General features: G+C 65.9%; 55 protein-coding genes and 2 tRNA genes (2 of these 57 only partly in view). 16 read left to right on the forward strand and 41 right to left on the reverse strand.

The features are described 5' to 3' along the window. From carA to rpsB, 17 genes are all read right to left on the reverse strand, one after another. Positions 1-404: the 5' portion of a glutamine-hydrolyzing carbamoyl-phosphate synthase small subunit gene (gene carA, locus WKW79_RS17610; RefSeq protein ID WP_340336479.1), read on the reverse strand. 781 nt of this gene lie to the left of the window's left edge; only the first 404 of its 1,185 coding nucleotides appear in the window; the start codon lies at positions 402-404; its stop codon lies off the left edge, out of view. A gap of 141 nt (positions 405-545) precedes the next feature. After that, entirely contained in the window at positions 546-1,325 is a 780-nt protein-coding gene (locus WKW79_RS17615; protein ID WP_340336480.1) for a TrmH family RNA methyltransferase, read from the reverse strand. Next, positions 1,322-2,029, reverse strand: a complete 708-nt coding sequence (gene rnhB, locus WKW79_RS17620) for a ribonuclease HII (protein ID WP_340336481.1) — start codon at positions 2,027-2,029, stop codon at positions 1,322-1,324. The genes WKW79_RS17615 and rnhB overlap by 4 nt, the downstream gene beginning before the upstream one ends. Further along, positions 2,001-3,152, reverse strand: coding sequence for a lipid-A-disaccharide synthase (lpxB, locus tag WKW79_RS17625; RefSeq protein WP_340336482.1), 1,152 nt, complete (start codon positions 3,150-3,152; stop codon positions 2,001-2,003). The genes rnhB and lpxB overlap by 29 nt, the downstream gene beginning before the upstream one ends. Positions 3,153-3,201: 49 nt before the next feature. Beyond that, positions 3,202-3,990 carry an acyl-ACP--UDP-N-acetylglucosamine O-acyltransferase gene (gene lpxA, locus WKW79_RS17630; RefSeq protein ID WP_340336483.1) on the reverse strand — a complete coding sequence of 263 codons (789 nt, stop codon included), beginning with the start codon at positions 3,988-3,990 and terminating at the stop codon, positions 3,202-3,204. Positions 3,991-4,003: 13 nt separating this feature from the next. After that, complete coding sequence (gene fabZ / locus WKW79_RS17635; RefSeq protein ID WP_340336484.1) at positions 4,004-4,450, reverse strand: 3-hydroxyacyl-ACP dehydratase FabZ; 447 nt, start codon at positions 4,448-4,450, stop codon at positions 4,004-4,006. 16 nt (positions 4,451-4,466) lie between these two features. After that, entirely contained in the window at positions 4,467-5,435 is a 969-nt protein-coding gene (lpxD, locus tag WKW79_RS17640) for a UDP-3-O-(3-hydroxymyristoyl)glucosamine N-acyltransferase (RefSeq protein WP_340336485.1), read from the reverse strand. Between the two features lie 13 nt (positions 5,436-5,448). After that, entirely contained in the window at positions 5,449-6,009 is a 561-nt protein-coding gene (locus tag WKW79_RS17645) for an OmpH/Skp family outer membrane protein (protein ID WP_340336486.1), read from the reverse strand. Then, positions 6,009-8,435 carry an outer membrane protein assembly factor BamA gene (gene bamA / locus WKW79_RS17650; protein WP_340336487.1) on the reverse strand — a complete coding sequence of 809 codons (2,427 nt, stop codon included), beginning with the start codon at positions 8,433-8,435 and terminating at the stop codon, positions 6,009-6,011. The genes WKW79_RS17645 and bamA overlap by 1 nt, the downstream gene beginning before the upstream one ends. A gap of 37 nt (positions 8,436-8,472) precedes the next feature. Next, on the reverse strand, positions 8,473-9,903 hold the full coding sequence (rseP, locus tag WKW79_RS17655; RefSeq protein WP_340336488.1) for an RIP metalloprotease RseP: 1,431 nt from the start codon (positions 9,901-9,903) through the stop codon (positions 8,473-8,475). A 30-nt stretch (positions 9,904-9,933) separates the two neighbouring features. Further along, a complete protein-coding gene (locus WKW79_RS17660; RefSeq protein WP_340336730.1) occupies positions 9,934-11,094 on the reverse strand; it encodes a 1-deoxy-D-xylulose-5-phosphate reductoisomerase in 1,161 nt (386 codons plus the stop codon). Positions 11,095-11,120: 26 nt separating this feature from the next. After that, the gene (locus tag WKW79_RS17665) at positions 11,121-11,966 is read right to left on the reverse strand and encodes a phosphatidate cytidylyltransferase (protein WP_340336489.1); all 846 of its coding nucleotides are present in this window, start codon (positions 11,964-11,966) and stop codon (positions 11,121-11,123) included. 5 nt (positions 11,967-11,971) lie between these two features. Next, the gene (uppS, locus tag WKW79_RS17670) at positions 11,972-12,706 is read right to left on the reverse strand and encodes a polyprenyl diphosphate synthase (RefSeq protein ID WP_340336731.1); all 735 of its coding nucleotides are present in this window, start codon (positions 12,704-12,706) and stop codon (positions 11,972-11,974) included. 90 nt (positions 12,707-12,796) lie between these two features. Continuing rightward, complete coding sequence (frr, locus tag WKW79_RS17675; RefSeq protein WP_340336490.1) at positions 12,797-13,357, reverse strand: ribosome recycling factor; 561 nt, start codon at positions 13,355-13,357, stop codon at positions 12,797-12,799. 19 nt (positions 13,358-13,376) lie between these two features. Further along, positions 13,377-14,099 (reverse strand): UMP kinase, encoded by a 723-nt coding sequence (gene pyrH, locus WKW79_RS17680; protein ID WP_340336491.1) that lies wholly within the window; start codon positions 14,097-14,099, stop codon positions 13,377-13,379. An 86-nt stretch (positions 14,100-14,185) separates the two neighbouring features. After that, the gene (tsf, locus tag WKW79_RS17685) at positions 14,186-15,118 is read right to left on the reverse strand and encodes a translation elongation factor Ts (protein ID WP_340336492.1); all 933 of its coding nucleotides are present in this window, start codon (positions 15,116-15,118) and stop codon (positions 14,186-14,188) included. Positions 15,119-15,197: 79 nt separating this feature from the next. Continuing rightward, the gene (gene rpsB, locus WKW79_RS17690; protein WP_340336493.1) at positions 15,198-15,953 is read right to left on the reverse strand and encodes a 30S ribosomal protein S2; all 756 of its coding nucleotides are present in this window, start codon (positions 15,951-15,953) and stop codon (positions 15,198-15,200) included. Positions 15,954-16,132: 179 nt separating this feature from the next. Between rpsB and WKW79_RS17695 the strand changes: the two genes are divergently transcribed. The 3 genes from WKW79_RS17695 to WKW79_RS17705 all read left to right on the forward strand — a co-directional run bounded on the left by WKW79_RS17695 (position 16,133) and on the right by WKW79_RS17705 (position 20,357). Next, on the forward strand, positions 16,133-17,458 hold the full coding sequence (locus WKW79_RS17695; protein WP_340336494.1) for an amidase: 1,326 nt from the start codon (positions 16,133-16,135) through the stop codon (positions 17,456-17,458). A gap of 169 nt (positions 17,459-17,627) precedes the next feature. Further along, entirely contained in the window at positions 17,628-18,884 is a 1,257-nt protein-coding gene (locus WKW79_RS17700) for a D-amino acid dehydrogenase (RefSeq protein WP_340336495.1), read from the forward strand. A 15-nt stretch (positions 18,885-18,899) separates the two neighbouring features. Further along, positions 18,900-20,357: an NAD(P)H-hydrate dehydratase gene (locus tag WKW79_RS17705; protein WP_340336496.1), complete on the forward strand. Its 1,458-nt coding sequence runs from the start codon at positions 18,900-18,902 to the stop codon at positions 20,355-20,357. Between the two features lie 8 nt (positions 20,358-20,365). Here WKW79_RS17705 and WKW79_RS17710 read toward each other — a convergent pair whose 3' ends face one another. Further along, positions 20,366-21,127 carry an SDR family oxidoreductase gene (locus tag WKW79_RS17710; protein ID WP_340336497.1) on the reverse strand — a complete coding sequence of 254 codons (762 nt, stop codon included), beginning with the start codon at positions 21,125-21,127 and terminating at the stop codon, positions 20,366-20,368. 39 nt (positions 21,128-21,166) lie between these two features. Continuing rightward, positions 21,167-23,458 (reverse strand): ribonuclease R, encoded by a 2,292-nt coding sequence (gene rnr / locus WKW79_RS17715; protein WP_422823907.1) that lies wholly within the window; start codon positions 23,456-23,458, stop codon positions 21,167-21,169. Between the two features lie 83 nt (positions 23,459-23,541). Between rnr and WKW79_RS17720 the strand changes: the two genes are divergently transcribed. Continuing rightward, positions 23,542-23,626 (forward strand) — tRNA-Leu (locus WKW79_RS17720). 111 nt (positions 23,627-23,737) lie between these two features. Here the strand turns inward: WKW79_RS17720 and rimO are convergent. The 6 genes from rimO to WKW79_RS17750 all read right to left on the reverse strand — a co-directional run bounded on the left by rimO (position 23,738) and on the right by WKW79_RS17750 (position 29,712). After that, positions 23,738-25,144 carry a 30S ribosomal protein S12 methylthiotransferase RimO gene (rimO, locus tag WKW79_RS17725; protein WP_340336498.1) on the reverse strand — a complete coding sequence of 469 codons (1,407 nt, stop codon included), beginning with the start codon at positions 25,142-25,144 and terminating at the stop codon, positions 23,738-23,740. A gap of 39 nt (positions 25,145-25,183) precedes the next feature. After that, the gene (phaR, locus tag WKW79_RS17730) at positions 25,184-25,717 is read right to left on the reverse strand and encodes a polyhydroxyalkanoate synthesis repressor PhaR (protein ID WP_340336499.1); all 534 of its coding nucleotides are present in this window, start codon (positions 25,715-25,717) and stop codon (positions 25,184-25,186) included. Between the two features lie 117 nt (positions 25,718-25,834). Next, on the reverse strand, positions 25,835-26,197 hold the full coding sequence (locus tag WKW79_RS17735; RefSeq protein WP_340336500.1) for a hypothetical protein: 363 nt from the start codon (positions 26,195-26,197) through the stop codon (positions 25,835-25,837). 191 nt (positions 26,198-26,388) lie between these two features. Beyond that, a tRNA-Val gene (locus WKW79_RS17740) sits at positions 26,389-26,465 on the reverse strand. A gap of 56 nt (positions 26,466-26,521) precedes the next feature. Then, complete coding sequence (locus tag WKW79_RS17745; RefSeq protein WP_340336733.1) at positions 26,522-28,711, reverse strand: RelA/SpoT family protein; 2,190 nt, start codon at positions 28,709-28,711, stop codon at positions 26,522-26,524. Between the two features lie 44 nt (positions 28,712-28,755). After that, complete coding sequence (locus WKW79_RS17750) at positions 28,756-29,712, reverse strand: alpha/beta fold hydrolase (protein ID WP_340336501.1); 957 nt, start codon at positions 29,710-29,712, stop codon at positions 28,756-28,758. Between the two features lie 67 nt (positions 29,713-29,779). Between WKW79_RS17750 and WKW79_RS17755 the strand changes: the two genes are divergently transcribed. Then, positions 29,780-30,550 (forward strand): 3-hydroxybutyrate dehydrogenase, encoded by a 771-nt coding sequence (locus tag WKW79_RS17755; RefSeq protein ID WP_340336502.1) that lies wholly within the window; start codon positions 29,780-29,782, stop codon positions 30,548-30,550. 28 nt (positions 30,551-30,578) lie between these two features. Here the strand turns inward: WKW79_RS17755 and WKW79_RS17760 are convergent, their stop codons facing one another. Then, positions 30,579-31,277, reverse strand: coding sequence for an SIMPL domain-containing protein (locus WKW79_RS17760; protein ID WP_340336503.1), 699 nt, complete (start codon positions 31,275-31,277; stop codon positions 30,579-30,581). Between the two features lie 36 nt (positions 31,278-31,313). Beyond that, entirely contained in the window at positions 31,314-31,691 is a 378-nt protein-coding gene (locus tag WKW79_RS17765) for a hypothetical protein (RefSeq protein ID WP_340336504.1), read from the reverse strand. A 173-nt stretch (positions 31,692-31,864) separates the two neighbouring features. Between WKW79_RS17765 and ompR the strand changes: the two genes are divergently transcribed. Further along, positions 31,865-32,596, forward strand: a complete 732-nt coding sequence (gene ompR, locus WKW79_RS17770) for an osmolarity response regulator transcription factor OmpR (RefSeq protein ID WP_213954263.1) — start codon at positions 31,865-31,867, stop codon at positions 32,594-32,596. Between the two features lie 228 nt (positions 32,597-32,824). Then, the gene (locus tag WKW79_RS17775; RefSeq protein ID WP_422823919.1) at positions 32,825-34,255 is read left to right on the forward strand and encodes a sensor histidine kinase; all 1,431 of its coding nucleotides are present in this window, start codon (positions 32,825-32,827) and stop codon (positions 34,253-34,255) included. Positions 34,256-34,317: 62 nt separating this feature from the next. Here WKW79_RS17775 and WKW79_RS17780 read toward each other — a convergent pair whose 3' ends face one another. The 3 genes from WKW79_RS17780 to ispD form a co-directional block, all read right to left on the reverse strand. Beyond that, positions 34,318-35,340: a fimbrial protein gene (locus WKW79_RS17780; RefSeq protein WP_340336505.1), complete on the reverse strand. Its 1,023-nt coding sequence runs from the start codon at positions 35,338-35,340 to the stop codon at positions 34,318-34,320. Positions 35,341-35,417: 77 nt separating this feature from the next. Continuing rightward, the gene (gene ispF, locus WKW79_RS17785; protein ID WP_340336506.1) at positions 35,418-35,909 is read right to left on the reverse strand and encodes a 2-C-methyl-D-erythritol 2,4-cyclodiphosphate synthase; all 492 of its coding nucleotides are present in this window, start codon (positions 35,907-35,909) and stop codon (positions 35,418-35,420) included. Further along, the gene (gene ispD / locus WKW79_RS17790; RefSeq protein WP_340336507.1) at positions 35,906-36,619 is read right to left on the reverse strand and encodes a 2-C-methyl-D-erythritol 4-phosphate cytidylyltransferase; all 714 of its coding nucleotides are present in this window, start codon (positions 36,617-36,619) and stop codon (positions 35,906-35,908) included. Before ispD ends, ispF begins: the two co-directional genes overlap by 4 nt. Before the next feature lie 95 nt (positions 36,620-36,714). On the opposite strand from ispD, the gene mfd reads away from it, so the two are divergent. Genes mfd through serB form a run of 4 tightly spaced genes read left to right on the forward strand, consistent with a single transcriptional unit; the run spans position 36,715 to position 41,599 of the window. Further along, positions 36,715-40,197 carry a transcription-repair coupling factor gene (gene mfd / locus WKW79_RS17795; protein WP_340336508.1) on the forward strand — a complete coding sequence of 1,161 codons (3,483 nt, stop codon included), beginning with the start codon at positions 36,715-36,717 and terminating at the stop codon, positions 40,195-40,197. Between the two features lie 44 nt (positions 40,198-40,241). After that, positions 40,242-40,490 (forward strand): hypothetical protein, encoded by a 249-nt coding sequence (locus WKW79_RS17800; protein WP_340336509.1) that lies wholly within the window; start codon positions 40,242-40,244, stop codon positions 40,488-40,490. Further along, a complete protein-coding gene (locus WKW79_RS17805; protein ID WP_340336510.1) occupies positions 40,490-40,885 on the forward strand; it encodes a type II toxin-antitoxin system VapC family toxin in 396 nt (131 codons plus the stop codon). Before WKW79_RS17800 ends, WKW79_RS17805 begins: the two co-directional genes overlap by 1 nt. After that, positions 40,886-41,599: a phosphoserine phosphatase SerB gene (serB, locus tag WKW79_RS17810; RefSeq protein WP_340336511.1), complete on the forward strand. Its 714-nt coding sequence runs from the start codon at positions 40,886-40,888 to the stop codon at positions 41,597-41,599. It begins immediately after the preceding gene. 44 nt (positions 41,600-41,643) lie between these two features. On the opposite strand, the gene WKW79_RS17815 is transcribed toward serB, so the two are convergent. The 3 genes from WKW79_RS17815 to WKW79_RS17825 form a co-directional block, all read right to left on the reverse strand. Further along, a complete protein-coding gene (locus WKW79_RS17815) occupies positions 41,644-44,199 on the reverse strand; it encodes a fimbria/pilus outer membrane usher protein (protein ID WP_340336512.1) in 2,556 nt (851 codons plus the stop codon). Positions 44,200-44,380: 181 nt separating this feature from the next. Further along, on the reverse strand, positions 44,381-45,100 hold the full coding sequence (locus tag WKW79_RS17820) for a fimbrial biogenesis chaperone (RefSeq protein ID WP_340336513.1): 720 nt from the start codon (positions 45,098-45,100) through the stop codon (positions 44,381-44,383). A 110-nt stretch (positions 45,101-45,210) separates the two neighbouring features. Further along, positions 45,211-45,774 (reverse strand): fimbrial protein, encoded by a 564-nt coding sequence (locus tag WKW79_RS17825; protein WP_340336514.1) that lies wholly within the window; start codon positions 45,772-45,774, stop codon positions 45,211-45,213. 279 nt (positions 45,775-46,053) lie between these two features. On the opposite strand from WKW79_RS17825, the gene WKW79_RS17830 reads away from it, so the two are divergent. Beyond that, positions 46,054-47,118 carry an Ldh family oxidoreductase gene (locus WKW79_RS17830; RefSeq protein ID WP_422823909.1) on the forward strand — a complete coding sequence of 355 codons (1,065 nt, stop codon included), beginning with the start codon at positions 46,054-46,056 and terminating at the stop codon, positions 47,116-47,118. A gap of 7 nt (positions 47,119-47,125) precedes the next feature. On the opposite strand, the gene WKW79_RS17835 is transcribed toward WKW79_RS17830, so the two are convergent. Next, positions 47,126-47,443 (reverse strand): DUF6172 family protein, encoded by a 318-nt coding sequence (locus WKW79_RS17835; protein WP_340336515.1) that lies wholly within the window; start codon positions 47,441-47,443, stop codon positions 47,126-47,128. Between the two features lie 56 nt (positions 47,444-47,499). On the opposite strand from WKW79_RS17835, the gene WKW79_RS17840 reads away from it, so the two are divergent. Further along, positions 47,500-47,727, forward strand: coding sequence for a hypothetical protein (locus tag WKW79_RS17840; RefSeq protein ID WP_340336516.1), 228 nt, complete (start codon positions 47,500-47,502; stop codon positions 47,725-47,727). Between the two features lie 2 nt (positions 47,728-47,729). On the opposite strand, the gene WKW79_RS17845 is transcribed toward WKW79_RS17840, so the two are convergent. After that, complete coding sequence (locus WKW79_RS17845) at positions 47,730-48,917, reverse strand: aminotransferase-like domain-containing protein (RefSeq protein ID WP_340336517.1); 1,188 nt, start codon at positions 48,915-48,917, stop codon at positions 47,730-47,732. Between the two features lie 129 nt (positions 48,918-49,046). Here WKW79_RS17845 and WKW79_RS17850 point away from each other — a divergent pair, with 129 nt between their 5' ends. The 3 genes from WKW79_RS17850 to nth are packed head-to-tail and all read left to right on the forward strand — an operon-like array spanning position 49,047 to position 51,301. Next, positions 49,047-49,310 carry a helix-turn-helix domain-containing protein gene (locus WKW79_RS17850; RefSeq protein WP_340336518.1) on the forward strand — a complete coding sequence of 88 codons (264 nt, stop codon included), beginning with the start codon at positions 49,047-49,049 and terminating at the stop codon, positions 49,308-49,310. Positions 49,311-49,313: 3 nt separating this feature from the next. Further along, positions 49,314-50,645: a type II toxin-antitoxin system HipA family toxin gene (locus WKW79_RS17855; RefSeq protein WP_340336519.1), complete on the forward strand. Its 1,332-nt coding sequence runs from the start codon at positions 49,314-49,316 to the stop codon at positions 50,643-50,645. An 8-nt stretch (positions 50,646-50,653) separates the two neighbouring features. Continuing rightward, entirely contained in the window at positions 50,654-51,301 is a 648-nt protein-coding gene (nth, locus tag WKW79_RS17860; RefSeq protein ID WP_340336520.1) for an endonuclease III, read from the forward strand. Between the two features lie 39 nt (positions 51,302-51,340). On the opposite strand, the gene WKW79_RS17865 is transcribed toward nth, so the two are convergent. The 6 genes from WKW79_RS17865 to WKW79_RS17890 all read right to left on the reverse strand — a co-directional run. Further along, on the reverse strand, positions 51,341-51,889 hold the full coding sequence (locus tag WKW79_RS17865) for a histidine phosphatase family protein (protein ID WP_340336521.1): 549 nt from the start codon (positions 51,887-51,889) through the stop codon (positions 51,341-51,343). After that, entirely contained in the window at positions 51,886-53,358 is a 1,473-nt protein-coding gene (locus tag WKW79_RS17870; RefSeq protein WP_340336522.1) for a cobyric acid synthase, read from the reverse strand. The genes WKW79_RS17865 and WKW79_RS17870 overlap by 4 nt, the downstream gene beginning before the upstream one ends. Positions 53,359-53,776: 418 nt before the next feature. Further along, positions 53,777-54,544: an ABC transporter ATP-binding protein gene (locus WKW79_RS17875; protein ID WP_340336523.1), complete on the reverse strand. Its 768-nt coding sequence runs from the start codon at positions 54,542-54,544 to the stop codon at positions 53,777-53,779. After that, positions 54,541-55,494 (reverse strand): FecCD family ABC transporter permease, encoded by a 954-nt coding sequence (locus WKW79_RS17880; protein ID WP_340336736.1) that lies wholly within the window; start codon positions 55,492-55,494, stop codon positions 54,541-54,543. The genes WKW79_RS17875 and WKW79_RS17880 overlap by 4 nt, the downstream gene beginning before the upstream one ends. A 32-nt stretch (positions 55,495-55,526) precedes the next feature. Then, on the reverse strand, positions 55,527-56,396 hold the full coding sequence (locus WKW79_RS17885) for an ABC transporter substrate-binding protein (RefSeq protein ID WP_422823910.1): 870 nt from the start codon (positions 56,394-56,396) through the stop codon (positions 55,527-55,529). Further along, positions 56,393-56,723 carry the end of a TonB-dependent receptor domain-containing protein gene (locus WKW79_RS17890; RefSeq protein WP_340336524.1) on the reverse strand. It continues 1,523 nt past the right edge of the window, so 331 of the gene's 1,854 nt are visible here — the last part of the coding sequence; the start codon falls outside the window, past its right edge — the gene reads right to left on this strand; it ends in the stop codon at positions 56,393-56,395. The genes WKW79_RS17885 and WKW79_RS17890 overlap by 4 nt, the downstream gene beginning before the upstream one ends.

Raw genomic sequence — 56,723 nt, forward strand, 5'->3', positions numbered from 1 at the left:
TGCGCGCCATGCGTGCGCAGGTGGCGGGTCAGCTTGCGCGTGTCGATGTTCGCGATGGCGACCGTCTTGCCGGCGACCAGGTACTCATTGAGCGTGGCCGTCTTGCGGAAGTTGGACGCGAGCTGCGGCAGGTCCTTGATGATCAGGCCGGCGGCATGGATCTTGTCGGCTTCGATGTCTTCCAGGTTGACGCCGTAGTTGCCGATGTGCGGATACGTGAGCGTCACGATCTGCTGGCAATAGCTGGGGTCGGTCAGGATTTCCTGGTAACCGGACATCGAGGTGTTGAACACCACTTCGCCGGTGGTGGCGCCGGTGGCGCCAATCGAGTTGCCTTGAAAGACCGTGCCGTCTGCAAGCGCCAGGATGGCGGGCGGGAAAGCTCCCTTGAGAGACAAAAGCACTGGGGTTCTCCGAATGGATGACGCCCAGAGTGCACCCAGGATCTGACTCGCGGGGGTGCGACTTTCGTCGAGGAGTACGGCTTAGTGCGCTGTGGGCGGGGGGGTGTATGCGGGAAAGCCCGCAATTATAGCCCGCGCCGTTCACCTGCTTGCCGAAGCGGCGCTCGCATGGAGGCAAATCGCCGCTGCGGCGGCAACATTGAGTGACTCTTCGCCGCCCGGTTGCGCGATGCGGATGTGGTGAGTGGCGCGGGCTTCCAGTTCTGCGGAAACGCCCTGCCCTTCGTGGCCCATGAGCCAGGCACAGGGATGCGGCAGGCGGGCCTTGTGCAGCCAATCGCCGCGATGGGAACTGGTGGCGACGAGCGGTACCTGCAGCGCGTCGAGGGCATCGATCCCCACACCTTCGATCAGCCGCAGGCCGAAATGCGCGCCCATGCCGGCCCGCAGCACCTTCGGCGCCCACAGCGCGGCAGTGCCCTTGAGCGCCACCACCTGCGTGAACCCGAAAGCGGCGGCGCTGCGCAGGATCGAGCCGACGTTGCCAGCATCCTGCAAACGGTCCAGCACGACCGTGGGCGCATCCGCGATCAGTTCCGGCCGCGCCGGCAGATCGAGCACGAAACCCATCGGCGCGGGCGATTCGAGCCCGCTGATGGCGGCCAGCAGCACGTCGGCGACGACGATCGTCTTGCCGGCGGAGCGCACCCATTCCGGCGATGCCGAAGGCCAGAATGACTCGGCAAACACGGCAACGGCCGGACGCACACCGCGCGCGAGCGCGGCGCGACAAAGATGGTCGCCTTCGAGCCAGAGCTTGCCCAGCTTGCGATACGCGCCGGGGTCCTGCGCCAGCTTGCGCAGGTCCTTCAGCAGCGGGTTCTCGCGCGACGTGATGTGCTGGACTTCGGGCGAAGTCATTGCGCGGCCACAATTTGTGTCGTCTCGACCTCGACCCCGTTCGCAACGACGACCTCGTGCGTGACGACGGTGTTGTCCGTACCCATGCGCGCAAACGCCGCCGCGACCGGGCTGAACGAACGACGGTGATGCACGCAGGCCCCATGCCGTTCCAACGCCTCCATGTGCTCCGGCGTACCGTAGCCCTTGTGGTTGGCAAACCCGTAGTGCGGAAACTCCAGGTGCAGTTGTTCGCACAGGCGGTCGCGATGCACCTTCGCCAGGATCGAGGCCGCCGAAATGGCCTTCACGCGCGCATCGCCCTTGACGATCGCCTCGGCCAGCACGTCCAGCACCGGCAGCCGGTTGCCGTCGACCAGCACCTTGGCCGGCTTGAGACGCAGCCCGTCGACGGCGCGACGCATGGCCATCATCGTCGCCTGCAGGATGTTGTACTGGTCGATTTCCTCGACGCTCGCCTGCGCGACCGAACAGCACAGCGCCTTGGCCATGATCTGGTCGTGCAGGCGCTCGCGTTGCAGTGCGGTCAGCGTCTTCGAATCGGCCAGTCCGCGGATGGGACGCAGGTCGTCGAGGATCACCGCGGCGGCCACGACCGGGCCGGCCAGCGGGCCGCGGCCGGCCTCGTCCACGCCGGCCATCAGGCCCGGCGCATCCCAGACCAGCGTGGCCTGCTCAGCCTTCAAGAACTTTCTGGATCGCATCGGCGCAAAGTGTGGGTGTGTCGCGGCGCAGTTCCTCGTGCATGGTCGCAAAGCGCTGTTCCAGCGCCGCGACCTTGTCCGGTGACGACAGCCAGGCCAGCGTGGCCTCAGCCAGCGCTTCCGGCGAGGCCGCATCTTGCAGCAACTCTGGCACGACGAACTCACCACACAGGATGTTCGGCAATCCGACCCAGGGTTGCAACTGCTGCCGCTGCATGAGCCGCCACGACAGCGAGTGCATGTTGTAGGCAATCACCATCGGCCGCTTGAACAGCGCGGCCTCCAGCGTGGCGGTGCCGCTGGCGATCAGGGTCGCATCGCAGGCGGCCAGCGCGACGTGCGACTGGCCGTCCAGCAACTGCACCTTGCCGGCCATCGGGCTGGCCTTGAGCATCTGCTCCACCTCGGCGCGCAAGGCGGGGATGGCCGGTGCTACGAACTGGATCTCCGGCCGGGCACGCTGCATCAGCGCAGCCGCCGCGAAGAACCTCGATGCGAGATAGCGCAGTTCGGAACGCCGGCTGCCGGGCAGCAATGCGACCACGGGCACATCGGGCTGGATGCCGAGCGCGGACCGGGCCGCGGCCCGGTCCGGCACCATCGGCACCACATTGGCAATCGGATGGCCGACGTAGCTGGCAGCAATGCCCAGCTTCTCGAGCAACGCCGGCTCGAACGGAAAGATGCACAGGACGTGATCGGCCGCCGCGCGGATCTTGTCCGCCCGGTCGGCACGCCAGGCCCAGATCGAGGGGCAGACGAAATGAACCGTCTTCATGCCACGGCTGCGCAGCCCCGCTTCCAGGTCGAGATTGAAATCCGGCGCATCGACGCCAATGAAGAGTTGCGGCCACTCCTTCAGCAGCCGCGCCTTGAGCTGGCGCCGGATGCCCGCGATCTCCGCATAGTGGCGCAGCACCTCGATGTAGCCGCGTACGGCCAGCTTCTCCTGCGGCCACCAGCTTTCGAAGCCATGGGCCAGCATGCGCGGACCGCCGATGCCGACCGAACGCATGTCGGGCCAACGCGCCTGCAAGCCGTCCAGCAGCAGGCTCGCCAGCAGGTCGCCAGAGGCTTCCCCCGCGACCAATGCAAACTGGTGCTGCGTCGGATTGCTTGTCATTTCAGCGCCCCACCGTGCTGCGCGCCAGCGGCGCTACGGCCATGGGCGTTCACCGCGCGATGCCGCGCGTGCTTGCCGCGAGGAAGTCGCTCATCAGCGCGACATCATTTGCGGCCTCCGGCACTTCCGCGCCCAGCGCCTTGATGGCCTCGCGGGCATCGTCGAGCGTTCGACCCTGGCGATACAGCAAGCGATGCATCTGCTTGACGGCCGCCATCCGCGCTGCATCGAAACCGCGGCGGCGCAGGCCGACGGTGTTGAAGCCCCGCACTGCCATCGGATTGCCATCGACCAGCATGTAAGGCGGCACGTCCTGCGACACCGCCGTGGAGAAGCCAACCATGGCGTAGGCACCGATTTTCACGAATTGATGGATGCCCACCAGTCCGCCCACCGTGACCCAGTCCCCCAGTTCCACATGCCCGGCCAAGGTCGTGTTGTTGGCCAGCGTGGTGCTGTTGCCCACATGGCAGTCGTGTGCGATGTGGGTGTAGGCCATGATCCAGTTGTCATCGCCGATCCGCGTGATGCCTCCTGCCCCGGGCACGCCCAGGTTGAAGGTGCAGAACTCGCGGATGGTGTTCCGGTCGCCAATCACCAGTTCGGTAGGCTCGCCGGCGTACTTCTTGTCTTGCGGAATCGCGCCGATCGAGGAGAACTGGAAGATCCGGTTGTCAGCGCCAATGGTGGTGCGGCCTTCGATCACGCAATGCGGACCGATGGTGGTTCCCGCGCCAACCTTCACATGCGGCCCGATCACCGCATAGGGGCCGACCGTGACCGTGGGGTCGAGCTCCGCCCCAGGATCGACGACAGCCGTCGCGTGGACTTGCGTCATGCCCGGCCAGCGTTCAGTTGATCTGGCGCATCGCGCACATCAGCGTCGCTTCGCAGGCCAATTCCTCGCCCACCAGCGCGCGTCCGCTGAACTTCGAGATGCCGGCCTTCATGCGGTCGATGGTGACCTCCAGCGTGAGTTGGTCGCCCGGCTCCACGGGACGCTTGAAGCGCGCACCGTCGATGGCTGCAAAGTAGTAGACCGTGTTGTCGTCCGGCACCATGTCCAGCGAATGGAAGGACAGCAGCGCGGCCGCCTGTGCCATGGCTTCGAGCATCAGCACGCCCGGCATCACCGGGCGGTGCGGAAAGTGGCCGTTGAAGAACGGCTCGTTCATGGTCACGTTTTTCAGTGCCGTGATGCGCTTGCCCTTTTCCATGGAGAGCACCCGGTCCACCAGCAGGAACGGATAGCGGTGCGGCAGCAGCTTGAGAATCTGGTGGATATCGAGCGTGGTCATTTTTTCAGTCCTGCAATCACTTCTTTTCAAGGGCCTTGATGCGGTCGCGCAGGCTGTGGAGTTGCCTCAGCGTGGCGGCGTTCTTCTCCCACGCGGCATTGTCGTCGATGGGGAACACGCCGGTGTACTGGCCCGGCTTGAGGATGGAACGCGTCACGAGCGATGCAGCCGATATGTGTACACCTTCGGCCAACGTCAGGTGGCCCAGCACCATGCCCGCGCCGCCTACGGTGCAATGCGGCCCGATCACCGCGCTGCCCGCGACGGCCGAGCACCCCGCCATGGCCGTGTGCTTGCCGATGCGGACGTTATGGCCCACCTGGATGAGGTTGTCGAGCTTGACCCCGTCCTCGATCACCGTGTCCTCCAGCGCACCGCGGTCGATGCAGGTGTTGGCGCCGATCTCGACGTCGTCGCCGATGCGTACCGCGCCCAGTTGTTCGATCTTGACCCAGGTGCCCTTGTCCGGCGCCAGGCCGAAGCCGTCGGCGCCGATCACGACGCCGGGATGCAGCAAGCAGCGCGCGCCGACCTGGCAATCCTCGCTCACCGTCACGCTGGACTTCAGCACCGTGTCGGCGCCGATGCGTGCGCCCCGCTCGACCACGCAGAGCGGCCCGATACGGGCCGTCGGATCGACGATCGCTTCCGGGTCGACCACCGCACTCGGGTGAATACGCGGATGCGCCTCCTGCCGCGCGTGGGCACGCTTCCAGAGCTGCGTGAGCCGCGCGAAGTACAGGTATGGATCGGGCGTGACGATGAAGGCGCCGCGCGCCGCCGCCTGTTCGCGCATGGCGGGTGACACGATCACGCAACCCGCCAGTGAACTGGCCAACTCCTTCGCAAGCTTCGGATTGCTCAGGAAGCTGAGCGAATCGGGAGACGCGTTGTGAAGGGGTGCGAGCCGCGCAATTTCAAGGTCCGCATTGCCCTGGAGTTCTCCTCCGAGGGCATCGACGATGGCTCCGAGGCGCAACGCCACTCTCGTCGCCGCCTTACTTGCCAGTACCGGCGCCTGTACCCGTACCCGTGCCCGCCGCCGTGGACGCGTTCAGCGCCTTGATCACCTTGTCGGTGATGTCGTGCTTGGGGTTGATGTAGATCGCTTCCTGGAGGATGGCGTCGTATTTCTCGGCCTCGGCGACCTGCTTGACCACACGATTGGCGCGTTCGTAGACGGCCTGCAATTCCTCGTTCTTTCGCGCGTTCAGGTCTTCCTGGAATTCGCGGCGCTTGCGCTGGAACTCGCGGTCCTGGTCGACCAACTGGCGCTGGCGCGTGGCCCGCTGCGTTTCTGTCAGCGTGGGCGCCTCGCGCTCGAACTTCTCGGACGCGGCCTTCAACGCCTCGCCCTGGGCCTGGAGATCCTTGTCGCGCTTGGAGAATTCCGCTTCCAGCTTGGCCTGCGCGGCCTTGGCGGTGGTCGCCTCGCGCAGCACGCGATCGGGATTCACGAAGCCGACGCGAAAGGTCTCCTGCTGCGCTTGCGCTGGCGCGGCGCACAGCGCAAGAACGGGAATCAACAGGGCGCCAAAGGCACGGGCCAAATGAGTCATCAAAAAGCGGTTCCGATCTGGAATTGAACGCGCTGAATTCTATCCTTGGACACCAGGGGTGCCTCGAATGGATTATTGGTCGCGTTCGGGATTTCCTTTTGCTGCTTGACCGGGATCGCGTAGGCAATCCGCAGCGGCCCCAGCGGCGAAACCCAACTGATGCCAATGCCCACGGAGGCGCGGAGCTTCTGCTGGGCATCCCATTGCGCTTGCGTTTCGTTCGTCCGGTGGTCGGCCCACACATTGCCGGCGTCGAAGAAGCCATAGAGGCGCAGCGTGCGGTCGTTGCCTGCGCCGGGGAACGGGGTGCCCAGTTCGGCATTGAAGATGGCCTTCTTGGTGCCACCGATCGCGGCGCCTTCGGTCTGGCCCGGGAACGGCGTGTCCTTCGGACCGAGCGAGTTCTGCTCGAAGCCGCGAACGGAACCCAGGCCGCCCGCATAGAAGTTCTTGAAGATCGGATAGTCCTTGTTGCCAAAGGCCTTGGCATAGCCGAACTCGGTGTTGATCGCGAAGGTGTACTGCTTGCTGATCGGGAAGAACTGCTGGAACTGGTAGCTGCCGCGGTAGTACTGCATGTCGCCGGCCACACCCACTTCGAGGTTGGCACGTTGCAGCCTGCCGCGTGTCGGCACCAGTGCGCTGTCGCGATCGTCGCGGGCCCAGCCCACCGTCAGCGGGATGCCCCACTTGTTGTTGTCCGTACAGGTGAAGCCCGACACCGTGGCGCCGCAACCGAAGTAGTCCTTGTACGACTGCGGCGTGTACAACGCAGCCTGGCTGCCCGGCTTGAACTGGTAGCTCTCGATGCCGACGCCGAAGAACACCGTGTCGACTTCGCTGAACGGCACGCCAAAACGGATGCTGCCGCCGGTGCTGTTGAGCCGGTAGGTACCGTCCACCGTGTCGTTGTACGGACTGGTCGAGGTGTGGAACAGGCTGAAGGTGCGCGAGATGCCGTCCTTGGTGAAATAAGGATCGGTCGTGCTGAGCGAGATGACGCGGTTGTACTTGCTGGTGTTGACGTTCAGGCCCAGGTAGTTGCCGGAACCGAAGACGTTTTCCTGCGTGATGCCGAAGGTGACGGAGACCTTGTCCGCCGTCGAGAAACCGGCGCCCAGTTGCAGCGTGCCGGTCGGCTTTTCGACAACGGTGACGCTCAGGTCGACCTGGTCGGGAATGCCGGGAATTTCCTGCGTATCGACGTTGACTTCCGTGAAGTAGCCGAGCCGGTCGATACGGTCGCGCGACAACTTGATCCTGTCGCCGTCGTACCAGGAGGCCTCGAACTGCCGGAATTCGCGCCGGACCACCTCGTCGCGCGTGCGGTTGTTGCCGCCGATGCTGACGCGACGCACGTAGACGCGGCGCGAGGGCTCGGCGACCAGGTTCATGGTCACGGTGTTGTTGGTGCGGTCGACGTCCGGGCGCGCCTGCACGCGCGCGAATGCGTAGCCGAAGGTGCCGAAGTAGTCCGTGAAGGCCTTCGTGGTCTGGGCCACCGCCTCGCCGTTGTAGGGCTCGCCCGGCTTGATCGTCACGAGCGACTTGAACTCGTCGTCGCGGCCCAGATAGTTGCCGGAGAGCTTGACACCCGCAACGGTGAACTTCTCGCCCTCGGTGATGTTCACCGTGATGGAGAGGTCCTGGCGATCAGGCGAGATGGCGACCTGCGTCGAATCGATGCGGAACTCGAGGTAGCCGCGCGTGATGTAGTAGGAGCGCAGCGTCTCCAGGTCGGCATTGAGCTTGGCCCGCGAGTACTGGTTGGACTTGGTGTACCACGAGAGCCAGCCGCCGCTGTCCTGGTCGAACAGGCCCAGCAAGGTCGACTCGCTGAATTCCTTGTTGCCGACGATCTTGACTTCCCTGATGCGGGCGGAGTCGCCTTCGTTCACCGAGAACGTGAGGTTCACGCGATTGCGCTCGGTCGGCGTGACCGTGGTGATGATCGTTGCGTTGTAGAGGCTGCGGCTCACGTACTGGCGCTTGAGCTCCTGCTCTGCGCGGTCGGCCAGCGCCTTGTCGAACGGGCGGCCTTCCGCCAGGCCGATCTCGCGCAGCGCCTTGGTCAGGGCCGCCTTGTCGAATTCCTTGGTGCCGGCGAAATCGACGGAAGCAATGGTGGGCCGCTCTTCGACGATCACCACCAGCACGTTGCCATTGACGTCGATACGCACGTCCTTGAACAGTCCCAGGTCGAACAGTGCGCGAATCGCGGCGGAACCACGCTCGTCGTTGTAGGTGTCACCCACGCGGAACGGCAGCGAAGCGAAGATGGTGCCGGGCTCGACGCGTTGCAGGCCTTCGACGCGAATGTCCCTCACCGTGAAGGGCTCCACGGCCCATGCGGCGGTGGCGGCCAGCGCGCTCGCAACCAAAGCGACTACGCTGCGCACACGAAAGCGACTGTTTGACTTGTTCATCTGAGAAATAACCGGCACGGAAAGGGCCGGTGGAAAGTTAACCAAAGAGCCGTGAGACGTCGTTGAAGAGTGCGATCGACATCATGACCAGCAGCAAAACGAGCCCGCCATTCTGAAGCCCGTTCATCCAGGCCGTGGAGACGCCCCTGCCAGTCAGCCCCTCCCAAAGATAATACATCAGGTGTCCCCCATCGAGGACCGGCAGCGGCATCAGGTTGAGCACGCCGAGGCTCACGCTGATCAGGGCCAGGAACAGCAGGTATTGCGTGAAGCCGACGTTGGCGGACTTGCCCGCGTAGTCGGCGATCGTGAGGGGGCCGCTGAGGTTCTTCAGCGAGGCCTCGCCGATCAGCATCTTGCCCATCATGCGCACGGTCAGTGCGGACACTTCCCAGGTCCGGACCACGCCGTGCCACGCGCCATCCACGAAGCCCTGCCGCACCGAGACCATGTCGGGCGCGGTGCCGACATAGGCACCGATCCGCCCGACCTTGAGCTTGCCCTCGTCGCGCACTTCGGGCGTGACATCGAGGGTCATGGCGGTACCGCCCCGCTCGATGCGCCAGGGCAGCGTGCGCGGCTTGTCGCCGTCCACCGATGCGCGGATGGCGTCGCGCAGTTGTTGCCCGTCGACGATCGCCTCGCTGCCGACCATGCGCACCACGTCGCCACGTTGCAGACCGGCCTTGGCGCCGGCGCCGCCCGGGACCAACTCGCCGATCTCGGGCCGGGTCAGGGGTGCGAGGACGCCGATCTTGCGGAACATCTGCGCATCGGCATCCTTGGCCTCGATGCGGCTCAGCGGCAGCACCAACATGCGCGATGGCCTGCCCTGCTCGCCCGAGATCTCGAGTTCCAGGTCATGCCCGTCCAGCGCGGCACGCGTCATGCGCCAACGCAGGTCTTCGAAGGACTTCACCGGCTCCAGCGCGTCGCCGACATAGGCCGCCGCGCCGATGAGTTCGCCGCCACGCAAGCCGGCCTGCTCAGCGAGCGAAGCAACCGCCGGGCGGCCCAGGCGCGCGACCGGCTCCATCACGCCGATCCAGTTGACCATCGAGTAAAGCAGGACAGCTAGCAGCAGATTGGCGATCGGGCCTGCCGCCACGATAGCCACGCGCGAGCGCAGGGGCTGCGCATTGAGCGCCTGATAGCGTTCCTCTGGCGCGACGTCGCCTTCGCGCTCATCCAGCATCTGCACATAGCCACCGAACGGGAACACGCCGAATGCAAATTCCGTGTCTTGCCCCGGATGCTGCCGCTTCGGTTTGTAAGTCCACACGGGCTTGCTGATGCGCCAGAGGACGCGCGACAAGAAGTTGGGGCTGTCAGGGTCGCCAAAAGGCAAGGTGGCGATGCCGAAGCGCTTGACCTTCACGCCGCATGCCACTGCCACCCGATAGTGGCCGTACTCGTGCACCGTGATCAGCAAGCCGAGTGCGACGACAAAGGCAGCGAGGGTGAGCATCGGAATTCCTCTGTTGTGCGATGCCGCGCGTCAGTGGGCGAGCCGTTGCGCGGCGGCGTTCGCGGCCGCACGCGCCTCGGCGTCGAGCGCCAGCAAATCGGCCAGCGATCCTGGCTTGGAGGGCTTGACCGTTTCCAAAGTTTCAAGATTGACCGCGTGGATGCGGTCGAAGCGCAGCCGGCGCGCCAGGAAGGCTTCGACGGCGACTTCATTGGCCGCATTCAGGACGGCCGTGGTGCCGGGCGAGGCGCGCAGCGCATGCCAGGCCAGATGCAGTCCCGGAAAGCGCGCTTCGTCCGCCTCTTCGAAGGTCAGGGCCGACAACGCGGCGAAGTTCAGGCGCCCTGCCCCGCTCGCAATGCGCTCCGGCCAGGCCAGGCCGCAGGCAATGGGCACCCTCATGTCCGGCGTGCCAAGCTGCGCGATCACCGACGAGTCCTGGAATTGCACCATCGAATGAATGATCTGCTGCGGGTGGATCACCACCTTGACCTGCTCGGGCGTGAGGTCGAACAGCCACTTGGCCTCGATCACCTCGAGCGCCTTGTTCATCATGGTGGCCGAGTCGACGGAAATCTTCCGGCCCATCGAGAAGTTCGGATGCGCGCAGGCTTCCTCGGGCGTGATGGCGCCAAGCGTCTTCGGGTCGCGCGTACGGAACGGGCCGCCCGACGCCGTCAGCAACACATGGTCGACGCGCTCCGCCCAGGTGCTGCGGTCTTCCGGCAGGCATTGGAAGATGGCCGAATGCTCGCTGTCGATGGGCATCAGGTTGGCACCTCCCTCACGCACCGTGCGCATGAACAACTCGCCGCCGACGACGATGGCCTCCTTGTTGGCCAGCATCAGGCGCTTGCCGGCGCGCGCCGCGGCGAGGCACGGCCCCAGTCCGGCCGCGCCGACGATGGCAGCCATCACGGCATCGACCTCCTCATGCGAGGCGATCATTTCCAGGGCGCCCTGGGCGGTCAGCACGGTCGTGCCCAAGCCGTTCTGCTTGAGTTTCTCGGCCAACTGGGCGGCGTGCGGGCCGCTCGCCATGGCGGCATAACGCGGCTTGTAGCGTGCGCACTGGGCCAGCAGCTCGTCCACCTTGGTGGCGGCCGACAGCGCGAACACCTCGAAGCGCTCCGGGTGGCGCGAGATCACATCCAGGGTACTCACGCCGACCGAACCGGTCGAGCCGAGCACCGTCACGCGAAGTTTTCGTCCTTCGTTCACAGCGAAACCAACATCATTGCAAGTGGGAGCACCGGCAGCAGCGCATCGACCCGGTCCAGCACCCCGCCATGACCCGGCAGCAGGTTGCTGCTGTCCTTCGCGCCTGCGGCACGCTTGATGAGCGACTCGACCAGGTCACCGACCACGCTCATCGCAGCCAGGAACACCACGCCGATCAGCAGCAGCCACCAGCCGCGCGCGTCCAGCCGCGTGTAGAAGCTGGGTACCGATGCGTCGAGCCCACGATCAGCCACGACCCAGGCAAAGGCCAGCACCACCACGCCCGCCATGCCGCCCCAGACGCCTTCCCAGCTCTTGCCGGGGCTGATGGACGGCGCAAGCTTGCCCTTGGTGAACTTGAGCCCGAACGCGCGTCCCGCGAAATAGGCGAACACGTCGGCCACCCAGACGAGCAGCAGGATCGACAGCAGGAAATTGATGCCCACGATGCGTGCCTGCACCGCCGCCAGCCACGCGACCCACAAGGCAAGCAGGCCGCCCACGAGGCGAACCGCGCGCGGGATCCTGGGCCAGCCCGGCACGGCCACGCGCAGCAATGCCGCACCGCCCAGCACCCATGCCGCGCCAGCGATGATCCAGACCGGACTCAGGGATTGATCGAGCAGGCCGAGCCACCAGGACAGCGCGCACAGCAGCACCATCTCGCCCCCCAGCATGAGCGACAGGCGCGATCCGTAACCGTTGAGCCGCCCCCACTCCCAGGCCGCCGCGCCGATCAGGACCAGCATGACGACCGCAAAGGGCTCATAGGATTTGTAGAACAGGGCCGGCAGCAAGACCGCCAGCAGGGCCAGCGCGGTGATGATTCGTTGTTTGAGCATGCGCCTCAGGCCGGTTGCCGTGGCGACTTGGGCGCCCCACCGGCGACCTGCGCCGAGGTCTTGCCGAAACGGCGTTCGCGATTGCTGTACGCGGCGATGGCCTCGTCCAGCGCGGCTTCGTCGAATTCCGGCCACAGCTTGTCGCTGAAGAACAACTCGGCGTAGGCGCTCTGCCACAGCAGGAAATTCGACAACCGCTGTTCGCCACCGGTGCGGATGAACAGGTCCGGGTCGGGCACATGCGAAAGCGCCATGGCACGATCGAGGCTGGCTTCGGTCAATGGTTCGCCCCGCTCGGCCAGTTGCGCGGCGGCACGGGCAATGTCCCAGCGGCCGCCATAGTTGAAGCAAACGTTGAACACGAGGCGGGTGTTGTGGGCGGTCGCGGCCTCGGCCTGCACCAGGCCGGCAGTCATCTTCTCGGACAAGCCGCCGCGTTCGCCGATGAAATGGAGTTGCACGCCGTCTTCACGCAGCCGGGGCACTTCCCGGCCGAGCGAACCGACCATCAGGTCCATGAGTCCGGAGACTTCCTCGACGGGACGGTTCCAGTTCTCGGATGAGAAGGCGAACACGGTCAGCACCTTGACGCCACGATCGGCGCAGGCCCGCACGCAACGGCGCAGCGATTCCACGCCCTGCTTGTGCCCGGCCACCCGCGGCAGGAAGCGCCGCGTCGCCCAGCGACCGTTGCCGTCCATCACGATGGCGATGTGATGGGGGACGGCGGAAGGATTCATCACGTACCGAGCTGCGCCGGGCCGCCCCAAGCGGCGAGAGCCCCCTCGGGGGGCAGCGAGGACACGACAGTGCCGAGCGTGGGGGCCATGCTATACAGCCATGATCTCGGCCTCTTTGGCCGCGACCATCTTGTCGATTTCCGCGATGTGGCGGTCGGTCACCTTCTGGATCTCGGCTTCGGCACGCTTCTGATCGTCTTCCGACGCGGCCTTGTCCTTGACCAGCTTCTTGACCGCTTCATTGGCGTCGCGGCGCAGGTTGCGCGTGGCAATCTTGGCGGCTTCGCCTTCGTTGCGCACCAGCTTGGTCATTTCCTTGCGGCGCTCTTCGCTCATAGGCGGCATCGGCACGCGGATCAGGTCGCCCATCGAGGCCGGGTTGAGGCCGAGGTCGCTCTCGCGGATGGCCTTCTCGATCTTGGCGCCCATGCCCTTTTCCCAGGGCTGGATACTGATGGTGCGCGAGTCGAGCAGCGCCACGTTGGCGACCTGGCTCAGCGGCACCTGGGAGCCGTAGTAGTCGACATGGATCGAATCGAGCAGTGCCGGATTGGCACGGCCCGTGCGGATCTTCGTCAGGTTGTTCTGGAATGCGGCAAGCGACTGGTCCATCTTGGCGTCGGTCGTCTTGCGGATGTCTGCAATGGTCACTTCAATTACTCCTCAAGCCTCAAGCATGGACCAGCGTGCCTTCGTCCTCGCCCATCACGACGCGGCGCAGCGCGCCGTTCTTGAAGATCGAGAACACCTTGATCGGCAACTTCTGGTCGCGGCACAGCGCGAAAGCGGTGGCATCCATGATGCCGAGATTTTGCGCGATCGCCTCGTCAAAGCTGAGCGTCGCGTAACGCGTGGCGCTCGCGTCCTTCTTGGGGTCGGCGGTGTAGACGCCATCGACCTTGGTCGCCTTCAGCACCAGTTCAGCCCCGATCTCGGCGCCGCGCAGTGCGGCGGCGGTGTCGGTGGTGAAGAAGGGGTTGCCGGTGCCGGCCGCGAAGATCACCACCTTGCCCTCTTCGAGGTACTGCAAGGCCTTGGGACGCACGTAGGGCTCGACCACCTGCTCGATGGCGATCGCCGACATCACGCGGGCCGTGAGCCCTTGCTTGTTCATCGCGTCGGCCAGCGCCAGCGCGTTCATCACAGTGGCCAGCATGCCCATGTAGTCGGCAGTCGCGCGGTCCATGCCGACCGACCCGCCGGCCACGCCACGGAAGATGTTGCCGCCGCCGATGACGACGGCGACTTCCACGCCCATGTTCACCACCTCCGCCACCTCTTCGACCATGCGGACGATCGTCGCGCGGTTGATGCCGAAGGCATCATCCCCCATCAGCGCCTCTCCCGACAGCTTCAACAAGATGCGCTTGTGGGCTGGGCGGGTATTGGGCATGGAGAGATTCCTTGAGTGAATGGCGGGAGGGAGTTTAAGCGGGGAGCATGATGGCGCCGCACGCACGGCGCCATCGTCGGGGGCGATCAGGCCGCGGGCTTTTCGCCCTTGGCGGCAGCCACCTGGGCAGCCACTTCGGCGGCGAAGTCGTCGACCTTTTTCTCGATGCCTTCGCCCACGATGAACATCGTGAAGCCCTTGATCGAGGTGTTGGCGGCCTTGAGCATGGCTTCGACCGTCTGCTTGTCGTTCTTCACGAAAGCCTGGTTGTGCAGCGACACTTCCTTGAGGAACTTCTGCACCGCGCCTTCGACGCGCTTGGCGACGATTTCAGCCGATTGCGCCGGCTTGCCAGCGGCTTCGGCGGTCTTGCGGTCTTCTTCGGCCTTGCCGGCAGCGACTGCGCGCTCTTTTTCGATCAGGTCGGCCGACACGTCGGCGGTCGACAGTGCGACGGGCTTCATCGCGGCGATGTGCATCGCGACGTCCTTGGCGGCCGTGTCGTCACCTTCGTACTCGACCAGCACGCCGATGCGGGTGCCGTGCAGGTAGGAAGCCAGCTTGGCGCCCGAGTTGAACTGCTTGAAGCGGCGGAAGGTCATGTTCTCGCCGATCTTGCCGATCAAGCCCTTGCGCACGTCTTCGAGCGTGGGACCGAAGCCGTCTTGCTCGTACGCCACGGCGCCGAGGGCAGCGACGTCAGCGGGGTTGTTCTTGGCAACCAGTTCCGCGGCGGCCTTGGCCATGGCCAGGAAGCTGTCGTTCTTGGTGACGAAGTCGGTTTCGCAGTTGATTTCGATCATGCCGCCGACGTTGCCGTCGACATAGGCAGCGACCACGCCTTCAGCCGTCACGCGGGCCGATGCCTTGCCAGCCTTGTTGCCGAGCTTGATGCGCAGCAGCTCTTCGGCCTTTTCCATGTTGCCTTCGGCCTCGGTCAGGGCCTTCTTGCATTCCATCATGGGCGCATCGGTCTTTGCGCGCAGTTCGCCAACCATGCTTGCGGTGATTGCAGCCATTTGTTTTCTCCGTTTTTCAGTATTCAGATTGAAAAAAAGGGGCCATGAAGCCCCTTCTTCAGGCTCGCGGGCGAGCAGCTCAGGCCGAAGCGCCTTCTTCGACTTCGACGAATTCGTCGGCGTTGCCTTCGGCGATGGCCTTGACCACGTCACCGGTCGCGCTGTTGCGGCCTTCGATGATCGCGTCGGCGATGCCGCGGGCGTACAGCGTGACGGCCTTCGACGAGTCGTCGTTGCCAGGGATCACGTAATCGATGCCTTCAGGCGAGTGGTTCGAGTCGACCACGCCGATCAGCGGGATGCCGAGCTTCTTGGCTTCGGCGACGGCGATCTTGTGGAAGCCCACGTCGATCACGAAGATCGCGTCCGGCAGTGCAGCCATGTCCTGGATGCCGCCGATGTCCTTTTCCAGCTTGGCGATTTCGCGCGAGAAGGTCAGTTGCTCCTTCTTGCTCAGCGAGTCGAGGCCGGCTTCCATCTGGGCCTTCATGTCCTTGAGGCGCTTGATCGAGGTCTTGACCGTCTTGAAGTTGGTCAGCATGCCGCCGAGCCAGCGGGTGTCGACGAAGGGCACGCCGGCGCGACGGGCTTCGGTCGCGACGATTTCACGGGCCTGGCGCTTGGTGCCGACCATCAGGATCGTGCCGCGGTTGGCCGTGAGTTGCTTGGCGTACTTCATCGCGTCCTGGAACATCGGGAGCGACTTTTCCAGGTTGATGATGTGAATCTTGTTGCGATGGCCGAAGATGTACGGGGCCATCTTGGGGTTCCAGAAGCGGGTTTGGTGGCCGAAGTGGACACCGGCTTCCAGCATTTCGCGCATGGTGGTCGACATAGAAATAACTCCAAAGGTTGTGTCTTAAATCCAGCCCGTCATCGCGATCCCGAACTGGATCACGACACCTTGAATGGACTGGTTTGCGGATGTGTTTCTCTACCGAAGGTTGCCTGGATTGTCCGGGTAGACCCGGATGGCGCCCTCTCAGCGAAACCCAAGGAGTATAGCATGGGGGCATGCACGACCTTTACGCCACACGCCTCGCACTGCGCGCGGGCCGGACCGACGCGCGCACCGAAATGGAGCACGCCATTGCTGCCGCCGAATCGCCGGCCTGCGCCCATGTCTTCACGCATCCGATGTTCGATCAGGCGCGCGAGGACGCGGCTCGCGCCCATGCCGAACAGCCGCTCGCCGGGCTGGCATTTTCGGCCAAGGACCTGTTCGACATCGCGGGCCAAGCCACACCGGCCGGCTCGAAGGTGCTCTCGCACGCGCCGGCCGCGAAGGCCGATGCGCCTGCGGTGGCCCGCCTGCGCGCCGCCGGCGGGGCCTTGATGGGCCGCACCAACATGACCGAGTTCGCCTTCTCGGGCGTGGGCGTGAATCCGCACCACGGCACCCCGGCCAATGCGCGCGATGCGGCTACGCCGCGCATCCCGGGCGGATCTTCTTCGGGCGCCGCGGTCTCCGTGGCCATTGGCGCGGCCTTCATCGGCCTGGGCTCGGACACCGGTGGCTCGATCCGCATTCCGGCCGCGCTCAACGGCATCGTCGGCTTCAAGAGCACCGCGCGACTCGTACCAACAGAGGGCGCGCTGCCGCTGTCGACCACGCTCGACACCATCTGCGCCATGACGCGCTCGGTACGCGACGCAGTCATCGCCCACGAGATCCTGGCCGCGCGCCACGTCACGCGCGGCAATGCGCCGCTGGCCGCGTACCGCCTCGCCGTCCCTTCGAACGTGTTCCTGGACGGACTCGAACCGGCCGTCGCCACTGCTTTCGACGACGCCTTGGCCCGCCTGCGCGCGGCCGGCGCCCGGATCGAGGAAATCACCCTGCCGCCACTGGCCGAACTGGCCTCGATCAACGCGACAGGCGGCTTCTCGGCCGCCGAAGCGTACGCCTGGCATCGGCTACTGCTTGAGCGCAGCGGCGCCGGCTACGACCCCCGCGTCGCCCGGCGCATCGTCAACGGCGCCCACATGAAGGCGCATGAATACATCGAGCTGATCCATGCACGCCGCCACTGGATCGACCGGATGGAAGCCTTGCTGGCACCGTTCGACGCCCTGCTCTCGCCCACCCTGCCGATCACGGCGCCGACCATCGCCAGCGTGGCGCCCGGCGCCGAGCGCGATGACGAGTTCTTCCGCGTCAATGGCTTGCTGCTGCGCAATCCGTCCATCATCAACATGCTGGACGGCTGCGCCATTTCGATTCCCTGCCCGGTGGGCGCAAGCCTGCCCATCGGCCTGATGATCTGGCATGCGGCGCTGCACGACGACCCCGTACTGGCGGTCGCGGCCCTGGCAGAACAAGCGTTGCAATCGACGTAGCGCACCTCGGCCAGGCCATCACTCGGCCGGCCGATCCACCCCTTGCCGTTGCGGCGACAGCACAAAGTCGCATCGAATCCGCCCCGCCCGGCCACCGCAGGCCGCCTCCCGTCGTCTATCCTCGGCGCTTGGCTCGCAATGCGTGCCTTTTTCTGACATTTCGAATCCAATGAAAATCGCAATCGTGGGGGCCGGGATCATCGGTGTCACCACTGCCTGGGAATTGGCCTGCGACGGCCACGAGGTCATGGTGTTCGAGCGCCGAGGCTCGGTCGCGGAGGAATCCAGCTTTGCCAACGCGGGCGTGGTCGCGCCCGGCTACATCACCCCCTGGGCGGCGCCCGGCATGCGCGGGAAGGTGCTGCGTTCGCTGCTGTCCACCCACGGCGCCGTCAAGCTGCGCTGGCCGCTCGCGATGCGCGACTTTGCGTTCATGAGCCGCTGGCAGCGCGCCTGCAAGCTCGAGACCTACCTGGCCAACCGAACCCGCATGCAGCGGCTGGCCTTCTATAGCCGCACCCGCCTGCACGAAGTCACCGAGGCCTGTGAACTCAGCTACGAGCGCAGCGACGGGTACATGGTGCTGCTGCGCTCCAAGCGCGACCTCAAATTGGTGCAGCCCGGCCTCGACGTGCTGCGCGCCGTGGGCACCAAGTTCCAGCAACTCGACGCCGACGAGGCCCGCAAGATCGAACCCGCGCTCAGCACCGAGACCTCGCTGAGCGGCGCCATCCACCTGCCGGACGACGAGGTCGGCAACTGCCGCCAGTTCGCATTGCTGCTCAAGCGCGCGGCCGAGGGCCTGGGCGTGCAGTTTCATTTCGGCTGCGACATCGCGCCGCTGACGCGCGCGGCACCGCGGTCGATCTCGCTGGCCAGCGGCTCCGAGGCGCACGAGTTCGATGCCATCGTGATGTGCGCCGGGGTGGATTCGGCCCGCATGCTGAAGCCGCTGGGCCTGCGGATCCCGCTGGCCCCGGTCTACGGCCATTCGATCAGCGCCAACATCCGCGAGCCGCTCAATGCGCCACGCAGTGCCGTGATGGACGAACGCTACAAGGTCGCCATCTCGCGACTCGGGCTGCGCGTGCGTGTCGCGGGCAGCGCCGAGCTGGGCGGCGCCCACGACGAGGTCAATCCCGCCGCCCTGAAGACGCTCTACAAGGTGCTGCACGACTGGTTCCCCGGCGCGGTGACGCTGCAGGCTGGCGTGCAGCAGTGGAAGGGCGCACGCCCGATGCTGCCCGACGGCCCGCCGATCCTCGGACCCAGCGGCGTGCCCGGCGTCTGGCTCAACCTGGGGCACGGTTCCAGCGGCTGGGCGCTGTCCTGCGGCAGTGCGCGCGTGACGGCGGACCTGATCGGCGGCAACGATCCCGGCGTCGATCTCGAAGGCCTGGGCGTCGAACGTTTGCTGGTGAACTGACCGCAGGGACATCGCGTGCAGCGCGTCACTTCATCGACCGTCGCCGACCTGTTCGACGTCGCCGGTACGCGCATGCTTGAACAAGCCGCAGCTGCGACGCTGCCACCACACACGCTGATGCAGCGGGCCGGCCTCGCTGTTGCCCGGCTGGCGATGGCGTGGGCGCCGCACGCACGCGCCGTATGGATTGCCTGCGGACCCGGCAACAACGGCGGCGACGGACTGGAGGCCGCCGCGCAATTGCAGCAGCGTGGCTTTGCGCCAGTCGTCACCTGGCTTGGCGACGCGGATCGTACGCCACCAGATGCCCGGGCTTCGCTCGAACGCGCGCGCGCCGCGGGTGTGGCCTTTGCCGAATCGCCACCGGCCACCTGGGACTTGGCCATCGACGCCTTGCTCGGCATCGGCGCCAGCCGAGCACCGGACGGGGCGATGGCGCGATGGCTTGCGTCGATGCATGCCGGCGCCGCGCCGGTTCTCAGCGTCGACGTCCCGTCGGGCCTGGATGCCGACACCGGCCGCCTCACGGCGGACCCGATGCCGCCGCGCGCCCATGCCACAGCGCGCATCTGTCTCAGCCTGCTGACCTTGAAGCCAGGCCTCTTCACCGCGCAAGGCCGTGACGCCGCCGGCGAAGTCTGGCTCGATGATTTGGGCTGCGATGCCTCCGGCGCGAAGCCCGCTGCCCGCCTCGCGGGTGCGCCGCCTCTCCATGCACGATTGCACTCTTCGCACAAGGGCAGCTATGGCGACGTCGCAATCATCGGCGGCGCCCCCGGCATGGCCGGCGCAGCCTTGCTGGCGGCATCCGCGGCCCTTCACGCCGGTGCGGGCCGGGTCTTCGCGGGCCTGCTCGATGGCCGCGCGGCATTGGATGCCTCCCAGCCCGAACTGATGCTCCGCGACCCCGCCTCCTTGGACTTGAGCCAGATGACGGCCGTCGTCGGTTGCGGCGGCGGCGCAGCCATATGCGCCCTGCTGCCCCGCGTGCTGTCGACGGCACGGCATGCTGTGATCGATGCCGACGCACTCAACGCCATCGCGCAAGATGCCGCCTTGAAACTGTTGCTCGAAGCACGCGGCCGCCGCGCACAGCCGACCGTGCTGACGCCCCATCCACTGGAAGCCGCACGCCTGCTCGACACGGATACCGCGGAGGTACAAGCCGACCGGCCCCATGCCGCACAACGGCTCGCGGACCGCTTCGGCAGCACGGTCGTACTCAAGGGTTCGGGCACGGTGATCGCGGCGCCCGGCGAGCGGCCTTCCATCAATCTCAGCGGCAATGCCCGCCTGGCGTCAGCCGGCACCGGCGACGCCCTCGCCGGCATGGTCGGCGCTGCGATGGCGAGCGGTCTGCCCGCGCCGGCAGCCGCGCGCGAGGCGGTGTGGCATCACGGGCACCTGGCAGACCAGTGGCCCGCCGACCTGCCGCTCACCGCCAGTGCACTGGCACGCGGCGGCGCCCGTTAGCAGCGACTTCAGCCGCGGCCCACGAAAGGCATCTTGGTCGCCATGATCGTGTGGAACAACACGTTGGCTTCCAGGGGCAGATTAGCCATATAGAGCACCGAACGGCCGACGATGTCCACGTCGATCACAGGTTCGATCGCGATCTCGCCATTGGCCTGCGGCACGCCACTCGCCATGCGCCCGCCCATCGCCGTCATCGCATTGCCCACGTCGACCTGGCCGACGGCGATGTCGTACTTGCGGCCATCCAGCGACGCGGTCTTGGTCAGGCCCTGCACTGCATGCTTGGTCGCCGTGTAGGCGATCGAATTCGGCCGCGGCGCGGTGGCGGAGATCGAGCCGTTGTTGATGATGCGGCCGCCACGCGGCGACTGCGCCTTCATCGTCCGAAAGGCCTGCTGGATGCAATAGAACATCCCGTTCAGGTTGATGTCCACGACACCCTTCCACTGTTCGGCGGTCCAGTCCTCGAACGGGCCGGGCGGGTTGCCGATGCCGGCGTTGTTGAACAGCAGGTCGACCCGGCCGAATTGCTTCACCGCCGCGGCAAACAGCGCCTCGACCGAGGCTGGGTCGGCCACGTCGGTCGGCACCGCGATCACGCGCGAACCGGCGCCCGATTCCTGGGCAACGGCCTGCAAGGGCTCGGCGCGACGCCCGGCCAAGGCCACGCTCCAGCCGTCGCCGAGCAGGGCCAGTGCGGCGGAGCGCCCAATGCCGGTGCCTGCGCCGGTCACGATCGCGATGCGCGAGGAAGTCTCTACTGTCATTCAGTCTTCACTTTCTTCTTGGTTGATTGGTTGAATCGGTCAGGGACGGCGCGGCTTGCGCCCCTTCATCTTGTTGGCGGCCTTCTTGACCGCCGATTTGAACGCCTGCATGGCGCTCTGCTGCCCGGGGCGCTCGGCGCCCGCCATCACGGCGGCCACGGCCTCGGCCTTGCTGTCGCCGTGCGAACGCGTCTGGCGCGACGATTGCCGGGCCGAGGACTTGGAGGTCGAGCCGGTACCCGGACCGCCCTTCTCCTTCACGCCCTTTTCCTTCATCGCCCGTGCGACGAGATCCTCGCCTTCGCGGATCAGGCGGAAGTCGATCTTGCGACCGTCGAGGTCGACACGGCTCACCTGCACGCGTACTCGTGTGCCGATCGCATAGCGGATGCCGGTGCGCTCGCCGCGCAATTCCTGCCGCTGTTCGTCGAACTTGAAGTACTCGCCGCCCAACTCGGTGATGTGGACCAGGCCTTCCACATACATCGCATCGAGCGTGACGAAGATACCGAAGGTCGTGGCCGCACTCACCACACCGCCGTATTCCTCGCCCAGATGCTCGCGCATGTACTTGCACTTGAGCCAGGCCTCGACATCACGGCTCGCTTCGTCGGCACGGCGTTCGTTGGCGCTGCAATGCAGGCCGGCGGCTTCCCATGCCTGCACTTCCTTGGTCGGCGCGACGGTGGCCTTGGCCGGCTTGGCGCTCGGCGCCTTCACGCGCGATGCGAGGCGCTTGGCCAACTTGGCATGCGCTTCGCCCGGCGTGGGCAGCATCGGCAACTGATAGCGGCTCTTGCTGAGAATCGCCTTGATCACGCGATGCACCAGCAAGTCCGGATAGCGCCGGATCGGGCTGGTGAAGTGCGTGTAGGCCTCGTAGGCCAGTCCGAAGTGGCCGCTGTTGATCGGCGTGTAGATCGCCTGCTGCATCGAGCGCAGCAGCATCGTGTGGATCTGCTGCGCGTCGGGCCGTTCCTTGGTGGCATCGGCGATCGCCTGGAATTCGCCGGGCTTGGGATCGTCCGTGATCGACAGGCCCACGCCCATGGCTTTCAGGTAGCCGCGCAGGATTTCCTTCTTCTCCGGCGTCGGGCCTTCGTGCACGCGGAAGAGGCCAGGATGCTTGCCCTCTGCGATGAAGTCGGCGCTGCAGACGTTGGCCGCGAGCATGGCCTCTTCAATCAGGCGGTGTGCTTCATTGCGCGTGCGCGGCACGATCTTCTCGATGCGGCCGGCGTCGTCGCAGATGATCTGCGTCTCTGTCGTCTCGAAGTCCACCGCGCCACGTTTGCCGCGCTGCTTGAGCAAAGCCTTGTACACGTCGGACAGGTTCAGCAGATCCTTGACGCGGTCCTTGCGCTTGGCTGCTTCCGGGCCACGCGTGTTGGCCAGGATGGCTGCGACCTCGGTGTAAGTGAAGCGGGCGTGGCTGAACATCACAGCCGGATAGAACTGATATGCGTAGATCTCGCCATCGGCGGCCACCAGCATGTCGCAGACCATGCACAAGCGCTCGACCTCCGGATTGAGCGAGCAGAGCCCGTTGGACAACTTCTCCGGCAGCATCGGAATCACGCGTCGCGGAAAGTAGACGCTGGTTGCGCGATCGTAGGCATCGATGTCGATGGCCGAGCCGGTCTGCACATAGGCGCTGACGTCGGCAATAGCCACCAGCAGGCGCCAGCCCTTGGCACGGCCGACCTTGGCGGGCTCGCAATACACGGCATCGTCAAAGTCGCGCGCATCCTCGCCGTCGATGGTGACGAGCGGGATGTCCGTCAGGTCGACGCGGCCCTTCTTGTCAGCGGGGCGGACTTTGTCGGGCAGCGCCTTCGAGGCGGCGATGCAGGCTTCGGAGAACTCATGTGGCACGCCGTACTTGCGCACCGCGATCTCGATCTCCATGCCGGGGTCATCGATCTCGCCGAGCACTTCCTTGACACGCCCCACGGGTTGGCCGAAGAGCGCGGGAGGCTCGGTCAATTGCACGACCACGACCTGCCCTGTCTTGGCCGTGCCCGTCGCGCCCTTGGGAATCAGCACGTCCTGGCCGTATCGTTTGTCTTCCGGCGCAACGAGCCAGATGCCGCCTTCATGCAGCAGTCGCCCGATGATGGGCTGCTCCGGCCGCTCGACGATTTCGACGACGCGCCCCTCGGGACGACCACGCCGGTCCTGCCGCACGACGCGCGCCTTGACGCGGTCCTTGTGCAGCACCGCGCGCATCTCGTTGGGGGGGAGGTAGATGTCGGCTTCACCGTCGTCGCGCTGCACGAAACCGTGCCCGTCACGATGGCCTTGAACCGTTCCTTCAACTTCATCCAACAAGCCGCTGGGGTGGGTGCTATTTTTGATGATACAATCTCTTTCTACACTGAAAACGATACATGATTGCTTATGCAGTCATGTGGGCCCAGATGGCGGAATTGGTAGACGCACTAGTTTCAGGTACTAGCGAGTAACATCGTGGAGGTTCGAGTCCTCTTCTGGGCACCAAAGTAAACGGATCCACTACCAGGATCCTGCAATAAAAGCCACCGGCCTCCGGTGGCTTTTTTGTTGCCTGAATTGTTGCCTGAGCGGCAACGGTTGCGCGCATTTTCGCCCTCAAACAGGCACCGCCACGAGGTCGTGGCCCTCCGCGCCAACGATGCGAGCGCGCGTGAACTCACCGACCTTCAAGGTCTTGCTGATCTTCTCGGGCGGCAACAGGCGCACGACGCCATCGATCTCCGGCGCGTCCGCATAGCTGCGGCCCACCCCACCCTTGCGTCCCATGCCGGGCGCGGAATCGACCAGCACCTGCATGCTCGCGCCGATGCGACGGCGCAGGCGCGCGATCGACACCGACTCCGCCACTTCCATGAATCGGGCTCGGCGCGATTCGCGTTCGGCTTCCGGCAGCATGCCAGGGATTTCATTGGCTGCCGCACCCGACACCGGGCTGTAGGCAAAGCAACCCGCACGATCAATCTCGGCCTCGCGGATGAAGTCGAGCAGATGCTCGAACTCCTCTTCCGTCTCGCCCGGAAAGCCTGCAATGAAAGTGCTGCGGATCACCAACTCAGGGCAAATCTCTCGCCACTTGGCGATGCGTTCCAGATTGCGCTCGCCGCTTGCCGGCCGCTTCATGCGCTTGAGCACCGCCGGATGGCTGTGCTGCAGCGGCACATCAAGGTACGGCAGGATTTGGCCGCTGGCCATCAGGGGAATGACCTCGTCGACGCTCGGATACGGATACACGTAGTGCAGCCGCACCCATGCGCCGTAGGGCTCCGCAATTTCGCCAAGCGACTTCACCAGGTCGAGCATGCGCGTCTTCACCGGCTTGCCGTTCCAGAAGCCCATGCGGTACTTGGTGTCGACGCCGTAGGCCGAGGTGTCCTGGCTGATCACCAGCAACTCCTTGACGCCGCCTTCGAACAAGGCCTTGGCCTCATTCAGCACGTCGCCGATCGGGCGCGAGACCAGGTCGCCGCGCATCGACGGGATGATGCAGAAGGTGCAACGGTGGTTGCAGCCTTCGCTGATCTTCAGGTACGCATAGTGCCGCGGCGTGAGCTTGAGGCCGGCGATGCCGAAGGTGTTGGGCACCAGGTCGATGAAGGGATCGTGCGGCTTCGGCAGGTTGGCATGGACGGCGTCCATCACCTCCTGCGTCGCATGCGGGCCGGTGACGGCCAGCACGCTGGGATGCATCTGGCGGACCATGTTGCCGCCGTCTTCGCCGGACTTGGCGCCGAGGCAGCCGGTGACGATGACGCGACCGTTGGCGGCCAGCGCTTCACCGATGGTGTCGAGGCTTTCCTTCACGGCGTCATCGATGAAGCCGCAGGTATTGACGATGACGATGTCAGCGCCCTCGAAGGTCTTGGAGGTCTCGTAGCCTTCCGCGCTCAATTGGGTCAGGATCAGTTCGGAATCCGTCAATGCCTTTGGACAACCAAGGCTCACGAATCCGACCTTGGGGGCCGCGGCCGTGGCCGCGCGTTCGGGGAGTGCAACTTCGCTCATAACCCCGTATTGTCCCAGCTATCGCCGGCAGTGCCTGTTTCAGGGCCGCTTGATGCCAAAGGCGCCCAGGACCTGCTCGGTGTTCTTCTGCATCTGCTCCTGCATCTGCAGGAAGACGTTCTTGGACTGCTCGACGTAATTGCCCATCAGGCCCTGCAGCAACGGGGACTGCATGGTCATGAAGTTGGCCCACAGCTCCGGCGAGAGGCCCTGCGCCTTTTCCTTGAGGTGCGCCTGCATCTCGGTCATGGCCTGGATGTTCTTTTCCAGGTAGGGGCCCATGTAACCCTGCATCGCCTGGCCATAGAAGCGGATGATGCTGGCGAGCACCTGCTCGGTGAACATCGGCGCGCCGCCGGCCTCTTCTTCCAGAATGATCTGCAGCAGGATGCTGCGCGTCAGGTCGTCGCCGCTCTTGGCGTCGCGCACCACGAACAGGGCCTTGGACATGACCAGTTGCTTGACCTCCGCCAGCGTGATGTAGGTGGAGGTGTCAGTGTCATACAGCCGCCGGTTCGGGTACTTCTTGATGACCCGTATGGCCGGCTTTCCACCGACTTTCTTACTCTGCACTGGAACTCCTTGAGATCGGAAACGACCGCTCCCGAGGCATTCTAGGGAGCGGTTTTGCTGCACTGCGCCAAGGTTTACCCTGACCGGCAGCGACGTGAATTTGGAGCGTTTTCGAGCCTATTCCAGCGAGCTGGTGTATTCCGCGCCGCAGACCTTGCAGATGGCCGTCTCCGGGCGGTCGTCGCTCGCTTCGCGGAAGTGCAAGGGGCTCTTGATGCCGTTGAACACCCAGCAGCGCGGGCAATGCTCGTGACCCGCGACCGGCAGGTACGCGCGCGCCCTCTGCTCGGCCCGCTCGCGCGTGACCGGGACACCCTGCCGCACGGTGCGCGCCACTTCCTCGGCCGCCATGGTGCCGGCACGCCCGCTGGCCCGGTCGTTCAGGCCGTAGACCACGCGGGCAAATTCAAGGGGCGCCTGCCGCAGCAGGGAAGCGAGCCGAACTTCTTCGGTCGCCGGAATAGGCGGCGTCGAGGTCATGGATTCGCTTGGATTCCCGGTTGTCACGATAGACACTCAAGTTAACACAATCGCATCCGAAAACGCCACCAAACGAATGGGTTAAATCGCTCGTCAGGGGTGTTGGAAGGGAATGATCGGGCAAAGAAAAAAGCCACTCGAGGGAGTGGCTTTGCTTCTTCTCGATTCCGAGAAATCACATCGAGAAAATTTGGTAGGCCCAGACGAATTCGAATCGCCGACCTCTTCCATGTCAAGGAAGCGCTCTAACCAGCTGAGCTATGGGCCTGATGTGTCGAGCCATCGACTATAGCACGGTTTTTGGCATTTCGACAAAAATCATCATCAACGCCGACGTGCATGACGCACGCCGTCGACCGTGCCGACGATGGCGAGCACCTGGATCAGGCGCGCCGCATCGGGAATCTCGACCGTGAAGGTCATCCACGCGGTGCCCTTGATCGACTGGGTCTGCACGCCGATGACATTCATCTTCTCGCGTGCAAAGACCTCCGAGATGTCGCGCAGCAACCCCTGGCGGTCCGACGCCTCCACGGCCACGTCCACGGGATAGACCGCGCCCTCCTCGCCCTTGCTCGCGCCCCACTGGACTTCGATCACGCGCTCGGGGTTGTTGGAACTCATCTGCCGGAACGTGCTGCAATCCGAGCGGTGGACGCTGACCCCGTGGCCGCGCGTGACGAATCCGCTGATGCGATCAGGCGGCGCCGGACGGCAGCATTTGGCGAGCTGGGTCATCAGCGACGACACGCCGACCACCAGCACCCGGTCCTGCACGGCCTTGTCCGTGCCGCGCGGCTTGCGGATGAGCACGCCGTCGTCCGGGCTCGGCGGCGGTTCGGCGGGGCGCAAGAAGGCCTCGATGGTGCGCAGCGAGAACTCATCCTTGCCGACCACTTCGAACAGATCGTCCGCCGACTTGAAGCCGAGACGGGACGCCATGTCCTCCAGGTTGAGCGCGGTCTTGCCCTCGCGCTGCAGCAGCTTTTCGACCGCCTCGCGCCCGCGCGCCACCGTCTCGTGCGTGACCTGGGCATTGAACCAGGCGCGAACCTTGGCGCGTGCCCGATGGCTGGCCAGGTAGCCCAGTTCGGCATTGAGCCAGTCGCGCGACGGGCCGCCCTCCTTGGCCGCGATGATCTCGACCGTCTGGCCGTTCTGCAGCGGTGTGTTGAGCGGCACCATCGCGCCATCGATGCGCGCGCCGCGGCAGCGATGGCCGAGGCTGGTGTGCACCGTGTACGCAAAATCGACCGCTGTCGCGCCCTGCGGCAGCTCGACGATGGCGGCGTCCGGCGTCAGCACATAGATGCGGTCGTCGAACAGGCCCTGGCCCTGCTGGCCGCCCGACAGGTCGCGCTCCCAGGCCAGCAGCTGGCGCAGCACGGCGATCTTGGCGTCGTATTCGCCGCCGGCCCACACGCCGCTGTAGCCCTTGGGGCCGGCCTCCTTGTAGGCCCAGTGCGCGGCCACGCCATGCTCGGCATGGTCGTGCATCTCTTCCGTGCGGATCTGGATCTCGATGGGCTTGCCGGCGACACCGTCGATCACATCGCGCACCACCGTGTGCAGCGACTGGTAGCCGTTGGCCTTCGGGCGTGCGATGTAGTCGTCGAACTCCGCCTCGATCGGCTGAAAATGCGAATGCACCCAGGCCAGCGCGGCATAGCAGTCCTTCACGTCCTTCACCACCACGCGCAGGGCGAGGATGTCGAACACCTGCGCGAAGTCGAGCGACTTGCCGCGCATCTTCTTGACGATGCTGTAGATGTTCTTCGGGCGGCCCTGCACCTTGGCCGAGACGCCTTCGCCCTGCAAGTCCTTCTCTAGGCGCAGGCGCAGTTGCTCGACGTAGCCCTCGCGCTCGCGGCGCTTTTCATCGAGCAGGCGCGCGATCAGCTTGTAGGTTTCAGGCTCCAGGAAGCGGAACGAGAGATCCTCGATCTCCCACTTCACCTGCCAGATGCCCAGCCGGTTGGCCAGCGGCGCGAACACCTGCAGCGACTCTCGCGCCACGCTCTCCGCCACCGGACGCTTGCTGGCCGCCGCATAGCGCAGCGTCTGCAGGCGCGAGGCCAGGCGCAGCATCACCACGCGCAGGTCGCGCGAGAAGGCGAGCAGCATCTTGCGCACGCTCTCCGTCTGGTTGGGTGCGCCGTCGGCACGGGAGCCAACCGCGGCCGAGCGGGTCTGCTTCTGGACGTTGACCAGCTTGGTCGTCTCGACCGCCAGCGCCGCGAAGTTGTCGCCGAAGACCTTGGCGATCACTTCGAGCGGACGGTTCAGGTGCTGGCAGGAATAGACGAGGTAGCTGGCCGCCTGCATCGCCTCGGAGCCGCCCATCGCGGCGACGATGGCTGCGACGGCGTCCGCATGGGCCATCGTGTTCTCGCCGGTGTCGAGCGTCTCGTCCGCGATCAGCGGCTCGGCGAACGCGCGGGCCCGCGCCAGCATGTTTTCCTGGCCGGGCGTCTTTTCGGCCGTGGCGGCAGACAAGGGGTAGTCGACGACCATCGATTCCGATGGCTTGGCGGACAAGGGACTGCCGAGTTCGCGCTTCACGGGGACAGCAGGAACGAAATGACGGCGTCGTGCTGGTCCGGCGCCACCAGCGTCGGCGCATGACCGATGCCCTCGAACTCGACGAGCTTCGCGCGCGGGCCGCGTTGCGTCATGGCTTGCGCCGTGGCGGGGGACACCAGGTCGGACACCGCGCCTCGCAGCAGCAGGGTCTGCGCCGTGATGCCATCAAAGAGCGACCACATGATGGCCTCGGATTGCGCGATGCCTTCGGGCGTGAGCGCGCGCAGCGGCGTGCCGATGGCGGGGTCGTAGTGGAGCAGGAAGGCGTGATCCTCGACGCCAGCTTCCGGCGCGACCTTGGCGCGACCGTCGGCGCTGCGCTGCGAGGCCGGCACCACCATGTGGCGCGACAGTTCCATCCATTGAGCGGGCGTGTGCGGGCCGAAGGTCGTCGAGATCGACCACATGGCCGCAGCCGCGTCGGCCACCGATGCGAAGCGACCGCTCTGCCCGACGTAGGCGCTGATGCGCTGGATCGCCTCCGGGTTGATGACCGGACCGACGTCGTTCAGCACCAGGCGTCGGATCGGCGCCGGCAAGGGCAGTTCGCGATTGCCCGCGAGCACCATGCCGATCAGGCCGCCCATGCTGGTGCCGACGTAGTCGAAGGTGGCGATGGGGTGTTCGCTCTGCAGTTGAGCGAGCAATGCGAGCATGTCGCCCGCGTAGGTTGGAAGCTGGTATTCGTTGGGGTCGCGCAGCCAGTCGCTCGCGCCGCGGCCGACCACGTCGGGGCAAACCACGCGCACGTTGCCATCCGCGCGCAACAACAGCGCCTTGACGAGTTCGTCGAAATCGCGGCCTTGGCGCGTCAGGCCATGCACGCACATCACGAGGTGCGGACTGGCGGGATTTCCCCATTGCCACCAGGCCATGCGGTGACCGCCTGCGGCATCGTTGCAGGGCGTGAAATGGAGGGTGGGTTCGGTCATGAAAAGAAGCTGCTTCGGCTGCTGGTAATCTTGTCGATGCATCCTAATTCATCCGGAGATTGTGAACATGCTCAAAGGCAAGACCGCCCTCGTGACGGGGTCCACCAGTGGTATCGGACTGGGTATCGCGAAAGCACTCGCGCAACAGGGCGCGAACATCGTGCTCAACGGCTTCGGCGATGCCGAGGGGCCGAAAGCGCAGGTGGCCGCGCTGGGCGTGCAGGTCGAGTACCACGGCGCCGACATGAGCAAGCCGGACCAGATCGAGGACATGATGAAGTTCGCCGCGTCGAAGTTCGGCCGCGTCGACATCCTGGTGAACAACGCCGGCATCCAGTACGTTGCCAACGTCGAGGACTTTCCGGCCGAGCGCTGGGACGCCATCATCGCCATCAACCTGACCAGCGCCTTCCACACCACGCGCCTGGCGGTTCCGGCCATGCGCCAGGCCAACTGGGGGCGCATCGTGAACATCGCTTCCGCGCATGGCCTGGTGGCTTCGGCGCAGAAGTCGGCCTACGTGGCTTCCAAGCACGGCATCGTCGGGTTCACGAAGTCGGTGGCGCTGGAAACGGCGAAGACGGGCGTGACCTGCAATGCGATCTGCCCGGGCTGGGTGCTGACGCCGCTGGTGCAGAAGCAGATCGACGACCGCGCCGCCCGTGAAGGCATTCCGGTGAGCCAGGCGCAGAACGAACTGCTCGGTGAAAAGCAGCCATCGCTGCAGTTCACGACGGTGGATCAACTCGGCGGGCTCGCGGTGTTCCTGTGCTCGCCGGCGGCCGACCAGGTGCGCGGCGTGGCCTGGCAGATGGACGGAGGCTGGACGGCGCAGTAGCCCCACGCCTCTGGATACAGGGCGCCGGCTACTTCAACTGGACGGAGCCGGACACGTTGACCACCACGTTGGTCTTGCCGGCCTCGATCGGTATGGCCGAATCTGACGCCATCGACTTGGCCTGAGCGGCCATCATGCGGGGGCGGATCGGGTCGCCGCTGCTCGCGTTGACCGACACCTCGCGCAGGGTGTAGCCGGCGAAGCCGAAACCCCTGGCGAGTTCGTCGGCCTTCAGCTTGAACGCATTGATGGCCAGGGTCTGGGCTTCGCCCTCGATCTTGGCGCGCTGTTCACGACTCAGCCCGAATCCGACATTGCCCACCGTGAGTGTCGTGATGCGGCCTGCAACCTGGGCGATGCGCTGAAAGTCGCGGCCTTCCATCACCATTTCGGCATAGCCGGCCCAGCCGCTGATCTTGCCGTCGCGGGTGTAGCGAGGCGCGAGGCTGATATTGCCGATGCGGACTTCGAGCTGCCCGGGCTCCGCGTTCCTGCGGGCTTCCGCCAACCCGCTCTCGAGCGCGGTCTTGATCTGGCCCTGGATGGTGGCGGCGTCCGGGCCGTCGCGCGTGGTAGACAGCGTCATGTTCAGCAGGTCCTGCTGCACTTCGACGGTGCCGCTGGCGGACAACTGCAGGACATTCTGGGGCGGCGGCAGCGTCTGGGCGGAGGTTGCGCTAGCGCATGCCAGCAAGGCATACGCCGCAATCTGTCTGATGGGGTTCAAGTCAGGGGGCTTTCGGTTGGAAGGCGCGAGCGCCGGTCAGGGCCGCTGGTTTCGCACCGTACCCGAAGGCGTGCGCGCGGGCTGGGCATCGGCGATCGGTGTCGCCGAAGTCGCGGGCGCGATCCGCTCGCTCGATTGCGATTCGGCCGCGGGGGATGGGGGCGCACTGGCGGATTCGGCCCACTGCCGTCGCAGCTGTTGTCGCAATTCGAGGCGCTCGGCAGGATTGAGGTGGCGCCCCGCCATCGCGTCTTCGCGCTGAACCTGGGCCACCTGGGCGGCGAGGTGCGACTGGACTGCAACCCTCAATTCGCTGCGGTGGACCCCTTGGCCGGCAACGACTTCATGTGTCGCATGGACCGGCGCACAGGCCGTAGCGAGTACCAGGGAGATTGTTTTGAAGACGGGCTGCATGGGGTGCCAAGAGTCGTGACAGACCCACTCTGCCACCGTCAATGGGTGGGCTGGGAGGGGTAAGGCGTGCGTCCGCAAGTTTTGTAACTTAGTGTCAGACAGATGCTAAAAGCGCGTCAATGGGGTTGCAACGCATACAGAATCAGCGCTGTTACAAATTCACCGTTGCTGAAATGACTCAAGTTCCTGCTCGCACCGACAAGATCGTCATCGTCGACGACGACGCCCGCATCCGTGATCTGTTGCGCCGGTACCTGACCCAGGAAGGTTTCGAGGTGATCGTCGCGGAAGACGGCAAGGCGCTGAATCGGATCCTGTTGCGCGACACCGTGGACCTGATCGTGCTGGACCTGATGATGCCCGGCGAAGACGGACTCTCGGTCTGCCGCCGGCTGCGCGCAGCCAACGACCGCACGCCGATCATCATGCTGACCGCCAAGGGCGAGGATGTGGACCGGATCGTCGGCCTGGAAGTCGGCGCCGACGACTACCTGGGTAAACCCTTCAATCCGCGCGAGTTGCTGGCGCGCGTGCATGCCGTGCTGCGTCGCCGGCCGCCGCTTGAAGCGCCGGGCGCGCCTTCCACCGACAACGAGACGGTGAATTTCGGCCCGTTCAGCTTCGACCTGGGTTCGCGCACGCTGCGCAAGGACGGCGAGGAGTTGTCGCTGACCACCGGCGAGTTCGCCATGCTCAAGGCGCTGGTACGCCATCCGCGCCAGCCGCTGTCGCGCGAAAAGCTGGCCCAACTGGCGCGCGGCCGCGAATTCGAGCCTTTCGACCGCAGCCTGGACGTTCAGATCTCGCGCTTGCGCAAGTTGGTGGAATCCGACGCCGCGGCGCCGCGCTATATCCAGACGGTCTGGGGCGTCGGCTATGTCTTCGTGCCGGACGGCACGACCTGAAATGAAGGCCCACCCCCAAGCGCCCGCGGCGCGCGCCCTTCAAGGGGGTGCACCCAGCGGCCCGGCGAAGCCGGTTCCGCGGGTGCCCGCGAACAGGCAATGGACGCCTGGAATTCTTTTGTCAGGGTCACGCGATAGCGTGGTGGCAAACTGAGAAGCGTGCACATCTCCAATGGACCCCGACCGACACAAGCCGCCCCGCTGCCCGAAGACAGCTCGCAGCTGACGCTGCCGAGCCCGCTCGAAAACGTAGGAGCGACTTCGCGTGGCGCCAGGCTGAAAGTCGGTTTCAGCCTGTTCTGGCGCACCTTCTTCCTGCTGGCGCTCTTGCTGGTGGGAAGCACTGTCGCCTGGCTGCAGACCTTCCGGCAACTGGAATACGAGCCCCGCGCGATCCAGACGGCGCATCAGATCGCCTCGCTGGTCAACCTGACGCGGGCGGCGCTGGTGTACTCGGACGCGATCACGCGCGTGTCGCTGATCAAGACCCTCGCCGACCAGGAAGGCGTGCGCATCCTGCCGCGCGAGCCGAACGATCGCTTCGAGCCCTACACCAGCGGCACGCTGGACGAGCGCGTGACCGAGGAACTGATCGATCGCCTGGGCGAAGGCACCGTGGTGGCCAGCCAGGTCAACAACCAGTCGGGGCTTTGGATCGGCTTCACGATCGAGACGGACAACTACTGGCTGCTGCTCGACCCGACGCGCTTCAGCCGGGTCGGCGGGCGCACCTGGCTGGTCTGGCTGATCACGGCGATGGCGCTGTCGCTGGCCGGCGCGGCCCTGATCACGCGCTTCATCAACCGGCCGCTGAGCCAGTTGTCGCGGGCGGCACGCGAAGTGCGCGACGGCGAGTACGAGGCACACCGACTCGACGAGCGCGCCCGCACCAACGAGATCCGCGCGGTGAACATCGGCTTCAATCGCATGGCCGACCAACTGGCCAAGATCGAGCAGGACCGCGCGGTGATGCTGGCCGGCATCTCGCACGACCTGCGCACGCCGCTGGCCCGGCTGCGGCTGGAAACCGAGATGAGCGTGGAGGATGAGGACGCGCGGGCGCACATGGCGGCGGACATCGCGCAGCTTGACTCCATCATCGACAAGTTCCTGGACTACGCCCGGCCGGACCATGTGGACTTCAAGCCGGTCATGCTGCGCGACGTGGTCGATGCCTGCACCTACGCCGTGCAGGACCATGAGGATGTGAAGATCAAGGTCGACGTGGCACCCGACCTGGCGGTGATGGCCGACGAAGTGGAGCTGACGCGGGTGATCTCCAACCTGGTGGAGAACGCCCGGCGCTACGGCAAGTCGCCGGCCACCGGCGTGGCGGACATCAACATCCAGGCGCAAGCGCACAACGACGCGGTGCTGATCAAGGTGCGCGACCACGGCGCGGGCGTGGCGCCTGCCCTGCTGTCGCAGTTGACCAAGCCCTTCTTCCGGGGCGACGCGGCGCGGACCTCGGCGGCGGGTGCGGGACTGGGTCTGTCGATCGTGGCCAAGAACATCGACCGCATGGGCGGCACTTTTGCGCTCACCAGCACGCCGGGACGCGGGCTGGCAGCGCACATCCGGATGCCGCGCGCGGCGGGAGCCGTCAAGCCGCCGGCGCCGAAGCAGCCATCGGCAGTCAAACCGCTGGTCAATCCGTAGACCCCGTTGCGCGGCGACCTGCACGTGCGCCTGGCGGCGCCACGAGGCAAGCCGGCCGACGCCTACTGGTAGGACATGGTGTAGGTGACCAGGGCCTTCACGGTTCCGCCCGAAATCGTTCCTGTGCGGATGTATCGCGCGGCAAGAGGGATATTGAAGGTGCCCGGAACCGAGCTGCCGACCACCCACTGGTTCATGTTGCCGGCGGCCGGCGAATCCGGCCCCATGAGGATCGGATTGGCGTCCTTGTTGATGATCTGGATGCCAATGCCTTTGGCCGTCGAGGCTGGAGCGAGCGTCACCGTGCTGGTCCGGTTGGCAGGCGTGACGCTGTCGGACAGGGTCATGGCCACCTTGATGCCGGCGGGGCAAGTCAGCGACAGCTGGAATGACTGGACGCCGACGGTCGACCCGACCGAGGGCATGTCTTGCGCCGCCGCCTTTTCGAGTGCCACGGAAACGTCGCGCGTGTTGATGCTGCAGGTGAGGCTGGAGACGGTGCCGGATGCGGAGCCTGAGAACGGGTCGGGCTGCGCCCAGGCGGTCGTGCCGTCGGAGGGCGTAACCCAGTACTGGATGGAAGGAATGGTCGTCAGCGTGCCCGTGCCCAAGTTATTGCCCGTGGCGACAAACTCGACCTTGACGTTGACCGACCGCTTGACCGGATTGGTATCGAGGCCAGGGTAGCTGCAAGTCACCGCCGTCTTGCCCGCACTGCTCAATACCAGGCCGCTGGCCCCGCATTGAGGGGCATCGACGGTGTAGCGCACCCCGAGCCCCGCGATGTTGGTCGGATAGATGTTCGTGTATCCCGACACGGGCGACCCGTTCGCCTGGAATTCATTCTTGTTCGTGAGGTCACCCGACCCCGACAGCCAGTAACACTTGACCAGGAACGAGCCTTGCGTGGTGCCGAGCGTGGTGCCGGGCGCCACATTGACAGGCGCGGTGATCGTCCCCACGGCCGCCGACGGCAAGGTGCCCTCGCCACCGCATTGCGCCGCGTAGCCAGCCGCAACGGCGGGCGCAGGCATCCAGAAGACCAGCGCAAACAAGGCAAGGAAGCCTGGAGTCCATGGGCGCATGCCGTCTCCTTTTCGAAGCAGATCGCCGTTTATGCAGAAGTGCGCAACCGCATTCTGCGAGGCTCAGGCCCGATGCGCTAGCGATGCAGGAGCACGGTGGCGCGCGCTTCCATCGCCCGGCCTTCGCCGACGGGGCCGAGCTTCTCGGCCGTCTTCGCCTTCACGTTGACCTGGCCGGGCTCAATGGCGAGCGCCTGTGCGATGCGCGCGCACATCGCGCCGATGTGCGGCGCCAGTTTTGGCGCCTGCGCGATGACGGTGCTGTCGACATTGCCGATCTGCCAGCCCTCGGCGCGCACGCGGCGCGCGGCTTCGGTGAGCAGCACGATCGAATCGGCCCCGCGGAATTGCGCATCGGTGTCGGGGAAATGGCGTCCGATGTCGCCCAGTGCCGCCGCGCCGAGCAGCGCATCGGTGATCGCATGCAGCAGCACATCGGCGTCGGAATGCCCCAGCAGGCCCGTGACGTGCGGAATCTCGACGCCGCCGAGGATCAGCTTGCGGCCGGCGACGAGCTGGTGCACGTCCCAGCCCTCGCCGATGCGGAAGGGAAAGCCTGTGGAAGTCATGGGGAGGATCGGCCTTTCAGGATGGCTTCGGCGAGCGCGAAGTCTTCCGGGTACGTGAGCTTGAAATTCTGCGCGCTGGCCGGCACCAGCAGGGGCGCGAGCCCCAGCGCCTCGACGGCGCTGGCCTCGTCGGTGACGGCATCGCCCACGCTCTCCAGCGCGTCGATCAGCATGCCGATCCGGAACATCTGCGGGGTCTGCGCCAGCCATTTGTCGCTGCGTTCCAGCGTGGCGCTCACGCGGCCGTCCGTGCCCGCCTGCTTGAGCGTGTCGGCCAGGCGATGGGCGAGCAGGCCGCCGACGGCGTCTTCCTGGCAGGCGCCGATCAGCGCCTCGATCTGGGCGGGCGTGACCAGGCAGCGTGCCGCATCGTGGACCAGCGCCCAATCGCGCAGGCCGGCGCCATTCGCGAGCCAGGCGCGCAGGCCGGCGAGCACCGTGGCCGCGCGCGTGGCGCCGCCGGCCGGGACCAGCCGCTCGGTCGCCCGCGGGAAATCCGGCAAGGCCTCGCGCACCGCTTCGTCGCCCGGCGAGACGACGAGCATCAGCCCGGCCAGGCGCTCGCCCAAGGCGCGAAACACCGCCACGGTGTGCGCCACCATCGGCTGGCCGGCGATCGGCCGGTATTGCTTGGGGCCCTCGCCACCGGCACGGCTGCCCGTGCCCGCGCAGGGAATGACGACGAACAGGCGCTCGGGGGTATGAGACATGGGGACAGCGGCGAAAGGGGCGCCATTCTAGAATTCGGCCTTGCACACCCCTCGCCCGTCGGCGCGGGGTGTTCTGCATTGTCCGCACACACGCCATGGATCTCCCCGCCCTCGTCGCCGGCAAGCGCTTCACGCTGCCGCGGCCGCCCTCTTCCGCCGATGCCCTGCTGCTGGCGCGCCTTGCCGAGCGCGAAAAGGCGGCCGGCCGCGCGGTCGCGGTCTTCACTGCCGATGCCAACGACGCGCAGCGACTCATCGACGAACTGGCCTTTTTCGCACCCGGCCTGCGGCTCGCACTGTTCCCCGACTGGGAAACGCTGCCATACGACAGTTTCTCGCCGCACCAGGACCTGATCAGCGAACGGCTGGCCACGCTCTGGCGCATCAGCCAGCGCGAGGCCGACCTGGTGCTGGTGCCGGCGACCACGGCGCTCTACCGTCTCGCGCCGCCGTCCTTCCTGGCCGGCTACACCTTCCACTTCAAGACCAAGCAGAAGCTGCAGGAAGCCAAGCTCAAGGCGCAACTCACGCTGGCCGGATACAGCCATGTGACGCAGGTGGTGAGCCCCGGCGAATACGCGGTGCGCGGCGGGCTGATCGACCTGTTCCCGATGGGGTCCAGCCAGCCCTTCCGCGTCGACCTGTTCGACGACGAGATCGACTCGATCCGCACCTTCGACCCCGACACGCAGCGCAGCCTCTACCCCGTGCCGGAAGTGCGCCTGCTGCCGGGCCGCGAGTTCCCGATGGACGACGATGCCCGCGCGCGCTTTCGCAGCCGCTGGCGCGAACTGCTCGAAGGCGACCCGACCAAGAGCCGCATCTACAAGGACATGGGCAACGGCGTCGCCACCGCCGGCATCGAGTACTACTTGCCGCTGTTCTTCGAAGAGACGGCGACGGTGTTCGACTACCTCGGCACCGAGGCGACCGTGGTGCTGCATGGCGACATGGAGCCGGCCTTCCAGCATTTCTGGACCGACACGCGCGAGCGCTACCGCTTGGTTCAAGGCGACCCGGAACGGCCCGCGCTGCCACCCGAGGCGCTGTTCCTGAGCGCCGAGCAGTTCTATTCGCGGGCCAAGCCGCACGCGCAGCTCGCGTTGCGCAGCGGCCCGGGCGAGACCACGCCTTTCGCCGAGTTCGAGGTGCTGCCACCGCTGTCCGTGGTGCGCGGCGCCGACGAGCCCTTGCAGCGCTTGCAGTCGCACCTGCGCAATACGCAGCAGCGCATGCTGGTGCTGGCGGAAAGCGCCGGCCGGCGTGAGAGCCTGCTTGACTTCCTGCGCGCGAGCGGCGTCAACCCGCCGGCCTTCGACACGCTGGCCGAGTTCCAGGCCAACACCGAGGAGCGCATCGGCATCGCTACCGCCGCGCTGGCCTCGGGCTTTGCCTGGCTTGAAGCCGGCATCGACTTCGTCACCGAGACCGAGCTGTTCGCCAGCGCGCCCACCACGCGCCGCCGCAACAAGAAGCAGGAACAGGTCAGCGACGTCGAGGCGCTGATCAAGGACCTGAGCGAGCTCAACATCGGCGACCCGGTGGTGCATTCGGCGCATGGCATCGGGCGCTACCGCGGCCTGATCAACATGGACCTCGGCCAGGGCAAGAACCCGGACGGTTCGCCCTTGCTGCAGGAGATGCTGCACCTCGAATACGCGGACAAGGCGACGCTCTACGTTCCCGTGTCGCAGTTGCATCTGGTGAGCCGCTACACCGGCGTCAGTGCGGACGAAGCGCCGCTGCACAAGTTGGGCTCGGGCCAGTGGGAAAAGGCCAAGCGCAAGGCCGCCGAACAGGTGCGCGACTCCGCCGCCGAACTGCTCAACATCTATGCCCGGCGCGCGGCCCGGCAAGGCCATGCCTTCCGCTTCTCGGCCGGCGACTACGAGGTCTTCGCCAACGACTTCGGTTTCGAGGAAACGGCCGACCAGAAGGCCGCCATCCACGCGGTGATCCAGGACATGATCTCGCCGCAGCCGATGGACCGCCTGGTCTGCGGCGACGTCGGCTTCGGCAAGACCGAAGTCGCCCTGCGCGCAGCCTTCGTCGCCGTCACTGGCGGCAAGCAGGTCGCGTTCCTCGCGCCGACCACATTGCTGGCCGAGCAGCATTACCAGACGCTGGTCGACCGCTTTGCCAAATGGCCGGTGAAGGTGGCCGAGATGAGCCGCTTTCGCTCGGCCAAGGAAATCACGACCGCGGCCAAGGGCCTGGGCGACGGCACGGTCGACATCGTGGTCGGCACGCACAAGCTGTTGTCGCAGAGCGTGCAGTTCAAGAACCTCGGGCTGCTCATCATCGACGAGGAACATCGCTTCGGCGTGCGCCACAAGGAGGCGATGAAGGCGATGCGCGCCGAGGTCGACGTGCTCACGCTCACCGCCACGCCGATCCCGCGCACGCTGGGCATGGCGCTGGAAGGCCTGCGCGATCTCAGCGTGATCGCCACCGCGCCGCAGCGCCGCCTGGCCATCAAGACCTTCGTGCGCAGCGAGAACAACGGCGTGATCCGCGAGGCCGTGCTGCGCGAACTGAAGCGCGGCGGGCAGGTCTACTTCCTGCACAACGAAGTCGAGACCATCGAGAACCGTCGCCAGAAGCTGGAAGAAATCCTGCCCGAGGCCCGCATCGCCGTGGCCCACGGCCAGATGCCGGAGCGTGACCTGGAACGCGTGATGCGCGACTTCGTGGCGCAGCGCTTCAACATCCTCCTGTGCTCGACCATCATCGAGACCGGCATCGACGTGCCGAGTGCCAACACCATCGTGATGAGCCGCGCGGACAAGTTCGGCCTGGCGCAGTTGCACCAGCTGCGCGGACGCGTGGGCCGCAGCCACCACCAGGCCTATGCCTACCTGATGGTGCCGGACATCGAGGGCCTGACCAAGCAGGCCTCGCAGCGACTGGAAGCCATCCAGCAGATGGAAGAACTGGGCTCCGGCTTCTACCTCGCGATGCACGACTTGGAGATCCGCGGCGCCGGCGAGGTGCTCGGCGAGAACCAGAGCGGCAACATGATGGAGATCGGCTTCCAGCTCTACAACGAGATGCTGAGCGAAGCCGTGCGCTCGCTGAAGGCCGGACAGGAGCCCGATCTGCTTGCGCCGCTGAGCGTGACCACCGAGATCAACCTGCACGCCCCCGCCCTGCTGCCCGACGACTATTGCGGCGACGTGCACCTGCGCCTGTCCTTCTACAAGAAGCTCGCGACCGCGAAGACCCCGGATCAGATCGACATCCTGCTGGAAGAGATCGTCGACCGCTTCGGCAAGCTTCCGCCGCAGGCACAGACGCTGATCGACGTGCACCGCTTGCGAGTGCTGGCGCGGCCCTACGGCGTGGTCAAGGTCGACGCGGCGCCCGGCGTGATCCACATCACCTTCAAGAAGGACCCGCCGGTGGAATCGCTCGCGATCATCCAGTTGATCCAGAAGAACAAGCACATCAAGCTGGCCGGCAACGAGAAGCTGCGCATCGAGCGCGAGCTGAAGGAGCCGAAAGACCGGGCGCAACTGGTGCGTGATGTGTTGCGCAGCCTGGGGCAGCCGAAGAAGGCAGAGGCAGTGGCAATATAAGTGGGTCACACTTATAATTGCCGGTGTAATTGCAGGAGGCTGCCATGTCCCAAGTCACGATCTATCTCGACGACGAAACCGAAAAGGCTGCGCGCGAGGCCGCGGCTGAAGCCCAGTTGCCGTTGAGCCGCTGGTTCGCCCAACTGGCAGAGCGCGAGACGGTCAGGAGGCGCAGCGATTGGAAAGCGTTCTTCGCGAAAGTGGACGAACACAAGGCGCTGTGGGCGGACTTTCCGCTCACTGAGGAAATGCACCGCGATCTCCCGCCCGATACGCCGCGCGAGACCTGGTGATGTACCTGCTGGACACCAACACGCTCATCTATCTGTTTCGTGAGGTTGGGAACGTTCGCGCACGCATGGCGGCGCAACCCGATTCGACGCTGCACCTGTGCACGATCAACCTGTTCGAGCTGGAATACGGCTTTGCCAAGTCTTCGAATGCCGCAGTCCAGCGCGCGCTGCTGGGAGACCTGACTTCGCGCCTCCAAGTCCTGCCCTTCGACGCCAACAGTGCGCAATTGGCCGGGCACGCAAAGGCGCACCTGCAGAAGGCCGGCACGCCGATCGGCCCCTACGACTTGCTGATTGCCGCCATCGCGCTGGCTCACAACCTGACCGTCGTCACCCGCAACGTTCGCGAGTTTTCGCGCGTGCCCGGATTGCGGGTCGAGAACTGGTATGACTGAATGACTGCAACCTTGAACATCGCCCCCGGCCTGGTCCTCCAGCGCCTCACCCCTCCCCTGCAACTGGCCGACTACAAGCTGATCGCCTTCGACATGGATTCGACGCTGATCAACATCGAATGCATCGACGAGATCGCCGATGCGGTCGGCAAGAAGGCCGAAGTCGCGGCGATCACCGAGGCCACGATGCGTGGCGAGATCAAGGACTTCAAGGAAAGCCTGCGCCGGCGCGTGGCGTTGCTCGAAGGGGTGCCGGTGTCATCGCTGCAACAGGTCTATGACGAGCGCCTGAAGCTCAACCCCGGCGCCGCCGAACTCGTGAAGGCCTGCAAGGCGGTCGGCATGAAGGTGCTGCTGGTCTCCGGCGGCTTCACCTTCTTCGCCAACCGCGTGAAGGAGCGGCTGGGCATCGATTTCGCGCGCTCCAACCTGCTCGACGAAGCGGATGGCAAGCTCACCGGCCGCGTGGTCACGCAATCGTGGGGCGACATCTGCGACGGCGCCGAGAAGCGGCGCACGCTGCTCGAAGTCGCCTCGCTGCTGGGCGTCTCGCCGGCCGAGACCATCGCGGTCGGCGACGGTGCCAACGACCTGCCGATGATGGGTGAAGCTGGCCTCTCGGTGGCCTATCACGCCAAGCCGAAGGTGCGCGAGCAGGCGATGGTAGCCATCAACGAAGGCGGTCTGGACCGCCTGCTGGAAGTCTGCCGCTGAACGAGGTCAACGCTGCCTCAGTGCCTGCCAGGCGGACCTTCGGCTCAACCCTTCGCATCCGCTGCCTTCGCATCGGCTGACAGTCCACCGAACGCGCCCGGAACACAGCGCGCCTGCACCGACGCATAGCCCGCGGCGGCCTTGGCTGACGCCGTCGGCAGCGCATAGTCGACGCGGCATTGTTCGCCCGCCGCATCGCCCCACTTCACGAACACCGCGCCCTTGTCCTCGATGCCGCGCGCGAAGATCTGGCTGTCCTGCGCCACCACACCCACCGTGTGCCCGGCGCCATCCACGACGTCGGCGCCGAAAGGCAACGCCTTGCCGTCGGCCTGCGGTGCGCGGATCAGCGCCGCGCGGCCGCTGACGGTCTTGTAGTCCATCATCACCACCGAGCCCTGGCGCGGGACGGCCGTTTCCGACGTCGATTCGAATTCCACGTCGCTGGACGTGCCCTTCGGGTCGATGTCGACCGTGTTCATGCCGTAGGGCGTCAGGTACGGGACGACTGCGTAGCCACGGCCATCGACCTTCACCCCGGGCACTGAGGGAATGCTCGCGCCGGCCGCGCCCGGCGCGTGGATCACGCCGAAGGTGTCGCCGACGGTCTGCGAGAAGGTCACGCCGCCCGGATGCGCCACGATCGATCCGCTGACACCGGCCGAGACCTGGTTCGAGCCCGAACCCGCGCTGGCGGACGCCGTGACCTGTGCATGCTCGCCGCGGTAGACACCGCTCACGCCTGCGTTCGAAGCGGCAGTGCCAGCGCCTGCGTTGGCGTATGTGCCATAGGCGTTGTAGGAATACTGGTTCTCGTCGCCGGCCGTGCCGCTCAGGTTGGCCTGCGTGCTGGATGCGCCACCGATCTTCGAGGCATTGGTCGTCAGCAAGGGCGCATGCTGGCCGCGGCCGAGCGGAATCGTCACGCTGGCCATGATCTGGTTCTGCATCTGGCCGCGTGCGTCTCGCGTGCGGCCCGCCGAGATGCCGTAGGTGCCGTACTTGAAGCTGTTGTTGTAGCCGACCTGGAAGAAGGTGTCGCTGCCATCCCGGTTCCAGTACTGCTGCGACGAGGCGCTGACATACAGGCTGCCGTATTCCTTGAAGTCCTGGCTCAACGTGAGCTGCAGGCGGCCGCGTTGACGCTGGACGGCGTTGATGTCGCGCCCTTGCAGGGCCAGGTCGCGCACCGAGGCGGCATCGGCCATGCCGAGGTAGCCCGCGGTCGAATAGCGGTAGGCGGCCACGGTCACATTGGTGTGGGTGGGCGCGATGAACTTGCTGTAGCCCAGGCGCAGGCTGGCGCCCTGCTGGGTGTCCTGGCCGGGCACCACGGTGCGAGCTGCCGTCACGTCGGAGGAGAAGGCGCCGTAGCTCGTGTTGAGCGCCACGCCGGTGTTGGCGGCGGTATAGCCGTCCGCGGCGATGCCGCCGCCATAGACCGTGAAGAGGTTCGTCAGGCCGCGTTGTGCCGTGAACTGCGCGAACTTCGGGCGGTTTTGCAGCGTGTCGTTGCGCAACTGGCCGGCCGTCGCGGAAAAGCGCATGGCGCCGGGCCGCAGCGACTGGGTGACCGAGGCATAGGGCACCGAGAAACTGGACGTGCGGCCATTGGCTTCGGTCACGGTCACGTCGAGGTTGCCGCCGTAGCCGGTGGCATACAGGTCGGTGATCTCGAACGGACCGGGCGCGACGTTGGTCTCGTAGATGACCTGGCCGCTCTGGCGCACCGTGACTCGCGCATTCGATTGCGCCGTGCCGCGCACCACCGGGGCATAGCCACGCTGCGACTCGGGCAGCATGCGGTCGTCGGTGGCGATCTGCGCGCCGCGGAAGGCCACGCTGTCGAACACGTCGCCGGTCGTGTAGGCATCGCCCAGCGTGACCTGCGACTGGAGCTTTTCCACGTCGTGCTGGACGTAGGTGGCGATCTCGTTGAAACGCGTGCCCTGCCCGCTCGTCGAGGTCACCGAGGACTGGTTGCGAAAGTGCCAGCCGCCCACGTTCACCCCGGCATTGAGACCGATGTAGCTTTGCGTGGAATTCATGCCCGCGCCGCTGGTGCGGAAGGTGTTGGCGTTGTAGCTCAGGAAGCCGGCGGTGACGCCCTGCTGCCAGAGTTCCGGCGACACGTAGCCGCGCGCGGCATTGCGCATGTATTTCTGCGGCACGCTGAGGGACAACTTCTGCTCGGTGAAATCGAAGTCCGCGCGCGCGCCGGGCACGATCGCGGACAGGTCCAGGCAATCGCCGCCGGCGGCGTCGGCCTGCGCACCCAGCTTAGCGAAGTCGATGCCAAGGACTTCCAGTGCCTTGCGGCTGAAACATGGTCGCGCGCTGCCGCCCTGGTCGCCGCCGACGAAGCGCACGTTGTCGCGCGAGACGCGCGTGTCGTTGACCCAGATGTCCGCCGGGTACACGCCGGGCGTGACCACGTTGCCGCGGGCGAAGCGCGACATGTCGATGGTCTCTTTCGGATCGGCGCGCAGGAAGGTGGTGTCGAAGGCCACGTCATCGGCATCGGCTGCATGCGCGACCGGCATGGCGGCCATCCCCATCACCGCGACCAGCGCCAGCACCACGGCAGCCACGGGCTTCATGCGAAGCGACGCGTGGCTTGCACGAGCGGATGCGGACGACAGTGAACGAGGATTGCGTTTCATGATGCCTGGTGGATGAAAGGGTGGGCAACGGACGTGCGTTGCCCGGTGCATTGCCAAGGCAATGCACGGCTTGAAAAAAGGGGAACCGGAAAAAGAGCCGCCGACGTGGCGGTGCGGGCTACTGGCCCACGGTGGCGTCGCCGGGCAGTGGCGCGCCGAAGTCGCTGATCGCGGTGAACCGGACCTTGGCGCCGGATTGCACGCCATTCATCTGCGGAACCGGCAACACGGCGGTTGCAAGCGGCGCGACCATGCCGCCGTTCTCGTTCTTGAAGGTCTGGCCGCCGCTGTCGACGTTCACTTCGCTGAAGGACACGTGATAAGGGGTCGGGTTCGACACGCTGAGCGCCTGGCCCTTGCCGTCTTCGGCGGGCACGACCTTCCAGCTCAGGCGACCGGGCGCATCTTCAGGCGTGCCCGCGAGCTTCTGCGGCCTGACGAAAACCTTGATGCGCGTGCGAAACGCGAACTTCAGCGAATTGGCGTCCGCTGCTTCCTTCGCCTTCGGCGGAATGTCCAGCACGTTGAGCCAGAAGAGCGATTCACGGTCCGCCGGCAGCGCCGAGCCGCTGTAGATGACGCGCAGTGTCTGCGACTTCTGCGCATCCATCCGGAAGATCGGTGGCGTGATGACGAAGGGCACGCGGATGTCGCCCGGCTTCGCGTTCGAATCGCCATCGTCCATCCACACCTGCACCAGCGAGGGATCCTTGCTGTCGTTGTTCAGCTTGACCGTCACTTCGCGCTGGTCCATGGGATAGACGACTCGCGTGCCGGCGATCGTCACGCTTGCATCTGCGTTGCCGGCCAGCAGCGCACATGCAAGGGCAAATCCCATCGATAGTCTTGAGGTCAGCAAACGCATTTCAATCACCTTCTGAATTGTTCCGATAAAAGATCCGTTGAGGAAGGGAGGCGCCCGCCCTTGCGAACGCCTCTCCCTTTGGCTTACTGGTACTGCATCGTGTATTGCACCGAGGTGTTCACGGCGCCGGAGGTGGCCTTGCCGGTGGCGAAGTACTGGGCGAAATACTTCAACAGGGCGTTTCCGCTTGTGATCGTCGCGGCGTTGGAGGCCAGCGTGTTGTTGCTGTTGTTCGTGAGGTTGATCGGTTGCATCGACGAATTCAGCAGTCGGACCTGCACGTTGGTCGCCGGGCCGGTCGAGGCCGTGTTCTTCAGGTTGCCGGTGGTCTGGTCGACGTTGGTGCCGTTTTCGAAGGAGGCGATGGCCTTGGTCGCGGGGCCGGTGCAGCCGCTCAGCGAGAAGTTCAGGTCGGTCGGGCTGGACGTGCCGGCCGTGGCGCCGTTCGTGGCGAGCGAACCGGCAGAGACGGTCGGCAGCACGACGGCCTTGTCGGCCTGGGCACCGGAGGCGATGCCGTTGATCGAGCAGGTGGAATCGGTGACCGTGCCGGTGATGGTGATGGTGCCGTCGGCGGCATGGGCGCCGATGGATGCGAGACCCAGCAGGCTGGTGGCGATGGCAATGGCGGCAAATTTCGACTTCATGAGAATTCCTTGAAAGGGTTGGATATATCCGAACGCTTCGTCTCTTGCCGTTGTCACTGTGTGCCTTGGCTCGCATCCGGTGTATGGCATGAAGTTTATTTTTGGGTGCCTTTTGGGTATGCAGTGCCCTTCTCACGTGGACGTGAGGCGTTTCCGTTCCGGTGTGCGACGCTTCCCACAGGCCTTTGTGCGACGTGCTGAAAGCAGGCGCCCACGCGGCTGCTGCAGCGGTTCCCTACACTGCCCTGTATCAGCAGCATCGCAACCGGAGTACATGAATTGATCGAAGACACCCCCCTCTACCGCGCCGACGCGCTGACGACCTTTGCGGATGCGCTGCTGCAGAAGGCCGGCCTTGCCGCGCCGATGGCCGCCGCGGTCGCGCGCACGCTGGTCGAAGGCGACCTGCTCGGCCACGACACGCATGGCCTGGCACTCCTGGCCGGCTATGTGAAAGAACTCGAATCCGGCGGCATGACTTGCGACGGCGCGCCGAAGGTGCTGTCCGACCGCCCCGCCGCCGTGCTGTGGGACGGCATGCGCCTGCCCGGCCCGTGGCTCATGGAACAGGGCATGGACCTGCTCGTGCCGCGTGCGCGCCAGCTCGGCACCGCCTCCCTCGTGATCCGCCGCAGCCATCACATCGCCTGCCTGGCGGTCTACATGCTGCGTGCGCTGCAGGAAGACATGCTGATGCTGCTCGCCTGCTCCGACCCGAACGCGGCAAGCGTGGCGCCCTTCGGCGGAACGCAGGCGGTGTTCACGCCCAATCCGCTGGCGATGGGCTTTCCGCTGTCGCAGGGCGGCGTGATGGTCGACATCTCGGCCTCGATCACGACCAACGGGATGAGCAACCGCAAGCGCGCCGCCGGCGAGACCTTCGCGGAAGACTGGCTGATCGACGCCGCCGGCAAGCCGACCAACGATCCACAGGTGCTGTTCGACCAGCCGGCGGGCACGCTGTTGCCGGTCGGCGGCCTGAGCCACGGGCACAAGGGCTACGGGATGGCGTTGCTCGTCGAGACCCTGACGGCCGGCCTCGGAGGGCATGGCCGTGCCGACGCGCCGGAAGGCTGGGGCGCGACGGTCTACGTCACGATGCACGACCTGAATGCCTTCGGCGGCAAGGATGCGTTCCTGCGGCAGATGGACCATGTGGCGCAGAAGTGCCGTGGGAACACGCCCATCGACGCCGCGAAGCCGGTGCGCCTGCCTGGGCAGGGCGGTCTCGCGCGGCGCGAGGCGCAGTTGCAGGCGGGCGTGCGCCTGCATCCCTCGATTGCCGCGGCGCTGGCGCCCGCGGCGGCGCGTTACGGCCTGGCGCTGGCCGACGCGCTTCTGTAGTTTCTGATCAGGCCGACACAGGCGCGCTGGCCTCGCCGGCGGGTTTCGCCTTGCGGTGCCCGTGCTTGGCCAGGATCTCGACGTAGAACTGCGGGCCCTCCGCCTTGGCGATGCCGTCGATCAGGCCGGTGAGTTCGGCCAGGTGCACCACGGCGGCAGTGTCCTGCGTGGCGCCGAACTTGCAGTCGAAGTCCCAGAAGTCGACGCCCGCGGGCAATTCACGACGGCGCTCGCGCTTGATGTACTTGCGGATTTCGTGCTTGACGGCGTCGAGGACGCGGTCGGGGTGCTTGCCTTCGGGGCGCAGCTGAAAGGTTTTTCTCATGGGGCATGCTAACGCCGCGCGTAAAGTCGGCGTGTTTCAGAAAAGAAGGTGAACAAATGGCGCGCGCAAACGACTGGGCAGGCAAGGTGATGGCGCTGATCAATGGTGGCAACCCATCGGCGGCCATCGCGCAGATCAAGGTCGCGCCGACGGTGAAGGACCTGAAGGCGCTTCAGACCATCATGACGCTGTCGAAGATGACGGGGAAGTACCGCCAGGTCGACGCGGCAATCACCGACAACCTGGCCTTGTTGTCAGCACCCCGCCTGCACCGCTCACCCTGAAATCACAGCGCCTGGCCGAGGCGCGCAATCCCCTCTTCGATCTTCTCGACGTTGGCCGTGGCAAAGCTCAGCCGCAGCGTCGACACATCCGGGTTTGCCGCAAAGAACGGCGCACCGGGCACGAAGGCCACGAGCTTTTCGATGGCCTTCTTGGCGAACACGTTGGCATCGGCCAGCTTGCCGTTGGCGCCCGTGAGGCGCGCCCAGAAGAACAGGCCGCCGCCGGGTTGTTCGAAAGCGATCGCGTCACCCAGTTCGCGCTTCAGAGCGGCGCCCATCGTTGCGGCGCGCTCGCCATAGACCTTGCGCACGTTGGCCAGCGTGGCCGGCATGCGGCCGCTCTTGAGGTATTGCGCGGCGGTGGCTTGCGAAAAGGTACTGGTGTGCGCATCGCTGAACTGCTTGCACATCGTGGCCTTGGCCAGCAGCGCAGCCGGCGCGATCATCCAGCCGATGCGCAGGCCCGGGCTCAGCACCTTGCTGAGCGAGCCGCAATGGGCGACGAGGTCGCGGCTACCCGGCACGTCCTTGGTCAGCGCCATGATCGACGGCGGCGGCGCTTCGCCGAAGTAGAGGTCGCCATAGGGGTCGTCTTCCACGATCAGCGTCTGGTACTTCACCGCGAGTTCCAGTACCTTCTTGCGGCGCTGCAGGCTCAGCATCGCGCCGCTGGGGTTGCCGAAGGTGGGGATCAGGTAGACGAACTTGGGCTTGTGTTCGGCGATGAGCTTTTCGAGTTCATCGGTCTTCACGCCGTTGGCGTCGATCGGTGCGCTGATGAGTTCGGCACCGTAGAGGCGGAAGCACTGGATGGTGGCCAGGAAGGTCGGCCCTTCGACGATGACCTTGTCGCCGGGCGAGATCAGGGTCTTGCCGAGCAGGTCCAGCGCCTGCTGGCTGCCGGTGGTGACGATCAGGCCGCTGGGATCGACCTCCACGCCTTTGGTCTTCATGAAGGCGCTCAGTTGCGCGCGCAGCGGGTCGTAGCCCTCGGTGGCGCCGTACTGCAGCGCTCCGCCCGGCTCCTCGGCCAGGGCCTTGGCGCTGGCTTCCTTCAGGCCCTCCACGTCGAACATCGCGCTGTCCGGAAAGCCACCGGCAAAGCTGATGATGCCGGGCGTGCCCAGCAGCTTGAAGAGTTCGCGGATGGCGGAGGTTTCGACGTTGTCGAGGCGGGTGGCGAATTGCATGGAAGGTCTCACTTTGGGGTCCGACATTGTGGCGATATTCCAGAATCCCAGTAAATCGCTCTTGGCCGATATTTTGACAAAATCGCCTTGAAGAGATATTGTGCATTTACCACCTTGAGGCGGTAATTCATGAACATCCTCATCCATTCCCCGTCGCAGTTGTCGGCACACCTGAAATCGCTGCGCAAGGCCCAGAAACTGACGCAGACACAGTTGGGTGCGCGGGTCGGCGTCAAGCAGACGCGCATTGCCGACATCGAGAAGAACCCCGGCGCCGTCAGCGTGGCACAGTTGATGCAAATCCTGCACGCGCTTGACGCCCGACTGTTGCTGGCGCCACCTTCCCCGCCAGCGACAGTCGTCACCGCGCAGATGCCGACGGCCGACTGGTAGGCCATGGCACATCCCGAACTCGACATCTGGATGAACGGCGAATACGTCGGCGCGTGGTACTGGACGCGAACCGGCGTGCCAACGCTGCGCTACGACGATGCCTGGCTGCGCTCACCCAACGTCCGTGCGCTCTCGCTGTCGCTACCCATCCCTGCGGGCACCAAGGAACTGCGCGGCCCTGCTGTCGAAAACTACTTCGACAACTTGCTGCCTGACAGCGACCGCATCCGCGAACGCCTGCGTCGGCGTTTTCGGGCCACCAGCACCGAAGCCGCCGACCTGCTTTCGGCCATCGGCCGCGATTGCGTCGGCGCTGTCCAGTTGCTGCCGGCAGGCCAGGCACCCGACCCATTCGACCGCATCGAGAGCGAGCCATTGACCGATACCCAGGTGGCCCAGGCGCTGCGCAATGTCACGGCCGATCCCGTGCTCGGGCAGACCGCGGACGACGAGGACGATTTCCGCATCTCCATCGCCGGCGCGCAGGAAAAGACGGCCTTGCTGCGCCTTGGCAAGCACTGGCACCGTCCGCATGGGGCAACGCCAACCACGCACATCTTCAAGCTGCCGCTGGGACTGGTCGGCAACATGCGGGCCAACATGAGCGATTCGGTCGAGAACGAATGGCTGTGCGCACGCCTCTTGTCCGCCATGGGCTTTGCGGTCGCAGGCACGGAAATGGCGCGATTCGACGACCAGAAGGTACTCGTCGTCGAGCGCTTCGATCGGCGTTGGATGGATGCCGGCCGATGGATCGCACGCCTGCCGCAGGAAGACTTCTGCCAGTCCACCAGTACGCCCGCGCAACGCAAGTACGAAAGCGATGGCGGACCGGGCATGCGCGAATGCCTTTCACTGCTCGCGGCCAGCGACGAGGCGCAGGCCGACCGGCTGCGCTTCGTGCTCGCGCAATTGGCGTTCTGGCTGCTGGCTGCAACCGACGGTCATGCCAAGAACTTCTCCATCTTCCTGCGTCGCGGCGGCGGCTATGCCATGACGCCCTTGTATGACGTGATCTCGGCATGGCCCATCATTGGCAAAGGGACCAGCCAGGTGGCATGGCAAAAGGCGAAACTCGCCATGGCCCTCCGTTCGAAAAATGTGCACTACAACCTGGCTGCAATCCAGACGCGCCATTGGCAGGCACTGGCAACCCAAGTCGGTGTAGACGGCACCTTCGAACACATGTGCGATCTCGTCCGCAACACGCCAGCCGCACTGCAAAGTGTCGAGCGCGAACTGCCGAACGATTTCCCGGAACGCGTCTGGCGCGCGGTGGACGCCGGAGTTCGCGCCCAATGCCAACGCTTCGAATCGGGACTGCCCGCTTCCTGAAACTCCCCATGAAAAAAGACAACATCGCCCCCTTCTTCGCCATCCTGCAAGCCGCCAACCCCACGCCCGAGACGGAACTCGAATACACCACGCCCTTCGAGCTGCTGGCCGCCGTGCTGCTCTCGGCGCAAGCCACCGACGTGGGCGTCAACAAGGCGACGCGCAAGCTCTACCCGGTCGCGAACACGCCGCAGGCCATCCTCGACCTGGGCGTGGAAGGACTGGAGGAATACATCAAGACCATCGGCCTCTACCGCAGCAAGGCCAAGCACCTGATCGAGGCCTGCCGCATGCTGGTGGAGCAGCACGGCGGCGAGGTGCCGCGCACGCGCGCCGAGTTGGAGGCGCTACCCGGCGTCGGCCGCAAGACGGCCAACGTGGTGCTGAACGTGGCCTTTGGCGAACCGACGATGGCGGTCGACACGCACATCTTCCGCGTCAGCAACCGCACCGGCCTCGCGCCCGGCAAGACGCCGCTGGAGGTCGAGCTGAAATTGGAGAAGCGCGTGCCGCCCGAATACCGCCTGCATGCGCATCACTGGCTGATCCTGCACGGACGCTACGTGTGCATCGCGCGCAAGCCGCAGTGCTGGCAATGCGCGGTGGCGGGCTATTGCGATTTCAAGCCGAAGACGCCTGCGCCCAAGAGCAGTTGATTTCCGCGTCCCGTCTCAAGCCGCTTCGGGGGACGGGCCTCAAACTTCGACCACCAGGATTTCGCCGAACTCGATCGGCGCTTGCGGCCAGTGCTCGGCGCGCAGTGCGACGCGAACGCCGCGCGCCAGCAACTGCGTCGCGCGAATGACGCCCGCATGGGTGATCCAGAAACCGTCGCGTTCCGAGATCTGCCATTCATCGAACGCATCGCCCACGCGGCGCATGAACTGGCGCGTGCTCTCGCCGGTGCCGCCCGGATGGGCATCGGCGAAATTGCCGATCCAGCCGTCGAACTCCGCGCGCGAAATCGCCGACCATTCACGGCCTTCCCAGGCGCCGAAATCCATCTCGGCCAGGCGCGTGTCGGCGCTCGCGGCCAGCTCCGGCCGGATGGCTTCGATAGCCTGCGCCAGTTCGGCGCATCGTTGCAACGGCGAGCAACTCAGCACCGCATCGGCGGGAATCAGCGGCGCGATCTGCCGGGCCAGCGCCTGCGTGGCCTCGACGGACACGCCGATGTCGGTCGAGCCAAAGCACACGCCGGGGTCGGCATCGGTCTGGGCATGACGCAAGAGCCAGAGCTTCATGGTGCCTGCAGCGCCAGCGAGCGCAGGACGCCCGTGTCGAAGTGCTGGTCGATGTAGTCGGCGAGGCCGTCGAACACGCTGTCCAGCGTCGGAGTCGTGGCGCCGAACAGCGCATGCAATGCCGCTGCATCCTCGAACAGGCCATGCAGGTAGATGCCGAGCACATTGCCCTCGTCGTTCTGCCAGGCCAATCCGTCTTCCATCACCGCATGGGCATGCGTGCCGGCCGCGGCCATCGCAGTGTGTTCGAGGGTCTGGCCGTGGTGGATCTCGTAGCCCTGTACGGCAATGCCCGACAACGCGCTCCACGGACCGCGCAGCGCGCCGAAACTGGCGCTGCGATGCTGCACCGTCTTGTCGCGCTCGAAGCGCGTGACCACTGGCAGCAACCCCAGCCCCGGGCCATTGCCGTCGACCCCATGCGGATCGATCAAGGCCTCACCGAGCATCTGCAGCCCACCGCACACGCCCAGCACGCGTCCACCCCTTGCGGCATGCGCGGCGATGGCCTGGTCGATGCCCTGGGCGCGCAGCCATTGCAAGTCACTGCTGGTGTGCTTGGAGCCAGGCAGGATCAGCGTGTCTGCATCGGCCAGGTCGGCCGCGCTGCGCACCCAGCGCAAGCGCACATCGGGAATGTTCTTCAGCGGCTGGAACTCGTCGAGGTTGCTGATGCGCGGATACACCACGACCGCGACGACCTCGCGCCTTGCCCCGGCGGGCAACGATTGTGTGGGGGACGAGCGGTCATCAAACAAGCCATCTTCCTCCGGGAGTCCATGTTGCCACCACATCGGCAGCGTTGCCACCGTCGGAATGCCCGTCATGTCCTGCAGCATTTGCGGTGCGGGGGCGAGCAGTGCGGCATCGCCCCGGAACTTGTTCAGCACGAAGCCCGCGAGCCGCATCCGATCCTCCTCGGGCAGCAAGGCCCAGGTCCCATAAAGGTGCGCAAATGCACCACCGCGATCGATATCGGTGACGAGCAGGCAGCGCGCATCGGCATGCCGCGCGACGCGCAGGTTCACGATGTCGCTGCCCATGAGGTTGATCTCCGTCGGCGAACCTGCGCCTTCGATCACCACCACATCGTTCTCGGCGCGAAGTTCATCCAGCGCCTGCGAGATTTGCGGCCAGACCTTTTCGCTACGGCCCCGCCACGGCAGCGCGGAGAGCGACTCGCTCACCTTGCCCATCAGCACGACCTGGCTGTGCGTGTCGCGCTCCGGCTTGAGCAGCAAAGGGTTCATGCGCACGTCGGGATTGGCGCCCGCCGCCAGTGCCTGGAAGTACTGGGCGCTACCGATCTCGCCACCTGCCACGACGCGCGCGTTGTTGCTCATGTTCTGCGCCTTGAAGGGCGCGACCCTGAGGCCCTTGCGCGCATGCCAGCGACACAGGGCCGTGGCGAGCCAGCTCTTTCCTGCCCCGCTGGTGGTGCCCAGCACCATGACGCAGCGCGCATTCACAGGTCGCGCCCGGCGCGCCGGGATGCGAGAAACGACAGGAAAAGCATGAGGCTGGTGTGCATGGTGAGCGGGGTCGCAATCATCGTATGAGCGCATGCATTGCGCCAGTAGAGTCAATGTCTTACGAAGGACCAATGTAGTCCCTCACCCACCCAAAACTCGTGCGCCCTCCTGCACCAAAGGCATACATCGCAAGCGACAGTGCGGACACTCAAAACCAACTGGAGCACCTCATGAAAAGCGTCATTCTCTGGCTCTGCGGCGTGCCGCTCGGTGTGATCATCCTCTTGAAGGTTTTCGGGGTGTATTGACCCACCCCCGAGCGCCTGCGGCGCTCCCCCTCAAGGGGGCGCACCCAGCGGCCCGGCGGAGCCGGTTCCGCGGGTACCGACGAACAGACATTGCGCTGGGCCCAGCGTTAGCGCGGCAGCACCACCCACTCTCCCGCGACCTTGTGAATCTCGATTCGTTTGTCGAACACATCCCGCAGCGCGGCGTGCGTGACCGGGTCATCGCTGGCACCCTGATGCACGGGCCTGCCGCATTGCAGGACGAGCAGTTCATCGGCATGCAAGGCCATGCCCAGTTCATGCAGCACGCTCACCACCGTTCGACCCGCGACGACCAGTTCCCGAACCGCCAGCAACCAGTCCGCCTGGTGCGGTGCGTCGAGGTTGGCGAGAGGCTCGTCCATCAGCAGCACTTCCGCTTCCACCGCAAAAGCGCGGGCCAGCAACACGCGCTGGCGCTCGCCACCTGACAACTGGCCCAGCGGTCGTTTCCGCCACTCCCAGCATTGCGTCCTGCGCATGGCCCGCTCGATCGCCGCATGGTCCGCCGCGCTCGGCGCGGCGAGCCACGCTTGATGCGGCAAGCGCCCCAGCATGACGACATCCTGTGCCAGCAGGTCATCCGTTCCCGCCTCTCCCTGGCCCAGCCAGGAGAGCGTGCGAGCGCGTGCCTTCCCGGGCCATTCCTCCATGCGGCGCCCCAACAGTTGCACGCTGCCGTGCGCCGGCAGCAGGTGCGCCATTGCCTTCAGCAACGTGGTCTTGCCCGCACCGTTGGGCCCGACCACCGCCGTCCACCGACCCGCGGGCAAGGTCAACGCCGGCACATCCACGATGCGCCTGCCGCCAAGCGACACCTGGAGTCGCTGCGCAGCCAATGCCGGAGCCTTCGTCACAGCGACCTCCTGTGCATCAACCACAACAGGTAGCCACCACCGAGCAAGGCCGTCACCACACCCACGGGCAACTCCTGCGGCGCCATGAGCCAGCGCGCCACCACATCGGCAGCCAGCAGCAACGCACCCCCCATCAATGACGCCAGCGCGATGAGCCAGCCATGCGTCGGCTTGACCACACCGCGCACCAGATGCGGCGCCACCAGCCCGACGAAGGCCACCAGCCCGACTTGCGCGACAGCGGTACCGGTGGCCAACGCCAGCGCCGCCACCAGTACGACGCGCACGCGCGGCAAGGCAATGCCCAGGCTCGTCGCGCTGGCCTCGCCCAGCGTGAGCGCATCCAGCGCGCGGGCAAACGCCAGCGACGCCAACACGCACAGCACCAACGCACCCGCCAGCAGCGTCACGTTCGGCCAGCCGAGGAAGCCGGTCGTGCCCAGCATGAAGGCCTGCATCGTCCGCATGATCTCGGGCACCCACAGCACGACCAGCGCACTCGCCGCACCCAGCACCATGCCGACGACCACGCCGGCCAACAGGAGGCGAAGGGTCTGCTGCACGCCACGCGCCAGGCTCAGCGTGAGCAGCACCGCCAGCACCGCGCCGATGAAGGCGGCGCCCGTCATGCCCAGCCGCGCGGCCCAGCCGCCCGCCGCTGGCCCCAGCGCCGATGACGCGCCCAGCACCACGAGCAGCAAGGCAACGCCGAAGTTCGCGCCCGACGCGCTGCCCAGCAGATACGGGTCGGCCAGCGGATTGCGAAACAGCCCTTGCGCCAGCGCACCGCCCAGGCCCAGCAGCGCGCCCGCGAGCCAGGCACCCAGCGTACGCGGCAGCCGGATGTCCCGCACGATCTGCAGGGCCGTCGGGTCACTCCCCGCGCTCAACACGCTTTCCAACCCGGTGCTGCCGATACTCACCCCCAGCAGGCCCAGCGCCAGGCTCATGACGATGATCGCAAGCGCGAACCCGGACCTCGTCACTTGAACTTGTCTTTCAGGCAATCGGCCATGATGCGGGCGCCCTCGGCCATGCGCGGACCGGGGCGTGCGAGCACGTCGCCTTGCGCCGGCGTGAACACGCAGATGCGCCCCGCCTTGACCGCATCGATGCGCTCCCATCCCGGCCGGCCCGCCAGGGCCACTGCGTTGCGATCCCCCACCATGATGATCTGCGGATCGGCGCGGACCACGAACTCGGGATTGAGCTTGGGAAAGGGCCCGAGCGCTCCCGGCACGATATTGACCGCGCCCAGCCGCCCCAGCGTCTCGCCGATGAACGACGACGCGCTGGCCGCGTACGGCCCGCTGCCGGCCTCGAAGTACACGCGCTTGCCTCTTGCACCCGCGGGCAGCGCCGCGGCGATATCGTTCATGTCGCCATCGAGTTGCTGCCACAACGCCTTTGCCTCGGCCTCGCGATCGAGCACGCGGCCAAGCTGGCCCAGCACCCGCTCCATGTCCTTCATCGACCGGGGTTCCAGCGTCAGCACCTTGAGCCCCAGCGCCTCCAGGCGCTCGGTCACCCGGGCCGACCGGGCCAGCAGCACCAGGTCCGGCTTGAGCGCCACGATGCGCTCCACGTTCGCATCCTCCAGCCCACCCACGCGCGGCAGCGCCTGCGCCGCCGGAGGCCAGTTCGAATAGGTGTCGATGCCGACCAGGCGCTCACAGGCATTCAACGCGCAAACGGTCTCGGTCAACGACGGCAGCATCGACACGATGCGCCGCGGCGATTGCGTCAGCGTGACGCTCACGCCGCGGTCGTCGACAAGGCTGGTGGTGCCCCACGCCTGCGCCGGGCCCGCGAGCCAGCACAACACCATGAGGCACAGCAGCCGCATCGTCATCGGCGTGGCGCCCACTTCAGCGTGAGGAAGCCACTGAGCCCGCGCTGGTTGTAGCCATAGGCGGTTTCATAGGTGGCGTCGAACAGGTTGGCCACGCGCGCCTGCACGATCCAGTCCGGCGCCAGCTTGTATTCGCCGAACAGGTCGACGGTCGTGAAGCTGCCCAGACTCGTGGTGTTGGCCACGTCGTCATAGCGCTGGCCGACATACATCGCCGTGGCGCCGAACTTCCACGGCCCGGTCGCATAGTCGATGCCCAAATTGAACTGGTCCTTCGCGCGGCGCGGCAGCATCTTGCCGGTGAGTTCGTTGTGCGGGTCCAGGCTG

The sequence above is a fragment of the Variovorax robiniae genome, assembly GCF_037889955.1.
GTDB lineage: Bacteria > Pseudomonadota > Gammaproteobacteria > Burkholderiales > Burkholderiaceae_C > Variovorax > Variovorax robiniae.

Coding starts and splice junctions, on each gene's coding strand:
- WKW79_RS17615 (WP_340336480.1), bottom strand. CDS start 1,325: ATGACTTCGCCCGAAGTCCAGCACATCACGTCGCGCGAGAACCCGCTG.
- rnhB (WP_340336481.1), bottom strand. CDS start 2,029: ATGCGATCCAGAAAGTTCTTGAAGGCTGAGCAGGCCACGCTGGTCTGG.
- lpxB (WP_340336482.1), bottom strand. CDS start 3,152: ATGACAAGCAATCCGACGCAGCACCAGTTTGCATTGGTCGCGGGGGAA.
- lpxA (WP_340336483.1), bottom strand. CDS start 3,990: ATGACGCAAGTCCACGCGACGGCTGTCGTCGATCCTGGGGCGGAGCTC.
- fabZ (WP_340336484.1), bottom strand. CDS start 4,450: ATGACCACGCTCGATATCCACCAGATTCTCAAGCTGCTGCCGCACCGC.
- WKW79_RS17645 (WP_340336486.1), bottom strand. CDS start 6,009: ATGACTCATTTGGCCCGTGCCTTTGGCGCCCTGTTGATTCCCGTTCTT.
- bamA (WP_340336487.1), bottom strand. CDS start 8,435: ATGAACAAGTCAAACAGTCGCTTTCGTGTGCGCAGCGTAGTCGCTTTG.
- rseP (WP_340336488.1), bottom strand. CDS start 9,903: ATGCTCACCCTCGCTGCCTTTGTCGTCGCACTCGGCTTGCTGATCACG.
- WKW79_RS17665 (WP_340336489.1), bottom strand. CDS start 11,966: ATGCTCAAACAACGAATCATCACCGCGCTGGCCCTGCTGGCGGTCTTG.
- uppS (WP_340336731.1), bottom strand. CDS start 12,706: ATGAATCCTTCCGCCGTCCCCCATCACATCGCCATCGTGATGGACGGC.
- pyrH (WP_340336491.1), bottom strand. CDS start 14,099: ATGCCCAATACCCGCCCAGCCCACAAGCGCATCTTGTTGAAGCTGTCG.
- tsf (WP_340336492.1), bottom strand. CDS start 15,118: ATGGCTGCAATCACCGCAAGCATGGTTGGCGAACTGCGCGCAAAGACC.
- rpsB (WP_340336493.1), bottom strand. CDS start 15,953: ATGTCGACCACCATGCGCGAAATGCTGGAAGCCGGTGTCCACTTCGGC.
- WKW79_RS17695 (WP_340336494.1), top strand. CDS start 16,133: ATGCACGACCTTTACGCCACACGCCTCGCACTGCGCGCGGGCCGGACC.
- WKW79_RS17700 (WP_340336495.1), top strand. CDS start 17,628: ATGAAAATCGCAATCGTGGGGGCCGGGATCATCGGTGTCACCACTGCC.
- WKW79_RS17710 (WP_340336497.1), bottom strand. CDS start 21,127: ATGACAGTAGAGACTTCCTCGCGCATCGCGATCGTGACCGGCGCAGGC.
- rimO (WP_340336498.1), bottom strand. CDS start 25,144: ATGAGCGAAGTTGCACTCCCCGAACGCGCGGCCACGGCCGCGGCCCCC.
- WKW79_RS17735 (WP_340336500.1), bottom strand. CDS start 26,197: ATGACCTCGACGCCGCCTATTCCGGCGACCGAAGAAGTTCGGCTCGCT.
- WKW79_RS17745 (WP_340336733.1), bottom strand. CDS start 28,711: ATGGTCGTCGACTACCCCTTGTCTGCCGCCACGGCCGAAAAGACGCCC.
- WKW79_RS17750 (WP_340336501.1), bottom strand. CDS start 29,712: ATGACCGAACCCACCCTCCATTTCACGCCCTGCAACGATGCCGCAGGC.
- WKW79_RS17755 (WP_340336502.1), top strand. CDS start 29,780: ATGCTCAAAGGCAAGACCGCCCTCGTGACGGGGTCCACCAGTGGTATC.
- WKW79_RS17765 (WP_340336504.1), bottom strand. CDS start 31,691: ATGCAGCCCGTCTTCAAAACAATCTCCCTGGTACTCGCTACGGCCTGT.
- ompR (WP_213954263.1), top strand. CDS start 31,865: ATGACTCAAGTTCCTGCTCGCACCGACAAGATCGTCATCGTCGACGAC.
- WKW79_RS17780 (WP_340336505.1), bottom strand. CDS start 35,340: ATGCGCCCATGGACTCCAGGCTTCCTTGCCTTGTTTGCGCTGGTCTTC.
- ispF (WP_340336506.1), bottom strand. CDS start 35,909: ATGACTTCCACAGGCTTTCCCTTCCGCATCGGCGAGGGCTGGGACGTG.
- ispD (WP_340336507.1), bottom strand. CDS start 36,619: ATGTCTCATACCCCCGAGCGCCTGTTCGTCGTCATTCCCTGCGCGGGC.
- mfd (WP_340336508.1), top strand. CDS start 36,715: ATGGATCTCCCCGCCCTCGTCGCCGGCAAGCGCTTCACGCTGCCGCGG.
- WKW79_RS17800 (WP_340336509.1), top strand. CDS start 40,242: ATGTCCCAAGTCACGATCTATCTCGACGACGAAACCGAAAAGGCTGCG.
- WKW79_RS17805 (WP_340336510.1), top strand. CDS start 40,490: ATGTACCTGCTGGACACCAACACGCTCATCTATCTGTTTCGTGAGGTT.
- serB (WP_340336511.1), top strand. CDS start 40,886: ATGACTGCAACCTTGAACATCGCCCCCGGCCTGGTCCTCCAGCGCCTC.
- WKW79_RS17815 (WP_340336512.1), bottom strand. CDS start 44,199: ATGAAGCCCGTGGCTGCCGTGGTGCTGGCGCTGGTCGCGGTGATGGGG.
- WKW79_RS17820 (WP_340336513.1), bottom strand. CDS start 45,100: ATGGGATTTGCCCTTGCATGTGCGCTGCTGGCCGGCAACGCAGATGCA.
- WKW79_RS17825 (WP_340336514.1), bottom strand. CDS start 45,774: ATGAAGTCGAAATTTGCCGCCATTGCCATCGCCACCAGCCTGCTGGGT.
- WKW79_RS17835 (WP_340336515.1), bottom strand. CDS start 47,443: ATGAGAAAAACCTTTCAGCTGCGCCCCGAAGGCAAGCACCCCGACCGC.
- WKW79_RS17840 (WP_340336516.1), top strand. CDS start 47,500: ATGGCGCGCGCAAACGACTGGGCAGGCAAGGTGATGGCGCTGATCAAT.
- WKW79_RS17845 (WP_340336517.1), bottom strand. CDS start 48,917: ATGCAATTCGCCACCCGCCTCGACAACGTCGAAACCTCCGCCATCCGC.
- WKW79_RS17850 (WP_340336518.1), top strand. CDS start 49,047: ATGAACATCCTCATCCATTCCCCGTCGCAGTTGTCGGCACACCTGAAA.
- WKW79_RS17855 (WP_340336519.1), top strand. CDS start 49,314: ATGGCACATCCCGAACTCGACATCTGGATGAACGGCGAATACGTCGGC.
- nth (WP_340336520.1), top strand. CDS start 50,654: ATGAAAAAAGACAACATCGCCCCCTTCTTCGCCATCCTGCAAGCCGCC.
- WKW79_RS17865 (WP_340336521.1), bottom strand. CDS start 51,889: ATGAAGCTCTGGCTCTTGCGTCATGCCCAGACCGATGCCGACCCCGGC.
- WKW79_RS17880 (WP_340336736.1), bottom strand. CDS start 55,494: ATGAGCCTGGCGCTGGGCCTGCTGGGGGTGAGTATCGGCAGCACCGGG.
- WKW79_RS17885 (WP_422823910.1), bottom strand. CDS start 56,396: ATGACGATGCGGCTGCTGTGCCTCATGGTGTTGTGCTGGCTCGCGGGC.